Source organism: Micromonospora sp. NPDC049048, from assembly GCF_043197615.1.
Classification (GTDB): domain Bacteria; phylum Actinomycetota; class Actinomycetes; order Mycobacteriales; family Micromonosporaceae; genus Micromonospora.
In genome coordinates this window covers 25,018-80,912 of record NZ_JBICTM010000010.1, presented here as the reverse complement: position 1 = coordinate 80,912, position 55,895 = coordinate 25,018, and the positions used below count along the sequence as shown (strand labels likewise).

The window sequence follows — 55,895 nt, the reverse complement described above, 5'->3', positions numbered from 1 at the left end:
TGCTGGACCGGGTCATCGAGGAGGCCGACACCGCCGCCGGGGACGTGCTGGAGCGGCTGGCCGAGGACCCGCGCACGCGCTGGCGGGAGCTGATCGGCCGGTTCCACGAGACGTTCGGCGCGCACCGCGCGGTGGTGCTCGCCTGCGCCCAGGTACGCGGCACCAACGCGGAGGTACGCCAGTTGTGGGCGACCGTGCTGGAGCGCTGGGTGCACGCGATCGAGACCGCGATCGAGGCCGAACGGCGGCGCGGGGCGGCCCCCGACGGCGTGCCGGCCCGCGACCTCGCCATCGCGCTGAACTCCATGAACGAGCGCGTCTGGTACGCCACGTTCGCCGGCGACGGGCCGGCGGTGGCCGAGGGCGACGTGGTCGACGTGCTGCGCGACGTCTGGCTGGCGGCGATCTACCACGGCACCGCTCCCCCGCCGGCCTGAGCCCGCAAGATCCGGGCCGGCTCGGTCGCGCCGGGCCCCGGGCGCGGAGCGGGGTCGTCGCGCCTGGCGGACCGGCCGGGAACCGGGCACGGGCGGGGTCCGGCGTCACGTCCGCCGGTCGGCGGGCGGCCGGGCCACGCCGGTGGCGGCCCGGTGCGCCGGTCGGTGCCGCCGCCCCGGCCGCGCGAGCGCCCACAGCAGCGGCGCGGCGGCCAGGCCCAGCAGGCCCCAGGGGTAGCGGGCCGTCTCGACGGTGAAGGCGACGGGCCGGGTGGGCGACTCGATGCGACCGTGCAGTTCGTGCCGGCCGATGACGGTCACGTCCGTCGGGACGCGGATGCGGTACTCGCGGGTCTGCCCGGCCCCGATCGTGCCGAGCGGCGGGGCGTCGACGAACGTGTGCACCCGCCCGGGCCGGCCGAACAGCAGCGAGAACGGGGGGTCCACCGCGTCGGCGGGGCCGACGTTGCGCAGGGTGAGGTCGACCGTCAGGTCTCCCGGCACCCCGAACCAGCCCCCCACCCCGGCGCGGTCGGCGGCGCGCAGGTCGGCGACGACCAGCTCCGCGGCGCCGCCCGACACGGGCGCGGGCGGCGCGTTCACGCCCGCCAGCGGCAGGGCGACGGCGGCCTGGGTGCCGCCGGTGGGCGTACGGGCCCGCAACAGGCAGGGGCAGCCGACCGGTGGGGCGGCGAGCCGCACCGGCAGGCTGACCGTGCCCGAGGGCGGCACCTGCCCGTGCCCGGCCCCGCTGGTCGCGCAGTCGAGCGCGCCACGGCGTGCCGCGTTGCCGCAGACCTCGATCTGCACGGTGCCGGCCGGCCAGCCGCTGAGGGTGACCGGGATCTGCGTGCCGGCCCGCAGCGTGCCGGCCGGCACGGCGATCCGTGGCGTCGCCGGTGCGGCGGACGGCGGGGGCGTGGCGGCGGTGGACGGGGTCGGCACGGCGGGCACCGGGGAGGCCAGCGTGAGCAGTACGGCGGTGGCCGGTAGGAACCGGGTCACGGCGCGCCGCCGGCGGTGCCGGTCACCGGCCGGGTGGTCGGGGGCACGGCGACGGGGCCGGCCGTACGGGCGGCGCGGGCACGGCGGCGCAGCCGGACCGTGAGCCAGCCCGCCAGCACGGCCAGCGCGGCGAGCAGCAGCCACGGGGGCGCCCACGTGCTCGCGGCACGGCGTACCGGTGGCAGCGCCGTGTCCACGGTGGTCGGCGCCAGGTCGATCTCGGCGGTCAGCAGGAGGGCCGGCGGCACGCCGGTGACCCGCTCGGTGACGGTGAAGCCGCCGCCGGGCAGCAACTCGGGCAGGTCCACCGGCGCCGTACGGGCCAGCCGCCAGCCGAACGGCCCCTCGACGGCCACTGTCCCCGTCCCGGCGACGCGCACGTTGCCCGTGTTGCGTACGCGATAGGTGACGACGGCGTCGCCGCCGCCGGCCGGATTGATCGGGTTGTCGTAGCTGACGCTGACCGACTCGACGGCGACGGCGGGGCGGACGTCACCGTTCACCCGGAGGTAGACCCGCGCGGCCAGTCGCTGGTCCACCCGGACCTGCTGCCCGTCGGCGGTGGTCCGGGCCTGGGCGATCGCGGCGATCACCCCGCCCGCGTGGTCGCCCGGCGTGGCGTTGGCGGGCACGCTCAGCCGGAACGGGATGTCGGCGCGGCGCCCGGGCGCCACCGTCCAGGCCTGTCGGTCGAAGCGGATCCAGGAGCCGACGTCGGTGGCCGCCCGGTCGGCCGGCAGCAGGGCGAAGGCGCCGTCGGCGGTGGTGTAGGCGTCGGTGCCGTACACCTGGAAGGTCAGCGGCCGGTCGCTCAGGTTGGTGACGCCGACGTGGTCGGTGAGGGTGGCGCCGGGGGCCAGGTCGTAGATGAAGTAGTTGCGCCCGGTCGGGCCGTCGGGCCCCGACGGCTGTACGGCCCACCGGGTCGCGGCGGGGCCGGGCGTCGCCGGGCCGGAGGCCGGCGCGCCGGTCGGCGCGGGGGCGGCGACGGCCGCCGACGCCGGCCCCGCCGCGAGCAGCGCGGCGACGAGCGTGACACAGGTCCGGGACAGGAGGGTGACGAGGGGCATTGCCGGCTCCGGGTGGATGGATGGCGGTGGCGCGGCCGGTGGGGCGGGCCGTGACGGGCCCGCCCCACCGGTGTTCCGGCGCCGACCTAGGAGAGGGTCAGGGTGAGGGTCGCCGCGTAGTCGCCCGCCGCGGCGGACACCGGCACCCCGAGGTTCAGCTGGGCACCGCAGGTGAAGGTGCCACCGCTGGCCCCGGCCGCCGAGGTGCACAGCGACCGGGCCTCGCCGAGGCCGGCACCGGGCGCGGCGACCGCGCCCGGTACGACCGTGCCGGTCCTGCCGGCCAACGGGTCGTCGACCGCGACCGCGCTCGGCACCCAGCCGAGGTTGTTCGCGGCGATGACCCCGCCGGTGCTGGAGGTGAAGTCGGAGACCTGCCCGACGAGGCTCCAGCCGGCGTCGGTGCCCCGCAGGTCCGCCACGGTGGCGTCGTGCAGTGCCCCGCTGGCGACCTGGCCGTTGGTGACGGCCGGCAGCGCGACGGAGGAGCCGGCCACGCCCAGCGTCAGCGGACCGCCCTTCACGGTGGCGGTGATCCGCTGCTCGGCGTCGCCCCCACCGGTGCCGGTCCCCGCGAAGGTGACCGGCGTGAAGGTGTCCTGGCTGCGATCCGCCGAGCCACGGGCCGCGAAGGTGATGACGTAGCACTGCACGGCGGTGCAGTCCACCCGGTTGCCGGTGCGGTCGGTGTAGACCGCGCTGATCGGCAGCGTGGTGCGGAACGTCCCGTCGGCGTGGAGCCTGTCCCGCGCCTCCGTCGGCTCGTTCGTCGCGTTGACCCACTTCGTCACCTGGAGCACGCCGGCGTTCGCCCAGTGCTCGTCGACCCGGGGGCCGAACGAGACGTAGATGCCGGCCGCGCCGTTGGCGGCGGGGTCGAAGCCGGAGCCCTCGACCGTGATCGTCGCCCCCGACGGGTCGAGCCCGCCGGGCGGGGTGACGGTCACCGCCGGGCGCGCCGGCCCGGCGTCGCCGCTGGTGAACGTGAACGACACCGGGTCGAGCGCGTCACCCGCCGCGTAGAAGCCGTTGAACGCCGTGGCGCCGGCGGCGGTCAGCGTCGCGGCCAGGTTGCTGCCGCCCCCCGTCGCCGGGCTCCCACCGAGCGCGAGCGTCGCGATCGTCGCCTGCCGTACCGACACCGGCTCGGCCGCCGACGTGACCAGGTCGACGTCCGCCTTCAGCACGGCGTCACCGCCGGAGACGGCGACCGTCGGGTTGGCCAGGGTGATGGTGAACATGTGCGCGGGGTACGAGAAGACGACGGTGCCGCCGTACTCCGCGTTGGTGGCACCGGTGGCGGCGTCGTGGGTGCCCCCCGCCGACGGGAAGGTGAACGTGCCGTCGGCGTTGATGGTGGCGCCGTTGCTCGCCGCGATCGGCGGGGTGCCGTTACCGGTCGCGACGTAGGTGCGGAACGACTTCTTGAATCCCCAGGTCAGGGCGCCACCGGTGATGTCTGCCTCGGCTGCCGAGGCGGGGCCGGCGCCCACGAGTGCGGCCGACAGGCCGACGGCGGCGACCGCCGCCCACCGCATCGACCGCCGCCAGGCGTGACCGGCTCTGGATCGGATCATGCTGGATTCCTTCTCTTGATCCGCTACGGACAGTCAGTAAGGTAAGGCAACCCTAAGATGTTGGCCATCTGCGTTCGGGTCGGCTATCCGGACCGAACAACCCCTTGCGAACTGGATCTTCGTAACTTAGGTTAGCCAAACCTAAATTCTCCGGCCTTGCCGCCGACGCCTCGTGAGGAGTCCGATGCGAACTCAGCGTCACGTCTTCCTGGCCGCCGCCCTCGTCGCCCTCGGCGTCGTCGCCGCGCCCCCACCCGCGTACGCGGGCACCGGGCGCGGCCCCGAGGGCCAGACGCTCAGCGTCACCCCCAGCACGGGGCTCGCCAGGTCCGGCGCGACCGTCACCGTCACCGGGCGTGGGTACGACGTCACCAAGGGCATCTACGTGGCGTACTGTGTGGACAACGGGGCCGGCGCGGTGGCCAGCCCGTGCGGCGGCGGGGCCGACACGACCGGTTCACTCGGGGCGTCGCACTGGATCTCGTCGAACCCACCCTCGTACGGCGAGGGGCTGGCCGTGCCGTACGGGACCGGCGGGTCGTTCCGGGTCACGCTGCGGGTCACCCCCACCATCGGCGACGTCGACTGCACCACCCGCCGCTGCGCGGTGGTGACCCGTACCGACCACTCCCGTGCCGCCGACCGCTCGCAGGACGTCCGGGTGCCGACGACCTTCGCCAGCGCTGCCCCCGCGCCGACCAGCCCTCGCCCGCCGACCTCGGGCGCCACCGCCACGGGCCGCGCCCCGTCGGCTTCCGCCGGCACGCCGGGTGCCGCCGCGCCGGCCGCCACGACAGCCCCGCCCGCCGCCCCCGCCGGTGCACCGGTGGCCGTCGCCGCCGGGGACGCCGCCCCGACCGCCGCCGCGCCGAGCGAACTGGCGATCAGCCGGGTCAGCACCGCCACCGGATCCGGTCGCGGATGGACCGCCGGGCTGCTGGTGCTCGCGCTGTCGGCCACGGCCCTGCTGGGCCTGCGCGCCTGGCGCCGCCGGGGGCGGGCCCGATGAGCGGGACCGCCCGGCGTCGTCGCCTCGTACCGGCGGTCGCCCTGGCGGTGCTGCTCCTCGGGCTCACCGGTTGCGCCGCGGCCACCTCCGCCACGCCGATCGCCCCGGCGGGCTGCGGCCCGGTCACCGCCACCCTGGACAGCACCGACGTCACCGCCCTGCGCCCGGCGCCCACACCCGTCCTGCCGGCCACGGTCACCTCCGCCGACGGCACCGCCGTCACCGTCACCGACGCCAGCCGCATCCTGCCGGTGAACCTCTACGGCTCCATCGCCGAGACGGTGTTCGGCCTCGGGCTCGGCGCCAACGTCATCGGCCGGGACACCTCGACCACGTTCCCGGCGGCCGCGCACCTGCCGGTCGTGACCCCGGCCGGGCACGACCTGTCGGCCGAGTCGGTGCTCGCGCTGAACCCGACCGTGGTACTCGCCGACGACAGCATCGGGCCGCCGGAGGTGCTCCGCCAGCTGCGTGCCGCCGGCATCCCCGTCGTCCTCATCGAGGCCGAGCAGACCCTGGCCGCCGTGCCGGGACACGTCCGCGCCGTCGCCGCCGCCCTCGGGGTCCCGGCGGCCGGCGAACAGCTCGTGTCCCGGATCGAGAGCGAGATCGCCGCCGCCCGCCGGAGCGCGCCCGAGGGCCGCTCGCCCCGGATCGCCTTCCTCTACCTGCGCGGCACCGCCGGCGTCTACCTGATCGGCGGCGAGGGAGCGGGCTCGGACGCGATGATCGAGGCGATCGGCGGCGTGGACGCCGGCAGCGAGATCGGCCTGGCGAAGTTCCGCCCGCTGACCAGCGAGGGACTGATCAACGCCGCGCCGGACGTGATCCTGGTGATGAGCTCCGGGCTCGCCTCCGTGGGCGGTGTCGACGGCCTGCTGAAGCTTCCCGGGGTCGCACAGACCCCGGCCGGGGCGGCCCGCCGGATCGTCGACATGGACGACGGCACCCTGCTCACCTTCGGCACCCGGTCGGGGCGGACCGTGCAGGCCCTGGCCGCCGCCGTGTACTCCTGCGGCGGTCCGTCATGACCCGCGTCGACACCCCCGTCCGGACCCCGACGAAGCCTCCCATCGCACGCCCGTCCCGGCGCGGTCCGGTGCTGCTCGCCGGCCTCTCCGCCGCCCTGCTGCTGATCGCCCTGGTCGCGGCGGGCCGGGGGCAGGTGCAGGTCTCCCCCGCCGAGGTGCTCGGCTCGGTCCTGCACCGGCTCGGCCTGGACGTCGGCGCCCTGCCGACGAACCCCCAGGGCGAGAACGCGCTCTGGATCGTCCGCTTCCCCCGGGTGGTCCTGGCCGCCGTCGTGGGTGCCGCGCTCGGTTGCGCCGGCGCCGTCATGCAGGGCGTGTTCGGCAACCCGCTGGCCGAGCCCGGCGTCATCGGTGTCTCCGCCGGAGCGGCCGTCGGCGCGGCCCTCGCCATCGTCACCGGGGTCACCGTCCTGGGTGCCTGGACCGTGCCCGCCGCCGCCTTCGCCGGCGGACTCGCCACCACGTACGCGGTCTACCTGCTGGCCCGCGCCAACGGCCGGACCGAGGTGGTGACCCTGGTCCTGACCGGCGTCGCCGTCAACGCCGTCGCCGGTGCCGTGATCGGACTGCTCATGTTCGTCGCCGACGAGTCCGGGGTGCAGGCCATCGCGTTCTGGAACCTGGGCAGCCTGGCGTCGGCGAACTGGTCGGCGGTCACGCTGGCCGCGCCCTGCCTGGCGGCCGGTCTGGCCGTCGCGTACACCGACGCCCGCCGGCTCGACCTGCTCGCCCTCGGCGAGCCCGCCGCCCGCCACCTGGGGGTCGACGTCGAACGGCTGCGGATCCGCATGATCGTGGTCACCGCGCTGCTCGGCGCGGCGGCCGTGGCCTTCACCGGCATCATCAGCTTCATCGGCCTGGTGGTGCCGCACCTGGTCCGGATGGTCGCCGGGCCGGGACACCGCGTGCTGCTACCGGCCAGCGCGCTGGGCGGCGCGGTCGTGGTGATCGCCGCCGACCTGGCCGCCCGCACCCTGGTCGAGCACCAGGAGCTCCCGCTCGGCGTGCTCACCGCCGTCGTCGGCGGGCCGGCCTTCTTCTGGCTGCTGCGCCGCACCCGCAGCCGGGCCGGAGGCTGGGGATGAACCCGGCGCGGGGTGGGGTGGTGGACCGTCTCCGGGCGCGCGTCCCGCGTCGTTGGGCGGCGCCGCGCGTGCCGACGCCGGTGCCCCGGGGAACGGTCCGGGTACGGGTCGCCGGCCTGCGCGTCGCCCGCGCGGGGCGCGCGGTGCTCGACGGGGTCGACCTGCGGATCCGCTCCGGCGAGGTGCACGCCCTCGTCGGCCCGAACGGGGCGGGCAAGTCCACCCTGCTCGCGGCCGTCAGCGGTGACCTGCCGCCCGTGGCGGGCACCGTCGAGATCGACGGAGTGCCCCCGGACGGCTGGTCGCCGGTGGAACTGGCGCTGCGCCGCGCCGTGCTGCCCCAGCGCAGCACCCTGAACTTCCCGTTCACCGTCGACGAGGTGGTGCGGATGGGACGGGCGCCGTGGGCGGGCCGGCCGGAACAGGGCGACGACGACGAGGTCGTCGCCGACGTGCTGGGGCGCTGCGACGTGACCCGGTTCGCCGACCGGCCGTACCCGTCGCTGTCGGGCGGCGAACAGGCGCGCGTCGCGCTGGCCCGGGTGCTCGCGCAGCGGGCCGCCGTGCTGCTGCTCGACGAGCCGACCGCCGCCCTCGACCTGGGCCATCAGGAGCTGGTCATGAGCATCGCCCGGGACCGGGCGCGGGCCGGCGACGCCGTGGTGGCCGTGCTGCACGACCTGACCCTCGCCGGCGCCTACGCCGACACCGTCACCCTGCTCTGCGACGGGCGGGTACGCGCCGCCGGCCCGCCGGCGCAGGTGTTCACCGCACCACTGCTCAGCGAGGTGTACCGGCACGACGTCGAGGTCGTGCCGCATCCCCACACCCGGCTACCGTTGGTCGTTCCACGACGGCGGCGACCGGCCCGGACTTCCGTCACCATGGAGGAGACATGAGCCCGACCACCACGTTCTCGGCCGAACTACGCGCCGCCAGCGCGGAGGCCCACCAGAGCGCCGAGTCCCAGCGGTACGTCTCCGCGCTGCTGGCCGGCGACCTGGACCGCGCCGCCTACACCGCACTGGTGGTGCAGTACCACGTGATCTACGAGGCGCTGGAGGACGCCGCCGAGGCGGTGCGCCACGACCCGCTCGCCGGCCCGTTCGTCGACGACGCGCTGACCCGACTGCCCGCGCTCGCCGCGGACCTGGAGTTCCTGCTCGGGCCCGACTGGCGCCGGCGGATCGAGCCGACCCCGGCGACGGCCGCGTACGCCGCCCGCCTCGCCGAGGTCCGCGCCGGCTCGCCCGAGCGGTTCATCGCCCACCACTACACCCGCTATCTCGGCGACCTCTCCGGCGGGCTGCACATCGGACGATCGGTCGCCCGGCACTACGGGCTGACCGGGGACGCCGGCGCGGCGTTCTACCGCTTCGACGGGATCCCCAGCCCGAAGGCGTACAAGGACGCCTACCGGGCCAGGCTGGACGGCCTCCCGCTCGACGAGGCGGGACGGGCGCGGCTGCGGGACGAGGTGCTCGTGGCGTACCGGCACAACACCGAGGTCCTCGCCGCCCTGTCCCACCTCGTGCCGGCCGCGCACGTGGAGGGCGCCGCGTGAGCGCCCCGTTCGGCGCCGGCGTGGTCGCCGCCGTCTGCCGGCACATGAACGACGACCACGCCGGGGACTCGCTGCTCATCTGCCGCACGCTCGGCGGGCAACCGGCGGCCACCCGGGCCCGGGCCACCGGTCTGGACGCCGAGGGCATGGAGTTCGCCGTCAGCGTGGACGACGTCGAGGTCCCGGTGCGGGTGCCGTTCGCGTACCGGCTGACCGAACGCGCCCAGATCCGGCAGGAGGTGGTGCGGATGTACCGGGAGGCCTGCGCGCGACTCGGTCTCCCGCCCCGCCAGTCCGGCTGACCGGGCGGCGGTCGCTCCCACGCGTGCCCGCGGCCCGCCGCGGCGGAAGAGAAGGGCCGCGGCTGCCCGGTGGACCGGTGCCGGCCTGGGCCCGCTCCTTCCACAGGGGACTGTGACGGGGCGCCGGTTGTCGCCCGGTTGTGCGACCCTGGGGGCGACTGCCCGGGTCACCGGAGGTGATGACCACGTTACGACTGTGCGATCTCGTCGCCGTGCCCGACACCACCGCCGTGACCCTCGACGTCCCCGCCGGCACCACGGCCGCCCTGGTCGCGGCCCCGCCCGTCGGCACCGCCGTCGCCCGGGTGGTGAGCGGGCTGACCCCACCCGTCGCGGGCCGGATCCTGGTCGGCGACCGCGAGGTGACCACCCTGCCGCCGCCGCGCCGCCGCATCGCCTACGTGCCGGCCGGCGGCGCGCTGCTGCCCCACCTGACGGTGCGCCGCAACATCGCCTACGGCCAGCGCCGCCGGGAACGGGTGCGGGAGGTGGCCGACGCGTGGACGGCGACGGTGGTCGACCGGCTGGAGCTGGCCCCGACGCTGGGGCTGAGGCCGCACCTGCTGTCGGAGGCGCAGCGGTTCCGGGTGGCGCTCGCCCGCGCCGTGGTCTGCCTGCCCGAGGCGCTGGTGATCGACCTGCCCGGCGGGCCGGCCGGCGGTGGGCGGCTGACCGACCTCATCGGCCGGCTCTCCCCGCCGGACACACCGGGGGTGGCGGTGCTGGTGTGCACGGCCGAGGCGGGCGCGCTGCCCGACGTGCCGGTCGCGGCCGAGGTGGACGGGTGACGCCGATGGAGCGGATCGTGCCGCCGGCGCGGCTGCGCCGCCGTACGCTGCTGCGGGCCGCCGCCGGGGCCACCGCGACCGCCGTCGCGGGCTGCTCCGGCGCGCCGCCGTCGGTCCAGGTCGCGGTCGTCTGGAGCGGCAGCGAACTGGCCCGCTTCCGCGAGGTCCTGGGCGGCTACGGCGCCGGCGTGCAGGTGATCAGCGCCGGCAACGACATCGACGCGTTCCTGCGCGCCCGCCAGCTCGCCGGCACCAGCCCCGACGTGGCGATCCTGCCCAGGTCGGGGCTGGTCATCGAGTACGCCCGGCGCGGCTGGCTGCGCGAGCTGACCCCCGCCGCCAGCTACGCCCTCCCGCCCGGCATGGCCGACCTGCTCGCCGCCGACGGGCGCCGCTACGGCGTCTGGGTGAAGGCGGCCCACAAGTCCCTCTTCTGGTACTTCCCGTCGGAGCTCCCCGCGCCCCCGCGCACCTGGGACCAGCTCGTGACGCTCACCCGGCGGCTCGGCGCGCGGGCCCGGGCGGGCGACGGCCCGGCTCCGCTGGCCGTCGGCGCGGCCGACGGCTGGGTGCTCACCGACTGGTTCGAGAACGTGCTCGCCGACGTGGCCCCGCCCGGCTACTACGAGGCGCTGGCGCGTGGCGAGGCCGACTGGCTCAGCCCGTCGGTGCACACGGCGCTGGACCGGCTCGCCCAGCTGTGGAGCATCGACGGCGCGTTCCCCGGCGGCGGGCGCCGGGCCCTGCTCACCCAGTACGAGGAGTCGGTGATCCAGGTGGTGTACCACCGGCGGGCGACGATGCTCTTCGAGGCCGACTTCGTCGACGACGTCAGCCGCCGGTTCCGCCGGGGCACGGAGCAGCCGGCCACCTTCCGCTTCCCCGGCGCCCGGGTGGCCGACAGCCCGCTGATCGTCGGCGGCGACGCCGCCGTGGCGTTCGCCGGCTCGGCGCGCGGGGCCGAGCTGGTGCGCTGGCTCAGCGACGGCTCCGCGTTCCAGCCGTGGCTGCGCGCCGGCGGCTACCTCTCCCCCAACGTGGCCGTACCGCTGGAGGACTACCGCGATCCCGTCCGCCGCCGCCTCGCCGCCGAGCTACGTGAGGCCGAAACGGTGCGCTTCGATCTCTCCGACCGGCTGCCCGGCCCGTTCACCGGCTCCGACGGGGTGGGCATCTGGCGGATCATGCAGGACTTCTTCGCCGACGTCACCGGCGGCGTCGCGGCCGGCAGGGCGACGCGCCGGGCTGCCGGGCAACTGGCGGCGGCGGCCCGCTCGGCGGGTGGCGGCCGGTGAGCCGCGTCCTCGGCGAGCCGGCGGTCCTCGACGACGTCGGGCCACCCCGGCGCGGGCGTGCCTACCCGGCGGCGGGGGCCACCTCGACGCTGCTGCTGCCCGCCCTGCTGCTGCTCGGCGGGCTGGTGGCGTGGCCGGTGCTGCGTACGCTGCACGCCAGCGTCACCACCGACGGCCGGTGGGTGGGCGCGGAGCACTTCCGCACCGCGCTGGGCGCGCCCGGCACCGGCGCCGTGGTGGGACGCACGCTGCTCTGGGCGCTGCTGGTGCCGGCGGTGGTCACCGTGCTGGGCTACCTGCTCGCCGCCGCCTCGCGCCGCTCGCAGGAGGGCGGGCTGGTCCGCCTCATCCTCGTGGTGCCCACCGCGCTGCCGCTGGTGGTCACCGGGGTCACCTTCCGGCTGATGTACGACCCGGATCCGGAGCGCGGGCTGGCCACCCTGGTCGCCGCGACGCTGACCGGCCGGTCGGCGGCCGACGCCCCGCAGCTGCTCGGCCCCGGCCTGGTCACGGTGGCGCTGATGTCGGCGTTCGTGTGGGCGTGGGTCGGGCTGGCCGTGCTGGTGTTCCGGGCCGCCCTCGACGCGGTGCCGCCCAGCCTCGCCGACGCGGTGCGCGCCTACGGCGGCAACCGCCGTGACGTGCTCTGGGACGCGCAGTGGCGGCCGCTGCTGCTGCGTACGGTGGCGGTGGTGTTCACCCTGGCGGCGCTCGGCACCGCCAGGACGTTCGACCTGATCCTGGTGATGACGCCCGGCTCGGTACGCGACGAGGCGTCGGTGCTCGCGTTGCGGGTCTGGCAGACCTCCAACGGCGCCACCACCGGCGAGGGCGCCGCGCTCGGGGTGGTGTGGCTGGTCGCGGTGGCCGCCGGTCTGCTGGTCGCGGCGCTGTTCGTACGCCAGGCGTGGCCGCCGCCCCGGGACCCGGCGCCCGTCGCGCCCGAGGCGGCGCCCGCGCCGCGCCGGACGACCCGGCTGCTGGTGGCCGGCGCGGCGGTCGCCTGGCTGGTGCCGCTCGGGGTGCTGCTCGCCACCTCGCTGCACGGCCCGGTCGACGCGGCGGCGCGGGGCTGGTGGTGGAGCCCGCCCAGCCTCGACTCCTACCGCGACCTGCTGACCGGCACCGAGCTGTGGGGCACGCTCGGCTTCACGCTGGTGCTGGCGACCGTGGTCACCGCCGTGGTGCTGGGGGTGGCGTTGCTCGCCGCGTACCCGCTGGCCTGGCTGACCGGGCCGCCCGCCCAGGCCACCGGGCTGCTGCTGATGGCCGCCAGCATCGTGCCGGTGCAGGTGATCGCCGGGCCGGTCAACGAGGTGCTCGGCGTGGCGCTCTCCTCGGGCACGGCGCGCGGCCTGGCGCTGGTGCACGTCGCGCTGGGCGTGCCGTTCGCGGTGCTGGTGCTGCGTAACGCGTTCGCGGACCTGCCCGCCGAGCAGGTACGCGCGGCCCGGGTGGGCGGGCGGCACTGGTGGGGCACCCTGCGGTTGCTCGCCCGGCACAACCGCCCGGCCGTGGTGGCGGTCGCGGTGCTGGAGTTCGTGCAGGTGTGGAACGACCTGGTGGTGGGGCTGCTGTTCAGCGGGCCGGGCGCGCTGCCGCTGGGGCTGTTCCTCGCCGGGCAGACCCGGGGCTTCGCGGCCAACAGCGGCGCCCTCGCCGCCGGTTCGGTCATCGCCTCGATCCTGCCGGTGCTGCTGGTGGTGCTGGCCCGCCGCCAGCTCGTCGCCGGCCTGGTCGCCGGGGGCGTGCGGTGACGGGGCAGGGGCCGGCCCGCCACCCACGCCGGCCCCGCCGGCTGAGCCTGCTGCTCGCCGTCGGCGGCGTCGTCGGCGGAACGGTCAGCGCGGTGCTCGGCAACGTCACCGGCAACCTGCTCTCCGAGCTCTCCGTCGCCCAGCTCGGCTCCGCCAGCGCCGGGGTGATCGTGCTGGGCCTGGTCGCCGCGTTCGTCGTGGAGTGGCGCCGCCAACGGCAGCAGGCCGCCACGCCGGGCGACACCGGCGGGACACCGGCCACCGGCGCGCCCACCCTGCCGTGGCCGGCCGGGTTCACCGGGCGGACCGGGCACGTCGACGCGATCATCGACCTGCTGCGCAAGGAGCACGCGGTCGCGGTGGTCGGCCGGCGGGCCGTCGGCACGTCGGCCTGCGCGATCCAGGCCGCCAACCTGTGCCGGGAGGACTTCCCCGACGGCCAGTACTACCTGGACCTGCGCCGGGGCGGCCGCCGGCACGGCGCCCGGCAGGTGCTGACCGCGCTGGCCCGGATCCTCGGCACCCGGCCGCCTGCCTCGGGACGTGCCGACGACCTCGCCGACGCCGCCGACGAGCTGAGCGGCCAACTCGACGGCCGGGCGGTCCTCGTGGTGCTGGACAACGTGGACGACCCGGCCCAGGTCCGGCCGCTGCTGCCGCCGACCGCGCGGACGAGCCGCCTGCTGCTGGCGGGCACGGGAGCGCTGGCCGCGCTGGACGGGGTGGTGGCGCACGGGCTCGCCGAACCGGACGCCGAGGACGCCGTCGAGCTCTTCGCCGCCGCGGGCGCCACCGCGCCCGTCGCCCGGCCGCACCGACCCGACCCGCGCGCCGACCCGGCGGTACGCGCCCTCGTCGAACTCTGCGGGCGGCAGCCCCGCACGCTCGCCGAGCTCGGTCGGCGTACGGCGCAGCACGGGTGGCGGCACGGCGACGTGCTCGACGCGCTGCGTCGCGCCGTCGACACGCCCCCGCACCAGCACGTCACCGCCTCCCCGGCGACCCTGCTGGTGACCGCGCGGGACACCGCGTACCACGCGCTGGGTGCCGAGGCGCGCCGGTTGTGGCGGCTGATGTCGCTCAGCCCGGTGCCGTTGGACCGGCCGACGCTCGCGGCGCTCGCCGGCCGGCGCCCGGACCGGGTGGCCGCCCTGCTGCACGCGCTGGCCACCGGCGGGTTCGTCACGGGGGCGCCCGGCGACCGCTACGAGGTGCGCCCGCTGCTGGCCCCGTACGCCCGGATGCACCTGCGCGACGCGGAGCCGGCGCGGCGGCGGGTGGCCGCGCAGGCCCGACTCACCCGGCACCTCGCCCGGCGGGCCGAGCGGCACGCCGCGAGCCTGGCCGTGGCCGGCACCCCGCCGGACCGGGCGCCGGCCCTGGCGCTGGACGACGACCCGTACGGCTGGTTCGACCTGCACCAGGAGCTGCTGCTGGCCGTGGTACGGGTGCCGGCGGGCGCGGCGGAGACCCTGCCGCGCCGGGTGCGTCGCTGGTGGTTCCGGCTGGCCGTGGCGCTGTGCGGGTGGCTCGCCCACGCCGAGCGGCTCGACGAGTGGGCGCAGGTGTGCCGCACCGTGCTCGCCACCCCCACGGCCGACGACCGGCCGGAGATCGCCGGCTGGGCGCACAACGAGCTGGGGGTGCTGCGCCGCCGCCGGCACGACCCGCAGGGGGCGGCGACGGCACTCAGCCTGGCCGTGGCCGAGCGGGGCCGGCGCGGCACCGCCCAGGCGCGGATGAACCTCGGCCTGGTGCTGCTGGACCTGGGGCAGCTCGACGACGCGGTGGAGCACCTGGAGCTGTCGCGGCGGCACCGCGCCACGGCGGACCGGGCGGGGCACGCGTTGACCGACCTCGGGCTGGGCGCCGCCCGGCTGGCCCGGGGTGAGCTGGAGGCCGCGCACCGCCACCTGGTCCGGGCGGCGAACGCCTTCCGCTCCCTCGGCGACGCGCGGGGCTACGCGGCGGCGCTGACGAACCTGGTCCTGGTGCACGCCGGGCTCGGCGAGCACCTCGACGCGGCGCAGTCGTGGCGGGCGGCGCTGCGCGAGTACGACACCGTCGTCGACCCGACCAACCGGGCCGCCGCGCTGCTCAACGCGGGTGCCGCGCTGTTGGCCGCCACGCCGACCCAGGCCCGGCAGGCGTACGGGATGCTGGCGGAGAGCCTGCGGCTGCGTGACGGGCGGCCGACGGCCGGGCTGGGGCGGACGCTGCTGCACCTGGGCGACGCGGCGGCGGCTCTCGACGATCCGGACGAGGCCCGGCGGCGCTGGGCCGACGCGGCGAACGTCTGCGAGGAGGCGGGGGACGCCGACGGCCAGGCGGCGGCCGACGCCCGCCTGGTGGGCAGCGACGCGCCGGGCTGAGCGGGGCGGTCACTCGGCACGCCAGACGGGGTCGCGGGGCGGGCCGGGCTCGGCCCAGCACAGCCCGCCCTTGGCCGCCACGCCCGGCACCCCGTCGACCATGCGGCCGATGTCCACCACGGACGCCAGCGACATCACGACGTCGTTGCGCAGGTCCGCCACCGCCGTCTCGAGGTCGTCCTCCTCCGCCGACCAGTCGATGTCCGCGGCCCGCAGGTCGGCCACCGCGTGGTCGGTGAGCACCTGCGGGTCGGTCACGGCCACCGTGAGCCGGCAGTACACGTTGAGGATGAGCGGTTCCGGGGCGCCGACATCGGTCATGGCATCAGCATGACCCACGTCCCGCCGGTGGGAAACGCCGGCAGCCGGCCGGCCCAGGCGACCGCACGTGCCGCGGCGGCGATGTCACTCAGGGCTTGACCTCAGTGACGGGCACGGCAATACTTAGGTGCATGCCTAAGCGATCGGGCGATGCGGAGGGCGGCGCCACGGCACTGGACGGCGTGTTCCACGCGCTGTCGGACCCGACGCGCCGCCGGGTCGTCGAGCTGCTCGGCCGGGGGCCCGCGACGACCAGCGAGCTCGCCCGTCCGTTCGACATGGCACTGCCGTCGTTCACCCAGCACCTGGGCGTCCTGGAGCGCTCCGGCCTGGTGACCTCGGAGAAGAAGGGCCGGGTACGGACCTACCGGCTCGCTCCCGAGCCGCTCGCGCACGTCGACTCCTGGCTCGCCGGTCAGCGCGCGATGTGGTCGCGACGTCTCGACCAACTCGACTCGGTTCTCCACGACCTGAAGGAGCAGCAGACATGACCGCCTACCCGAGCGTGCACCCGGACCTCGACCTGGTGCTGGAGCGCACCGTCGACGTCGCGCCCGAGCTGGTCTGGAAGGCCTGGACCACCCCCGAGCTGGTCGTGCGGTGGTTCGCCCCGCGCCCCTGGTCGACCTCGTCCTGCGAGATCGACCTTCAGCCCGGCGGCAGGTTCCACACCGTGATGCGCTCCCCGGAGGGCGAGGAGTTCCCGAACACCGGCTGCGTCCTGCTCGTCGAGGAGAACTCGACGCTGATCTTCACGTCGGGGCTGGGTCCCGGGTTCCGCCCCCGGGCCGCCGGCGACGACTTCCCGTTCACCGCGGTCATCCGGATCGAGCCCGCCGGCGACGGCACGAGGTACACCGCCACGGCGATCCACGCCGACGCCTCGGCGAGGAAGTCGCACGAGGAGATGGGCTTCGTCGAGGGCTGGAGCGCCGCGCTGGACCAGCTCGTCGAGGTCGTCAAGGGCCGCTGACGGCACCACCGCTCGCCCAGGCCGGCCCGCCGTCGTGGCCCGTACCGGGGTCGAGGAGACGAGGGGCCAGCCGGGCGGACCGTGCGCAGAGCCGGCTGGCCCCGGCCGCCACGAGCGAGCCGGGCGGCCGTCAGATGTTCGACGAGTCGACCGGCACGTCGGTCGGCAGGGCGGGTGCGCCGGCCAGCGGGGCGTCGGTGCGGCACGACAGGCCGACCGTGTAGGCGGTCATCGACAGCGACCCGTACGCGTACCCGTCCACCAGCACCTCCGCGCCGTGACCGGCCGCGCCGGCGAGGCCCGCGAGGTAGAGCAGCGGGATGAAGTGGTCCGGCGTCGGCACGGCCCGGTCGAAGTCGCGGTGGGCGGCCAGCGCCGCCGCCCCGGTCGGCTCGCCGAGCATGACGTCCTTCGCCGCCTCGTCGAAACGCCGGGCCCAGTCGAAGCCCTCGTCGACCATGCGCGGATCCACGCCCCGCAGGTTGTGCACCACGTTGCCGCTGGCCACGACGAGCACCCCGCGCTCGCGCAGCGGGGCGAGCCTCGCGCCCAGGTCGAGGTGGAAGTCCGGGCCCTTGAACGCGTTGATGCTCAACTGCACGACCGGAACGTCCGCGTCGGGGAACGCGTGGGTGAGCACGGACCAGGTGCCGTGGTCGATCCCCCACGAGTCGACGTCCGCCCCGACCCAGGTGGGGTGCACGACGTCGCTGATCTCCTCGGCCAGCTCCGGCAGGCCGGGTGCCGGGTAGCTGACGTCGAACAACTCCTGCGGGAAGCCGTAGAAGTCGTGGATCGTCCTCGGCCTGGGCATCGCGGTGACGGCGGTGGCGCCGATGTACCAGTGGGCGGACACCACGAGGATCGCCCGGGGCCGCGGGACCGCCCGCCCGAAGGCACGCCACGCCTGCGTGTAGCGGTTGAGCTCCAGCGCGTTCATGGGAGTGCCGTGACCGATGAACGCGGCGGGCATCACCGCCGGAAAGGTCTCGTTGTGCACGCTGCTCCCCCCGGGCCGTCGGTGACCTGAGCGTAACCAACGTCGGAGGGAGCAGCCGGGTCAACGCCGGCCGTGGCCGGCCGTCACCGCCGCATACCGGCGGTGACCGTCAGTCGGTCACCTCGCGCCAGGCGGGGTGGTTGCCGCGCCACGCGCCGGCGAGAATGACCGCCGATGTCCTGCCCGGGCACTCCTGCACCCGGGAGCGGCCGGATTCGCCGCCGATGCGCACCTGCACGTCCCATCGCTGCCCGTCGGTACGGATGTAGACATCCCGACGCCCGCGCTGCGACGTGTCACCGTTCCACCAGTGTTCTTCTACCCTCACCCCGCGACCGTATAGCAGTTGGCGCGCCGGCGACACGCCCGGTGGCGGCAGAGCTGCGGCGAGGGGCGTCGGCGGTCAGGCGGACTCCCCCGGCGCCAGGTGCCGGTAGCCGGTCACCGTCTCGGCGAACCACCCGTTCACGCTGCTCAGGCCGCGTGCGTTGAGCTGGGCGTCGTGGATCGGGAAGACCCGCTCGGCCCCGACGGCGTTGGCGAAGGCGATCGCCTCGGTGAGCTTCAGCCAGGAGGCCTGGGCCGGGACCAGCAGCGTCTCGACCGGCTGCCCGGGCCGGTGCAGCGAGTCGCCCGGGTGGTAGACGGCGTCGCCGACGAGGTAGCCCAGGTTGGGGCAGTCGGGCTGACCGCCGTGGATGGTGGCGTGCCGGCCGCCGAGCGCGGTCACGGTCAGCCCGGCGGCGATGAACCGCTGGCCGGCGGCGACCCTGGTCACGGGCAGCGGCGCCAGGTCGGGCAGCGCGGCGCCCTCCGGCGCGAAGACCGGCACGCCGAGCCCCGCCAACCGGAGCACGTCGACGTGGTCGGTGTGCTCGTGGGTGACCAGCACGGCGTCCGCGCCGGCGAGGGCGCGCGGCTCGCTCCAGGTGCCGGGATCGATGACCAGCACGCCGCCGTCGTGCTCCAGTCGGACGCAGGAGTGGGTGAACTTCGTGATCCGCATCCGCCGACCGTACGACGGGGACCGCCGCGACGGTGGCCCCCGGTTTCGCCGGACAGCGCGGAGCCGGCCCCGCCCCGCGTGAGAGGCTGCGGGTCGGAAGGAGTGCCGACATGAGCGACTACGGTCATCCGCTGGCCTTCGGGGCGTTCCTGACCCCCGGCAACGCCGAGCCCGCCCGGGTGGTGGGCCTCGCCATGCTGGCCGAACAGGTCGGGTTCGACCTGGTCACCTTCCAGGACCACCCGTACCAGCCCGCGTTCCTCGACACGTGGACGCTGATGAGCTTCGTGGCGGCCCGGACCGACACGGTGCGGCTGGCCGCCAACGTGACGAACCTGCCGCTGCGCCCGCCGGCCGTCCTCGCCCGCAGCGTGGCGAGTCTCGACCTGCTCAGCGGCGGCCGGGTGGAACTCGGCCTGGGCGCCGGCGCGTTCTGGGAGGCCATCGAGGCGATGGGCGGGCGACGGCTCACCCCCGGGCAGGGGGTGCGGGCCCTGGCGGAGGCGATCGAGGTCATCCGCCAGGTCTGGGACGTCGAGGCGCGCGGCGGGGTCCGCGTAGACGGCGAGTTCCACCGGGTGCTCGGCGCGAAGCGGGGCCCGGCACCCGCCCACGACGTGGGCATCTGGCTCGGCGCGTACAAGCCGCGGATGCTGGCGTTGACCGGGCGCCGGGCCGACGGGTGGCTGCCGTCGCTGAGCTACCTGCAACCCGGCGACCTGGGCCGGGGCAACACGATCATCGACGACGCCGCCCAGGAGGCGGGCCGCTCGCCCGGCGACGTGCGCCGCCTGCTCAACATCACCGGCCGCTTCGCCCCCGTCGGCCGGGGACCGCTGGACGGGCCCGCCGAACAGTGGGCCGAGGAGCTGGCCGACCTCGCGCTCAGCGACGGGATCAGCACGTTCATCCTGGGCAGCGACGACCCCGAGGACCTGCGGCGCTTCGCCGCCGAGGTGGCCCCCGCCGTCCGCGAGCTGGTGGCCGGCGAACGCGCGGCGGGCACCGCGCCCACCCCGCAGACCCCGGTTCCGGCGCCGCCGCCAGCCGACCGGCGCCCGCCGGTCGGCGCGGGCGCCTTCGCCGTCGTCCCGACGCCCGACGACGGCGTACGCCGCAGCGCGATCCGGGTCTGGGACGAGAGCACGCGCCCCACCGGCCCCGCGCCCGACCCGGCGCGCACCTACACCGCGCACGACCAGGCCAGCGCCCAGCACCTCATCGACGTGCACGACGGGCTGCGCGCCGAACTGACCCGGCTGTACGACCTGGTCGAGCAGGTGGGTGCCGGACTGGTCGACGCGGGCACGGCCCGCTCGCACATCAACACGATGACGATCCGGCAGAACAAGTGGACGCTGGGCACCTACTGCGAGTCGTACTGCCGGGTGGTCACCACCCACCACACGCTGGAGGACCGGGGCGTCTTCCCGCACCTGCGCCGCGGCGACGACCGCCTCGCCCCGGTGCTGGACCGGCTGGAGCAGGAGCACCACGCGATCCACGACGTCCTCGAACGCGTCGACCGGGCGCTGGTCGCGTTCGTCTCCGTCTCGGACGGGATGGCGGAGCTGCGCGCGGCGGTCGACCTGCTGAGCGACACGCTGCTGTCCCACCTCGCCTACGAGGAACGGGAACTCGTCGAGCCCATCGCCCGGCTCGGCCTGAACTGAACCCGCCGCCGCACACGGTGGCCGGAGGATCGGAACCGGGCCCGCCGTCGCACGGCGTGCCGGAGGATCGGGGCATGCCGCGACCAGCCGGGCGGGGGCACCGCCGCCTGCCGCACACCGCCGACGTCCGCATCGAGGCGTGGGCGCCGAGCCGGCCGGAGTGCGTCGCCGAGGCGGTCGCCGCGCTGGTCGACACGTTCGTCGACCCCGCCGGGGCGGCCCCGGGCCCGTCACGGGAGTTCCGCGCGCCGGCCGGCGACGACGCGGACGTGCTGGTGGCCGTACTCGACGAGGTGATCTTCCGGATGGAGACGGCGGGTGAGCTGCCGCTGCACACCGACGTGGCCGACGCCGGCGCCGGCGGCCTGGTGGTGTGCTGGCGCACGGTCGACACCGACGCCGTCGAGCTGGTCGGCGCGGTGCCGAAGGCCGTCGCCCTGCACGGGCTGCGCTTCGGCCCCGACGGCGAGGGCTGGTCCTGCGCGGTGACGCTGGACGTGTGAGCCGTCCGGCTCAGCCCTTCACCACGCCGAGCGGCACCAGCCGGGCCACCCGCCGGCACAGCCCGGCGCCCTCGGCGGCGGCCACCACCGCCGCCACGTCCTTGTACGCCGCCGGCATCTCCTCGGCCAGGCCACGGCGGGACGCGCCGCGCACCGCGATGTCCTGCGCCGCCAACTGGGCACGCGGGTCGAGGCCCCGCTCGGCCTTCACGGCCTGCTTGCGGCTCTGCACCCGCCCCGCGCCGTGGCAGGTGGAGGCGAAGGCGGGTGCCCCCGGCACGCCGGTGAGCACGTACGAGCCGGTGCCCATCGAGCCGGGGATCAGCACCGGCTGGCCCACGTCGCGCAGGTCGTCGGGCAGGTCGTCGTGGCCCGGCGGCAACGCGCGGGTGGCGCCCTTGCGGTGCACGCACAACGCGCGCCGCCCGCCGTCGACGTCGTGGGTCTCGATCTTGGCGAGGTTGTGCGAGATGTCGTAGACCAGGTCGAGTCGGCTGCCGGTCACCCGGGCGAAGACCTTGCGGGCGGCGTCGGCCAGCAGTTGCCTGTTGGCGCGGGCGTAGTTGGCGGCGGCGGCCATCGCGCCCAGGTAGGCGCGGCCCTCGTGGGAGGAGACCGGGGCGCAGGCGAGCTGTCGGTCCGGCACGTGGATGCCGTACCGGGGCATCACCTTCTCCATCGTGCGCACGTGGTCGGTGCAGATCTGGTGGCCCAGCCCCCGCGACCCGCAGTGGATCATGACGCAGAGCTGGCCGGGGTGCAGCCCGAAGGCGGTCGCGGCCGCGTCGTCGTAGACCTCCTCGACGGCCTGCACCTCCAGGAAGTGGTTGCCGGAGCCGAGGCTGCCGACCTGCCGCGCGCCCCGTTCGATCGCCCGCTCGCTGACCTGCGCCGGATCGGCGTCGTCGACCGCGCCGTTGTCCTCGCAGCGCGCCAGGTCCCGCTCGACGCCGAAGCCGCGCTCGAGCGCGTACCGGGAGCCGCCGCGCAGCACCGCGTCAAGCTCCGCGCGCGTCGACAGGTGCCACACCGCGCCCTTGCCCATGCCGCGCGGGGTGGCTTCGCCGAGGCCGTCCATCAGCGCGTCCAGCCGGGGCCCCAGCCCGTCGCGGTCCAGGTCGGCGGCCAGCAGCCGGACGCCGCAGGAGATGTCGAAGCCCACCCCGCCGGGCGAGACCACCCCGCCGTGCGCGACGTCGGTGGCGGCCACGCCGCCGATCGGGAACCCGTAGCCCCAGTGCACGTCCGGCATGGCGTACGAGGCGTCGACGATGCCGGGCAGCGTGGCGACGTTCGCGACCTGCTCCAGCGCCTTGTCCTCCCCGGCGTCGGGCAGCAGGGACCGGGACGCGAAGACCACGCCCGGCACCCGCATCGGGTCGTGCCGGTCGATCCGGAAGCGGTACGGCGACTCCTCCACCAGCTCCATCCCCGGCGGCTACCCGGGCCGGCGGTCCCTACACCCGCTCGCCGGCCCCCGGCCGCCGCATCGCCCAGACGTCGGGCCCGCCGTCGGGCACCCGTGCCTGGCCGGTGACCGTGAATCCGAGCCGCCGGTAGAAGCGCACGTTCGGCTCCGACGAGGTCTCCAGCACCGCCGGCAGGCCGGCCCGGTCGGCCTCGGCCAGTCCCGGCCGCAGCACCCGGGCGCCCAGCCCCCGGCCCTGGTCGACCCGGCGCACGCCGACGGTGGCGAGCAGCGTCGCCGGCTCGGCCGGGCGCAGCGCGGCGCAGGCCGCCTCGGCGGCGCGCAGCGCCGGATACCGGTCACCGGCCAGCTCGGCGTTGCGGGCCGCGACGCCGGCCCAGACGTCGTCCGGCACCGGCCGGTCCGGGGGCAGCCAGACCGCCACCGCCGCCAGCCGGCCGGCGGGGTCCACCGCCGCCCAGACGTCGCCGTAGGGCAGCCCGACGGCGGCGACGGTGCCGGCGAACATCGCCGCCAGCCGCTCGCGGTGCCGGTCGGCGGCCACCGTCCAGGCCATCCAGGGGTACCCGTCGAAGGCGTCGGCGAGCACGTCGGCCGCCTCGGCGGTCGACTCGGGGCCGATGCGGCGTACGTCGAACTCCATGCCGTCCTTTTCGCGCGCCCCACCCGGGTCGGCGCAGTGCGCGATCATGCCACGGTCCCCGGGGCCGGCGCCCGGCATTTGTCGGGGTGCTCAGAGCCGGTAGAACGCCCGGTAGCGGCGGATCAGCCGCCACTGCACCAGCACCGCCGCCACGGTCAGCAGGATCATCACCAGCGTCGCGGCGGCGGCGTAGCCGTAGCGCAGGTACTCGAAGCCGGTGCGGTAGACGAACAGCGACAGGTAGGTGGTGGCGTACGGGGGCGGGCCGCCGTCGGTGACCACGAGGGCCGGCACGAAGGAGAAGTGCAGGCTCTGGATGGCGTCACGCACCGCCAGCAGCCCCAGCACGGGCGCCATCAGCGGCAGCGTGATCCGGCGGAACACGTCCCAGCCGGTGGCGTCCTCGATGGCCGCCATCTCGTAGACGTCGCGCGGCAGCGCACGCCGGGCCGCCAGCAGCACCACGAAGGTCTCCCCGACGGTGAACAGGCTCATGCCGATGATCGCCGCGCGGGCGTCGGTCGGGTCGGTGAGCCACTGCGGCGGGGTGCGGCCCAGCGCGGTCAGGCCGTTCTCGCCGCCGGTGCGCAGCACCTGGTTGATCGGGCCGTACAGGGGGTTGAGCAGCCAGAGCCAGAGCAGCCCGTAGGCGATCTCCGGCACCGCGGTCGGCAGCACCGCCGCGGTGCGGGCGCTGCCGACGCCGAGCGTCCGGCGGTGCAGCAGCAGCGCCAGGCCGAGGGCGAAGAGCACCCGCAGCGGTACGGCCACCAGCGCGAAGACCAGCGAGTTGGTCAGCGACACCCGGAACACCGGGTCGTCCAGCAGCGCCGCCACGTTGTCCAGCCCCACCCAGCGGGGCGGGCGCAGCAGGTCGTACTCGGTGAAGGCCAGCGCCAGGGTGACGGCGGCGGGCAGCAGCACCAACCCGACCAGCCCGAGCAGGTACGGCGTCAGCATCAGCGCCAACTGCCGGCGCGTACGGCGGTCGGGGCTCGTCACGGGGCGTACCGGCGCCCGGAGCCGGCGTGGAAGACGTGCACGTCGGCCCAGCGCACCCCGACGCGTACCGGCGTGTCCCGGGTGGGGCGGCGGGCGGCGGGCACCCGGGCGACGATCCGGTGCCCGCCGGCGAGGCTCAGGTACGCGTACGCGTCCTCACCGACCACCTCGACCCGCTCGACGGTGGCCGGCGTCCCCTCGGTCGCGGCCAGGTCGACGGCCTCGGGCCGGAACCCGATCTCCAGCTCGCCAACGCCGGCCGCGTCGACGGTCGGGGGACCGGTGGGCGCGAGCGGCCCGGAGGCGGGCAGCAGGTTCATCGCCGGGGAGCCGACGAACCGGGCGACGAAGGTGGTGGCCGGGGTGCGCCAGATCTCGTCGGGGGTGCCGACCTGCTCGATGCGCCCGTCGCGCAGCACGGCGATCCGGTCGGCGAGCACCAGCGCCTCGGTCTGGTCGTGGGTGACGTGCACCATCGTCGCGCCGAGCCGGTCGTGCAGGGCCCGCAGCTCGGCGCGCATCTGCACCCGCAGCGCCTGGTCGAGGTTGGACAGCGGCTCGTCGAGCAGGAACACGGCCGGCTCGCGCACCAGCGCCCGGGCCAGCGCCACCCGCTGCCGCTCGCCGCCGGAGAGCTGCCCGGGCCGACGTTCCAGCAGGGCGGCGCAGCCGACGGTCTCGGCCGCCGCCCGGGCCCGCTCCCGGGCCGCCGCGCGGGGCGTGTCGCGCACCTGGAGGCCGAACGCGATGTTCTCGGCGACGCTCAGGTGCGGGAAGAGGGCGTACGACTGGAACACCATCGACACGTTGCGCCGGCCCGGACGCTCGGCGGTGACGTCGCGGCCGGCGATGCGGACGCGGCCGGCGGTGACCGGCTCCAGGCCGGCGACGACCCGCAGCACCGTCGACTTGCCGGCCCCCGACGGGCCGAGCACCACCAGCAGCTCGCCCCGGGCGACGGCCAGGTCCACCTCGTGCAGCACGGTCGCCCCCCGGTACGCGGCCGAGACGCCGGCCAGGGCGAGGCCCGGATCGCTCACCCGTGCTCCCCGCGGGCGAAGATCGGCCGGGTCTGCCGGTCGAGGTCGCGGATCACGTCGTCGAGCCGGTCGCCCCGGTGCATGGCGTTCTCCAGGATGCCGTAGGTGACGTCCTCGATCTCCGGCCAGGTGGAGACGGTCGGCAGCGCCCGGACGGTGGGGATCGCGTCGAGGAAGACCTTCGCGCTGCGCGGCGGCTGGGCCGGGCCGAGGAACGCCGGGGACTTCGACACCCCGACGTGCGACGGGACGGTACGCCCGGTGGCCGCGATGATCCGCTGCCCCTCCTCGGCGATGGCGAACTCCAGGAACCGCCACGCGGCGTCCTTGTGCTTCGCGCCCCGGGTCATGCAGTACGCGTCGGAGTGCAGCACCCCGACCTGCTCCTTGTAGACGGGCAGCGGCGCGACGTCCCACTCGAAGCCGGTGATCGAGCGGAACGTGGTGGTGGAGCGGCGGGAACTCATCAGCATGGCGAGCCGGCCGTTGGCGAAGCGCGACTCGTCGTCCTCGGCCTCCACCTCCTCGTCGGTGGGCACCACCCCGTACGCCAGCCGCAGGTCGACGAGGTTCTTCAGCGCCTCCCGGGCGGCGGGACCGTCCAGGGTCAGCCGGGTCGGCTTCGTCGGGTCGTCGACGAGCTGGCCGCCGTTGGACCAGACGAACGGGGCGAGCCGGATGATCGACGGCTCCACGCCGAGGCCGTGCACCGCCGGGCGCAGCGCCGCGCCCTCGCTCTCGGTGGCCCTGACCACCGCGCCCCGGGAGTCGCGGGTCATCGCGGTCGCGGTGGCGACCAGGTCGTTCCAGGTCCAGCCGGCCCTCGGCTCGGGCACGCCGTGCTTGGCGAACAGGGTGCGGTTGTAGTAGACGGCCAGGCTGGAGACGTTCTGCGGCAGACAGAGCTGCCGACCCTGCCACCGGAAGGCGTTCCAGGCCACCGGGTAGTAGTCGGCCGGGTCCACGGCCTCGGAGGCGGCCAGCCGGTCGTCCAGCGGCTCGATGACGTCCTTGGCGGCGAACTGGCCGTAGAAGCGGTAGTTCATCAGGAACGCGTCCGGCGGGGCGCCGCCGGCCACCGAGGTGGCGAGCCGGGCCAGCAGGTCCTTGCGGTCGCTGGCCTCGACGAGCTGCACGTCGGCGCCGGGACGGGCCTTCTCGTACGCCTCGACGAGGGTGCGGTAGGCGGCGAGTTCCTCGGGGGCGCCGAAGACCAGCAGCCGCACCGGCCCGTCGGCGGACGACCCGGAGCCGGCGCCGCACCCGGTGGCGGCCAGCACGGCGGTGAGCAGCAGCGCGAGCAGCGCCTTCGGTCGCATGGTCGGTCGCATGGTCAGTCTCGTCCCGTCGGGTCGTCGTGGTGGAGGAAGCGCCGCTGGGCGAGCACGAAGACGGCCAGCGCCGGCGCCGTGGCCAGCACCGCGCCGGCCAGGAACACCGGGAAGTTCGTCGGGTCCAGCACCGACAGGGAACGCAGCGCCAGCGGCAGGGTGAACAGGTCGCGGTCGTAGACGTAGACCAGCGGGTCGAGGAAGTTCGACCAGGTGAGCACGAAGGTCAGCGCGGTGAGGCCGGCGGTGACCGGGCGTACCAGCGGCAGGGCCACCCGCCACCAGGTGCGCAGCGGCGAGAGGTCCGCCACCAGGCAGGCGTCGTAGAGCTCGGCCGGCAGCGCCCGGAACGCCAGGTGGTAGACCAGGACGTAGAGCGGCGAGGTGCCCAGCAGCGCCGGGGCGACCAGCGGCACAAGGGTGTCGGTCAGCCCGAGCATCCGGAAGATCGCGAAGCGGGGCACGAGCAGCGCCGTGGCCGGCACCATCAGCGCGAGCAGGGAGGCCGCCACGACGACGCCGGTGACGCGCGGGGCGAGGCGGGTCAGCGCGAAGCCCGCCAGGGAGGCGACGAGCACGCTCAGCGGCACGGCGACGACCGCGACCACTACCGAGTTGAGCGAGGCGCGCAGCAGCCCGCCCAGCTCGACGGCCTGCTGGTAGCCGACGGTGGAGACCGGCTCCGGCACCAGCCGGGGGGTGGGCGGCGGCGGCAGACCCGGCTCGGTGAGCGAGCCGGAGACCAGCAGCAGCAACGGCGGGACGAAGACGAGCAGGACGAAGGCCGCGCCGAGGGTGCGCCAGGCACGGCCGGCCGCCCCGGGCAGCGCTGCGGGGCCGCGCGCGCGGCCCCGCAGCGTGTCGTCGCCGATGATCGCCTGCCTCAGAGCGCGAGCTGCCAGGCGCCGAGGCCGTGCGAGGCGGCGTAGAGCACCCGCTCGCCCGGCACGACGGTGAGCCCGGCGACCTCCACGTTCGGCATGCCCCGGGCCGCCTTCACCCAGGTGGTGCTGCCCCTGGCCAGCCGCAGCACGCCGAAGTCGGTGGCCGCGTACAGGTCGCCGGTGACGTCGTCGCGGACCAGGTCGGTGATCGGCTGGTCGCCGAAGTCGTACGACCGGTCGGCCCAGGTCGCGCCCGTGCCGGCCAGCCGCACCTCGAACGCGTGCCCGAGGGTGGCCGGGGTGTTCGAGTTGAAGCCGCTGTAGGAGACCCACGCCCGCGCCGGGTCGGCCGGGTCGACGTGGACGCTGGTGACGAAGCGGTTCGGCGTGGCGGCGGTGTCGATCCGCGTCCAGGTGACCGCCGACGCCGGCTCGGCGTCGACGTTGCGGGACACGAAGACCCGGCCGGTGCTGGTGGCCGCGTACGCCGTGGACGAGTCGGTGGCGACCCGCTGCACCACCGAGACGGCGCCGCCGGCCCGGTCGCCCCACGCGGCGTCGATCAGGTTGACCGTGCCCAGCGGGGCGAAGTCGCCGCACTGCGCCTCGAAGGTGCCCGTCCAGGTGTTGCAGATCCGGTCCGCCTCGGCCAGGCTCCGGTCGCCCAGCCCGAACGTCTTCGTCCGGTAGACGGTGCGCGAGGTGCCGACGAACATCGTGCCGCTGACCTTCGGGTCGCTGATCACCGGGGCGTAGAACAGGGTGCCCGGCTGCCCGAAGACCGGGTCCGAGATGGAGATCCAGCTGCCCGTGTCGCCGCCGGCGAAGTTCACCTCCGGCGAGGCGTCGTAGAAGGTGTGGAAGCGGAACTCCGGCCGGCCGACGTCGAAGCCGGACGCGCCGCCGTCACCGATCATCGTGTTGACCCAACGGCGGCGCTCGCCCTTGTTCTCCCAGGTGCCGTTGTCCTGCGTGCCACCCTGCAACAGCCGGTGGTCGTGCGGGCTGGCCGAGAGACCGATGAACTGCAACGTGTTCATGCCCGTGTTGATGCCGTCGAGCTTCGACGGGATCCGCGACAGCATCTGCCGGCAGCGGTCCTTCTGCGCCTGCGTGGCCAGGTTCCGGTCCGGGTTGTCGCACCATGCCGACCGGTCCACGAACTGCCCGCTGGAGCGCATCACGCCACCGTCGTTGGCCTCGAAGAACTGGTACGGGTTGCGCGGGTTGGTGACCAGCGCGTGCTGGTCGGGGTGCAGGCCGTTGGGGTGCAGCTCGTCGGTGCCGTCGTAGGTCATGTCGGTGCCGCTGACGCCGGCGTCGGTGGAGAGCACCACGGCCCGCTTGTGGGCGACGGTCTCGCCGTAGACGTACGAGCCGCCGGTGTAGACGATGTCCGGGTGCCCGGCCGGGGTGTGCACGAAGACGTCGTACCAGCACTGGCCGGTGCACTGGTTGTAGGTGGCGTAGCCCGGGTCGGCCGGGTTGGCGCTGCTCAGGTCGGCGAACGCGGGGGTGCCGCCGGCCACGTCGTCGCTGCGGAACAGCCGCGAGTACGGGTTGCCGATGTTGCCCTCGTAGACGTACATGCGGGTCTTGCCGTTCGGCAGGGCGGTCACGTCGATCGCGGCGCGGGTCTGGAAGACCGCCGGGTTCAGCGAGGGCTTGATCTGCGCCCAGGTGGCGCCGGCGTCCGTGGAGCGCCACACCCCCCGGGCGTACGAGGAGGCGTAGACGACGTCGGCGTCGCGCGGGTCGAGCTTGACGTAGCGCACGCCGCGCGGCGAGCAGGCGGCGGTGTTGTTGTATTCGGCGGCGCTGCCCGTGCACTGGGTCGCGTCGGCCGAGCCGTTGTGGATGAACCGCCAGTTCGCGCCGCCGTCGGTGGACTTGTAGAGGCCCCACTTCTCGGCGTCGGGCACGGGCCGGGTGACGCCCGTGCAGCAGGAGCCGGACATGCCGCGCAGGGCGGTGGTGGTGGCGACGTAGAGCGTCTTCGGGTCGCCCGGCTTGACGGTGATCTCGCCGATGCCCTTGCCGGCGAGGGCATCCTTGCCCAGCGGGCCCTTCCAGGTGACGCCGCCGTTGGTCGACCTGTAGAGGCCGACGCCCGCGACGCAGCCGGAGGCGCAGGTGTTCGCCTCGCCGGTGCCGACGTAGATGGTCAGCCCGGTCTTGTCGTTGCGGTCGATCTTGACCGAGCCGGCGGCGTTGATGCCGAGCGGCCCGCCGAGGTAGAACCACTTCGGTTCGGCCGCGAGGATGTTCAGGGTGCCCCAGACGCCACCGCCGGCCGGCGTGACGTACGCCCGGCAGAGCAGCGCGGAGCAGTCCGGGGCGATGTCGATGGAGGTGACCCGGCCACCGGCCACGTACGCGTTCGGCACGTAGTTGCCGGCGTTGCGGAACTCGGTGAACGGGTAGAGGGCCTCGCTGGGCCCGATGTTGGTCCACGCCCGGCTGCCCCCGGCGCGGCGCTCGGCGGCGGCGTACGCCGACTTGGACCGGTCGATCTGGGCGATGCTGATCGTGTCGGCCGGGTACGCGCGCTCCAGGAACTCCTGCTGCGCGGCGTTGCCGGGCCCGTCCGGCGACATGCCGTCGCTGCCCGGCACGGCCCGGCGCAGCCGTTCCAGGTGGGCGCCGAGCGCGCCCGGCATCTCCCCGTCGCCGGTCGCGGCGACGGGAGTCGGCACCTCGGCGCCGGCGAAGTGGATTCCGACGAGACCGGTCGATACCACCAGGGCACCGACCGCCAGTCCTGCGAGCAGATGGCGACGGCTGCGCTTCACGAGGTCCCCTCCGACAGGTGAAGGCGCCACCTCAGCGCGACCACGGATCGGCGACCGTCACTGGCAGCGTCCATGCTGGAGGATGACAGAGCGCACCGGCGCGGACAACCCCCCGTAGGGACGGGAGTCGGATCGTCAACATCACCAGCGTGCACGAGCACGCGCCCCGCGTCGGCTCGGCCGCGTACTGCGCGGCGAAGGGCGGGCTCGGCCTGCTGACCAAGGTGATGGCGCAGGAGTTGGCGGCGGACGGGATCACCGTCAACGCGGTCGCCCCGGGCGAGATCGCCACTCCGATGACCGGCCAGGAGAACGTCGACCCGTTCACGCGGGACCGGCCCGGGGTGCCGGTGGGCCGGCCGGGCGACGCGCGGGAGGTGGCCGCCGTGGTGGCGCTGCTCGCCTCGCCCGCCGCCGCGTACGTCACCGGCGCCTCGTGGCCGGTCGACGGCGGGATGCTGACGATGGGTCCGCAGGCCAACGCGCTCGATTCGCACGACTGGCGGTCGGTACGGCGATGACGGCGGAGCACCTGGCCCCGCCCACCCTGCCGTGCCGGGGCGCGCATCCGGGCGGGCGGCCTGCGGTGCACGTGCCGCTGCCCCGGCCGCACCCCGCACCCGGGTGGTCGGCGCCGGGGCGGGACAATGGAGTCTCCGCCCGCGAGCCCGCCGGCGGAGCGCCCCGATCGGCAGGAGAACGGTCAGCGTGTCGGAAACCCCCGGGGCGGCCCCGCCCGCGGACGGCCTGCGCGCCGACTGCGCCCGGTGCTTCGGGCTCTGCTGCGTCGCGCCGGCCTTCTCCGCGTCGGCCGACTTCGCCATCGACAAGCCCGCCGGCCGGCCCTGCCCGAACCTGGGGGCCGACTCCCGCTGCGGCATCCACGCCGACCTGCGCGACCGGGGTTTCCCCGGCTGTACGGTCTTCGACTGCTTCGGCGCCGGTCAGCGGGTGGCCCAGGTCACTTTCGGCGGGCGGGACTGGCGCGACGCGCCTCAGACCGCGGCGCTCATGTTCGACACGTTCGCGGTGATGCGGCCGCTGCACGAGCTGCTCTGGTACCTGACCGAGGCGCTCGCGACCCGGCCGGCGCAGCCGCTGCGCGACGAGTTGTCCGTCGCGTACGACGAGACGCAGCGGCTGACCCGGGAGCCCGCCGAGACGCTGCGGGCGCTCGACGTGGACGCGTACCGGGGGCGGGTCAACCCGCTGCTGTCGCGCGCCGGGGACGCGGCCCGTTCCCGGGGCGGCCGGCCCGGCGTGGACCGGCGGGGCGCGCACCTGCTCGGCGTCGACCTGCGCCGGGCCGACCTGCGCCGGGCGAACCTGCGCGGGGCGCTGCTGATCGGCGCCGACCTGCGCGGCGTCGAACTCGGCCTGGCCGACCTCACCGGCGCCGACCTGCGCGGGGCCGACCTGCGCGGGGCGGACCTGTCCGCCAGCCTGTTCCTGCACCAGGCGCAGCTCGACGCGGCCCGCGGCGACGGGCGCACCGCCCTGCCGCCCGGCCGGACCCGCCCCGGGCACTGGTCACCGCTGTCGCTCACCCCGCTGCGCCGCCGGGCGGGGTTTCGGGCGCGGGGCGGCGGGTAGCCGGGGCCGGAGCGGCATCGGCCGGCACGGGGAGGCGAGTGTGGGGTATCGGGCGCGTGACGGTGAGCTGCCGGTCGACCCGGCGCACGCCGAGGACGAGGCGGGTCAGGCCCGGCTGGTCCAGGTCGAGGCGGACACCGACGTCCCGGCGCCGGACGACACCACGGAGAAGCCCGACCTGGTCACCGAGGACGACGGGTCCGGCGTGGTGGGCGGCGCGTCGGGCGGGTCCGGCGGCGGGTCCGGCATGCCGGGCCACCCGGACGCGGCACGCTGAGCACCGCGACACACGTTTGCGGGCAGGCCACGGGGGCAGGAGGGCGGCATGACCGAACAGAACCGTTCCGACCGGGCAGCCACCGACGAGCCGGACGGCGCCACCGCCATGCAGGCGTCGCTGCGACCGCCGGGTGAATCCCTGCACAGCACCGACGACACCGGCGACGACTTCGCCGACCTGCCGGCCGAGGAGCGACGGTCGGCCCGGGAGGTCAGCCGCGCCGGTTACGACGTGGACGCCGTCTCCGGCGCCACCGACCCGAACCGCACCGAGTGACCTGAGGCGTCGGCCCGCCGGAGCGGTCAGCGGCCGGCGGGCACGGCCGACGTGCGGGCCTCGGTCATGCCCCGACCGGCCAGCGCGTCGGCGCGCTCGTTCTCCGGGTGGCCGTTGTGCCCCTTCACCCACAGCCAGGTGACCTCGTGCCGCGCGCACGCGGCCTCCAGCCGCTGCCAGAGGTCGGCGTTCTTGACCGGCTGCTTCGCGGCCGTCCGCCAACCGTTGCGCTTCCACGAGGCCAGCCAGCTGGTGATGCCGTTGCGCACGTACGTGCTGTCGGTGTGCAGCTCGACGGTGACGGACCGGGTCAGGCTCTCCAGGGCCTGGATGGCCGCCATCAGCTCCATCCGGTTGTTGGTGGTCGGGGTCGCCTCGCCGCCGCACAGCTCCCGCTCGTGCGCGCCGTAGCGCAGCACGGCGCCCCACCCGCCGGGGCCGGGGTTGCCGCTGCACGCGCCGTCGGTCCAGATCTGCACGACCCTGCCGGCCGTCTCGTCCACCATGTCGGCAACCTACCGAATCGCCGCCGCCCGTCCACCGGCGGAGGCGGGTCAGCCGTCGGCGCGGAGGCGGGTCAGCCGTCGGCCTCGGCCCGGCCGCCGACGACCGGTCGCGGGACCGTCCACGTCGCCGATCGCCGGGCCGGGTCGAGGCGGTCGCGGAGCCGGGCCGCGACGTCGCCGGCCGTCGCGGCGACCATCGGCGGCAGCCGGGTGGTACCCATCAGCGCCACCTCCTCCGCCGGGCTGGTGGTGCCGTCGAGGAACCGCAGCACCCGCTCGGCGGGGTTGCGCGCGAAGAGCCGGTCGAAGAAGTCCGGTCCGCCGACCCCGCCGGCGTCCAGCGCCCGCAGCGCGACCGCGTCCATCCAGCGGTGGCGACGGGGGTACGCGGGGCCGGGCACCGGTGGGCGACCGGCGGCGAGGGCGCGGGCGATCTGCTCGGCCTGGCGGTGCATGGCGGAGAAGGTGAAGCCGGTGGAGGGCCGGGTGGCGCCGCCGGCCGTGCCGAGGCGGACCACCCGGGGCGACGGCCGGGCCTCGAACGGGCCGTCCGTCATCGGGATCACGCCGTTCTCCACCTCCCGGACCCGCAGCCGGGTCGGGTCGAGACCGAGCAGGTCCCGGTAGCCGCCCAGCGCCGCGTCGTACCCGGCGTCGGTGAGCAGGCCGGGACCGAACTCCGTGTACTCCACCAGGGCGTACCGGTCGTTCACGGGCAGGACGTAGCCGAACGACACGCCCCGGGCGGGCTGCGGGGTCCGGAAGTCCATCAGGACGGCCCGGGCGGGGTCGAAGACCGGTGCGTCGGCCTCCAGCCACCAGCCCCGGAAGTGCTGCAACCAGTTGGTGCGCCCGGGTCGCCGGGGCGGACGCGGACGGGAGTCCAGCACCCAGGACGCGTGGACGGCCGGCGCGGCGCCCCCGGTGCGTACCGTGACGTGCCCGCCGTCGTCGTGCAGGGCGTCGACGGGTGCGACGATCCGCCGTACCGCGAGCCGTCGTTCGGCCTCGGCGGCCCGGTCGTACACCGGGCCGGAGCGCAGCATGGCGTACCGCAGGGGGGCGAGGTCGAGGACGCGGCGACCGGCGGTCGTGGCCACCTCGACCTGGGACCAGCTCGCGGCCAGCAGCGGGTCGAGATCGCTGCCGGGGCGGTCCCAGAACGCCCAGGTCCGGTCCTGGCCACGCCGGTGTACCGGGTCGATGACGGCGACCCGCAGGCCGCGCACGCCGTGCCGGTCCAGGGCCGCGAGGAGCAGCGACGCGGCGCCGCCGCCACCGACCAGCGCCAGGTCGACGTGCAGCGGTGCGGAGGTGTTCACCCCGCCTACGCTGCCACACCCTCCGCGCCGCCCGGCCACCGACCGACCCGGCCTCCGGCGGCGGGCATCCCTCGGGTGACCGGCGGCGGTAGGGTGCCAGCGGTCGCCCCCGGGCGACGGTCACGTCGCCCCGGAGGAGCCCCGACCCATGAGCACCGTCGCCGCCAACGCGCTCACCGCCCGCTGGGCGTCCGGCCTGGACGGCGGCCAGACGGTCCTCTCCGGCGCGGGTGTCCACCCGTTGCTGGCGCTGCTCGCCCGCTACGCCGCCGGCCCGGCCCGGGACGAGTTGCTGGCGGTCGCGCCGGACCCGGCGGGCTTCGACCTGGACCGCTCCCCCACCACCCGGCTCGCGCTCGCCGCCTGGGCGCGGCGGGACCTGCCACTGGCCGACCGGTGGCGGCGGGAGGTGCCGGCGGCCATGCGCGGGGAGCTGACCGGCGATCCGGCGCGCGACCGGGCCGCCCTCGACGGGTGGGCCGCGACGCACACCGACGGTCTGGTCCCGCGGTTGCCGGTGCCGGTCACCCCGGCGACCGCGATGGTGCTGGCCAGCGCGCTGTCGCTGCGGACCGCATGGGCCGCGCCGTTTCGTGACGCGTGGTGCCAGCCGACCGCCGGGCCGTGGCGCGGGCGCCGGCTGGCCGGGCTGAGCCGGCTCGGTCACGACCTCGACGCGTTGCGGGTCGCCGACACCGCCGCCGGCCCGCTGAGCCTGCTGACCGTACGCGGCGCCGAGGACGTCGACGTGGTGCTCGCCCTCGGCGCGCCGCAGCGGGGCGCGGCCGAGGTGCTCCCGGCCGCCGTCGGCGCGCTCGACGCACCGGGCGGGCTGCCGGTCGCCGCCGGCCCTGGCGTCGACGAGCAGGTCGTGGACGCGGCCGACGACCGCCCCGAACTGCTCGTCACCACCGTGGGCTTCACCGTCTCCGCCGACCACGACCTGCTGGCGCGGGCCGAGCTGTTCGGTCTCGCCACCGCCGCCGGGGACGGCGACCACTTTCCCGGCATCGCGCGGTTCCTGGCCGTCTCGCAGGCCCGGCAGAGCGTGACGGCGACGTTCGGCGCGACGGGCTTCCGCGCCGCCGTGGTGACCGCCATCGCCATGCGGGCGGGCTCGGCGCCGCGCCCGGTCACCGTCCGCAAGCGGCGGGTACGCCTCGACGTCGACCGTCCGTTCGGCTTCCTCGCCGTGCACCGCCCGTCGGGGCTGGTGCTGCTCGCCGGCTGGGTGACCGCCCCCGACGGACGCGCCTGAGCGTCCGACGCACCGACCAGGCGGACGCTGGACATGCAACCGTTCGGTTGCCTATGCTGCGAAAGGCAGCCGGACGGCTGCGTGTGCGAGGTGACCAGGGTGGACGACGTGTTCCGGGCGCTGGCCGACGCGAGTCGGCGCCGACTCCTCGACGACCTCAACCTGCGCAACGGGCAGAGCCTGCGCGAGCTGTGCGCCGGGCTCGACATGACCCGGCAGTCGGTCAGCAAGCACCTCGCGGTGCTGGAGGCCGCCAACCTGGTGACCACCGTACGGCGCGGCCGGGAGAAGCTGCACCACCTCAATCCCGCGCCGATCAACGCCATCGCCGAACGGTGGATCGACCGCTACGACCGCGAGCGGGTGCGCGCACTCGCCGACCTGCAGAGAGCACTGGAGCGGGAGCCGATGGACAGTCCCACCTTCGTCTACACCACCTACGTCAACACCACCCCGGACAAGCTCTGGGCCGCGCTGATCGAGCCGGCGTTCACCCGCCGCTACTGGGGCGGCGTCACGCTGCGCTCCGACTGGCGGGTCGGCTCCCCCGTGCTGTGGCAGGACGAGCCGGGTGGCGAGTTCCGCGACCTCGGCCAGCGCGTCCTGGTCGCCGAGCCGTACCGCCGACTCTCCTACAGCTGGCACGGCTTCCAGCCGGAGCACGCCGCCCACTTCGGCTGGTCCGAGGAGGAGTTGGCGGCCCGGCTCGGCGAGCGCAGGTCCCGGGTCACCTTCGACATCGCCCCCTACGGCGGGTTCGTCCGGTTGACCGTCACCCATGACGACTTCTCCCCGGGCAGCGAGATGTACCGGGCGGTCAGCGGCCAGCTCGACGGCAGCGGCGGCTGGCCGGAGCTGCTGGCCAGCCTCAAGTCGCTGCTGGAGACCGGGGAGCCGCTGCCCGAGCCGCGCCCGGAGAGCGCGACCGCGCAGGGCTGATCCCCGCAGACGGGCCGCGCCGGCACGGCCCCGACGACGTCGGCTCGGCCCGCCCGCGAGGCGGGCCGAGCCGGCAGCTCCGCTGCGCCTCCGTCTCGGCGGTGGACACGGGACGGCGGCGAAGAGTCCTCATTCTCACCGGATCGGGGTCCCGACCCTCCTAGGGTTGGTCACACCGGTGCCAGTCGCGCACGTTGGCCGCCCGAACGACGTCCCGAAGCAGTCAGCGGACGAGAAGGGAGGGAAGACGCGCATGAAGGCGGAGGCAGCTCTCGTCTCGGCGGCGCTCGGCGTGGGCACGCTCCTGCTCCCCGGTTCGGCGCTGGCCGACACGGCCGCGTCGCCGACCGTCACGCCGGGCGGCGGGACCGTCGCGTCGCCGACCACCACGCCGGCCGGCGGGACCGTCGTGCTCACCGCGACGACCTGCGACCCGGCATCCGGCGAGGCGAGCTTCCGTGTCACCGGCCCCGACCGCGACCGGAGCGTGCGCGCCACCACGGCGGCGGCCGGCGGCGGGCAGAGCGCCGAACTCCCCACCGCCGGCTTCGCCCCCGGCACCTACACGGTGGCCGCGACCTGCGGCGACGGCGGCGCGGTCGGCAGCGTCACGTTCACCGTCACCCCGGCCGACGGCCGCTACGGCGGGACGGGGGCACTGGCGGCAGGCGGCGTCCTGCTCGGCTCCGCCGCGGGCGGCGCCCTGATGCTGGCCCGGCGCCGGCGTCACATGGCCGCGGCCACGCTCTGACCGACGGCGCGCGCCGTCCTCGACCGGGACCTCGGCAACCATCCCGACGACGTCGTCTCCGCCGCCGCCCGGGGACACCGGCCCCGGATCCGCCGGGCCGGGTCGGCGCTACTCCATCGTGGACGGCTCCGGGATCGCCGGGGCGGGGGTGGTACGCGGCATCGGGACCTCGGTGGCCCGGACCGCCGGAGCCGACGCCAGCATCCGGTCGAAGACGTTCCGGAACAGCGTCGACATCGCGGTGTCGCTCGCCAGGGCGCCCACGAACGAGATCGAGGACGCGCTGAAGACCAGGGCGCCGTTGGGCCGTTCCAGGAAGACCATCGTCGCGCCGTGGCCCCCGGGGTTCTCCCCCCGGGCGATGATCTGTGACGCGGACGCCTCGCCGGCCAGCCCGCGCAGCCCGTCGGTCTCCCAGCCGCTGGCGGCGCCGTTGTAGCCCGTACGACCGAACCTGCTGCCGGTCACCAGGCCGGTGCCGGCCAGCAGCGGATGATCCCGCAGCACCCGGTACGGCGCGTACGTGCCCGCGTCGACGTAGTTGGTGCCGAGCAGCTGCGAGGCGGGCAGGCCCAGCTCCGTGTAGATGTCCCGCCTGCCGTCCGGACGACGGTAGGTCACCACCGTACGGCCGGCGTTGACCTGAACCCGCTCGTACATGCCGTTGCCGCCCGGGTAGATCAGCCGACCGCCGCCGGCCTGGAAGTTGACCAGTCGCTGGCGCATGGTGTCGGACCAGTACTCGGGGTGACTGCCCAGCACGAGCACCCGGTAGCTGGTGAGCCAGCCGTTGGAGCCGTGCAGGTCGGCGTCCTCGTAGACGTCGAAGGCGAGCCCCTGCTGGGACATCCAACGGGTCAGCAGGAGATCCGAGAAGAGGGTGTGGTCCCGGATCCCGGGGTCGTCGACGTTCAGCTCCGTCGAGGGCCTGCGGACGGAGAGGGGACGCCGGCCGGTCGTGTCCGGGCAGTACTGGCTGTGCCCGCCCCAGCTGTTGTAGGCGTTGTAGGTGAAGGTGGGCAGCAGCACCGCGATCTGGTTGGTGGGGCGGGTCGGCCGTACGAGGAACGGCACGTGACGGTGCAGCCCGTTGGGGCCCTCCAGCCGGGCGGCGTAGAGGCCGGGCTGCCAGTCGGCGGGCACCGGGAACCGCAGGCGGTCCGCCCAGCCGCAACCCACCCCGAGGAACCCGACCGGCAGTGGCTGCACCCCGCCGGCCACGGGCAGGGGTTGCGAGACGACCACGGGTTCGCCCGGGTTGGGCGCCAACCGCACGATCGAGGCGGTGAGCGAGGGGAACCCCGTCGACACCGCGATCCGCGCCACCTCGCCCTGCGCCACGCTCGGCGTGTTGGCGTAGCCCTGCAACGCGGCCTGGGTCTGCACCGTCCAGCCGGAACCGACCTTCTTCCCGGTGCCGCTGTGCATCCAGGCGGCCCGCCCGGCGGGGCCGGCGGTGGTGTGGTTCGTCAGCCGGTACTGCATGAGCGCGCCGGTCTGGCGGGTGGTGGCGGCGTTCGGCGGGACCGCGTACAGCGATCCCTGGCCGGTGAACCACACGCCGTCGTTGAGGAAGAAGTTGCGGAACCCGGAGCCGATTCGCAGTCCCGAACCCGACGCCCACGTGCCACCGCCGAGGTGCCGGTGCCAGCGGAGGTCGCCGTAGTGGTAGGCGTAGAGGACCCCGGAGGTGTCCGCCTGTAGCACCGCGCCGACGAAGCCGCCGCCGATCCGCGCCCCCTGCACCGTCCACGCTTTGCCGACCTGGTCGTACTGGTGCAGGAACAGCTCGCCCGCGGCGTTCTGGCCGTAGAACGCGCCGTGGAACCCGCACAGCCGGGGATAGCGGTCGAATCCGGCGCCGATCTGCCCGCCGCTGATCCAGGTGCCGGCGCCCGTCGTCGAGTTGGTCAGCCGGTAGCGGTAGTGGTGGACGGTGCCATCGCCGCGTACGGCGTAGAGCGAGCCGTCGAGGCCACCGAAGACCGCCCGGAACTGGTGCCAGCCGGAGCCGATCCGGCGGCCCGAACCGCCCGCCCACCTGAACGCGCCGGTCTGCCAGCCCGTGTGCCGGTACCAGTACAGCGCGCCGTCGGCCTGGATCGCGAAGATGACGCCGTACCCGCCGCCGACCAGGCGGATGAACCGTTGCTGCGGGTCGTACTGGGGCACGGCGGCCGACGCGCCGGGTGGGCCCGCCAGCACCAGCGGCGGCACGGAGGCGGCGAGGACGGCACCGGCGCGCAGCAGCCGTCGGCGCGGTACGCCGCGTGGGTCCGGAGTGTCCGCCATGGCGGCCCCTCTCGGCGAGGTGGGTGTGCTGGGCAAGCTACGCAGACGCGGGCGTCGACGTGGTCCCGTGGGGCGTCCCCGGCGGAGAAATCGGATGATCCGCGAGCACCTCCGGCCGGGCGGTCCGTCCCGCCCCACCGATCAAGCGATTGACTTTCGTGGATGCCGGCAGCTCCGGGTGGGCGCGCGGTCGGCGCACCCGGGCGGCCGGGCCCGTGAGCGGCGGGTCACGTCGGTGCCGGACAGGCGGCCGGGCCCGTGGGCGGCGGGTCAGTCGGTGCCGGACAGGCCGTCGCCCGCCGCGAGGGCGCGCAGCGGGACGGGCTTGACCGGCGCCTGCGCGGTGAACGCCCCGACCTCCTCCGGCGTCCGGCCGGTGAGCGTGGAGATGAGCTGGCAGAGGCCCGGCTGGCAGGACCGGCCCTGGCACAGGCCCATCCCGGCGCGGGTCACCAGCTTCACCGCGTTGGCGGTGCCCAGGTGCGGATTGGCCCGCAGCGCGCGGCGCACGTCACCGGCGCGGACCTCCTCGCAGCGGCAGAGCACGGTGTCGTCGGTGACCAGGCTGCCCAGGACCGCCCGGTCCGGGGCGAACCGGTCGAGCACCCCGGCGACGAAGCGGCGCCGACGGCGCAGCTCCCGGCGGACCGGGCCGGCCAGCGTGGCGGCCCGCCGCTCGTCGAGCAGCCCGAGGTCGCGCAGCACGCCGAGGGCGGCCAGCCGGCCCTCGGCCGCCGCCTGCTCGGCGCCCGCGACGCCGGTCAGCTCGCCGGCCACCGCGATCCGGGGCACCGAGGTACGCAGCCACCCGTCGTGCCGGACCACCCAGCCGCCCGCGGGCGGATCCCAGTTCACCGCGCAGCCGGCCTGCCGGGCCAGCTCGACGGAGGGAACGAAGCCGTAGCCCAGGGCCAGTACGTCGCAGGGCACCTCCCGGTCGGTCCCGGGCGCCGGCCGCCCGGTGGGGCCGACCTCGGCGAGGGTCACCGTGCTCAGGTCCGGGTCGCCGTCGGCGCGGCGGACGACCGTGCCGAACCGGACCGGCACCCCCGCCCGGCGCAGGACGCGCAGCGCGCCGACGCCCTCGGCGATCTTGCCGCCCGCACCCGCCACGGCGGCCAGCCCGGCCGGACCGGGCAGCAGGTCGCGGCGGCGCTGGATCAGCGCGACCTCGACCACCCGGGCACCCGCGCGTACGAGCTGGGCGGCCACCACCAGCAGCAGCGGGTGTCCCCCGGCCAGCACGAACCGGCCGCCCGGCAGCAGGCCCTGTGCCTTGACGAACGTCTGCACACCGCCCGCCGTGAGCACTCCCGGCAGGGTCCAGCCGGGGAACGGCACCGGCAGGTCGTACGCGCCGGCGGTGAGCAGCACCGTCCGGGGTTCGAGCAGGCGGACCCCGGGCGGGCCGTGCGTGGCGACCCGGTGGCGGCCCGGCGGGGGCTGCTCCCCGGCGTACCCGTCGAGGCCGGCCCGGGTGCCGAGGACGCCCCACACGGTGGTGTCGGCGAGCCACCGTACGCCGGGGGCGGCGGTGGCCTCGGCCAGCAGCGCCCGGCCGGCGGCGGCCGGTGCGGCCGGCGGGGTGAACCCGGCCGGCGGGCGGCGGTAGATCTGCCCGCCCGGCTGCTCCTGCTCGTCGACGACCGTGACGGTGGCACCGTGCCGGCCGAGCGTGGTGGCGGCGGCCAGCCCGGCCGGGCCGGCTCCGACCACCACCACGTCGGGCGCGCTCACCGGGGTACCGCCGTGCGGACCCGCATGCCGGCGCGGACCCGCAGCAGGCAGGAGCGCTGGCAGGGCACGTCGTCGACCGTGACGACGCACTCGAAGCAGATCCCCATGTTGCAGTAGGGCCCGCGGCGGGCGCCGCCGCGCGTGGTGCCGACGGCCCGCTGCCCCGCGGCGAGCAGCGCGGTGGCCAGCGACTCGCCCGGATGGGCGGGCACCGGGCACCCGTCCACCTCGATGGTGACCGGCGCGGGCCGCTCCATCGCCGTACGCCTCGGCGGCTGCGCGGGCTCGGGCGGACGCTGTTCAGACAACGTTCAGCGCTCCGAAGCGGGCGGGTGAGTAGTCCTCGATCGACCGGTCGGTCCCGCCGGAGACGACCATGGCGGCGAGCAGCCGGGCGTAGGTGAGGCCGAGGGTGAAGGCCGAGCCGCCGGTGGCGACGTACAGGCCCGGTCGGCGCGGGACCGCGCCGAGCAGCGGCAGGTGGTCCGGGGTGAGCGTGGTCATCCCCGTCCAGGTGCGGATCACGGGCAGGTCGGACACCGCCGGCACCACCCGGGCGGCGTCGGCGTTGCCGACCAGCGACTCGTAGCGCAGCTCCGGGTTGCTCTCCAGGTCGACCTGCCCGGCCCGGCTGACCAGCTTGGCCGGCCATCCGCCGCCGATGAGCACGTTGCCGTCCTCGGTCTGCTTCATCGACAGCCGCCGGCCGACGTGCTGGATCAGGTGCGGCAGGATCGGCCGGCTGCGGACGGTGGCGCTCATCGTCAGCCCGACCGGGAAGACCGGCAGCCGGACGTCGGCCATCGCGGCCAGCTCGCCGGTCCAGACCCCGGCGGCCAGCACCACGGTCTCGGCCAGGTGGGTCTGGCCGGCGCCGTCCCCCGGCCCGTCGGCGGTACGCAGTTCCCAGTGCCGGCCGCGCCGGTGCAGCCCGGTGACCCGGCAGCCGGTTCGCAGGACCACGCCGTGCCGGCCGGCGGCCCGGGCCAGCGCCGGGGTGACCAGCCTAGGGTTGGCCTTGCCCTCGCCGGGGACATGACCGGCGGCGAGCACGGTGTCCGCCAGGTACGGCGCGAAGCGGCGCAGCTCCGCGCCGGAGAGCACGGCGACGTCGAGGCCGTACCCGCGTTCCAGGGCGGCCTTGCGGTCCAGCACGGCGATCTCCGCCGGGGTCTCGGCGAGCATCAGCCCGCCGGTACGCGACACTCCGCACCGCTCACCGAGCTCGTCCTCGAGCGTGGCCCAGGCCCGCATGGCGTCCAGGTGCAGCGGGAGCGCGCGGGCCGCGGCGCGGGCGGCGGCGTCGCCGTGCTCGACCATCCGGAACTCCAGCTGGAAGTGCAGGCTGCCGGCGTTCTGCCCGGAGGCGTGCCGGTTGACCTGGTCCTTCTCGACGAGCAGCACCCGGTTGCCGGCGCGGGCCAGGTGCCAGGCGGTCGCGCAGCCGAGCAGGCCGCCACCGATGACCGCCGTGTCGTAGGTGGTCATGGGAGCAGGTCGAGCTGGGTCATGGTGGCCCGGACGCGGTCCTGTTCGGCCGGGGTGAGCGGGAGCAACGGCGCGCGCACGTGACCGGCCGGCACGCCGCGCAGGTTGAGCGCGTACTTCATGATCGCCTGCGCGTTGCCGAACCGGGCGCCGTAGTCCGGCCCGAACCACTCCTGCATGATCACCCGGTCCCGGGCGCCGAGGGCCCGCGCCCGGTCGAGGTCCCCTGCCCGCAGCGCGCGGAAGAAGTCGGGGTGGTCGGCGCCGAGCACGGCGCCGGCCCCCATCAGCCCGTCGCCGCCGATCGTGGTCATCAGCTCGATGCCCACCTCGTTGGTGGGGATGCCGAAGTAGCGCACCCGGTGCCGCAGGGCCACCAGGCTCCGGACGAAGCCGCCGAAGTCCGGCGTCGAGTTCTTGACCGCCACCACGGTGTCCAGGGCGCTCAGCTCCAGCAGCAGGTCGGCGTCCAGGTCGACGCCGGTGCCGCGGGGCCAGTTGTAGACGCAGAGCGGGATGTCGACCGCCTCGGCCACGGCCCGGTAGAAGGCCACGACCTCCGCCCGGGTGGGCACCACGTACGGCGGCGGGGTGAGCAGGATGCCGTGCAGGCCGGCGTCGCGGGCGGCCTCGGCGTGCCGGATCGCCTCCGCGGGCGTGTACGCGTTGCAGCCGCCGAGCACGGTGAGCCGGTCGCCGACCCGCTCGGCGGCCGCCCGGAACAGCGCGGCGCGTTCCTGTTCGGTCAGGCTGAACCACTCCCCCGTGGTGCCGCCGACGATCACCCCGTGCAGCCGCTCGGCGGCGAGCCAGTCCAGTTGGACCCGCCAGGCGGCGAGGTCGAGCTCGCCCGTGGCGGTGAACGGGGTGGTGACGGCCGGCAGGTAGCCGAACCAGTCGACGCTGTCGCGGTCCACTGCGGGTCCTTTCGACGGGCGGCGTCGTACCGCCCGCGTGCACGACGCGGGCCGGGGTGACGCTCCGGGTGGGGTCAGGTGTGGGCCGGGTGACGGTCCGGGCAGGTCAGGGGGTCGGCGGGGTGACCGCGATGATGAGCCGGGCCGGCTCGTCGCTGGCGTTGCGGTAGAGGTGGGGCAGCCGGGAGTCGAAGGTGATCGCCTCGCCGGTCCTCAGCTCGTACTTCTCGCCGCCGATCTCGGCCACGACGGCGCCGGTGACGGCGATCGCGCACTCCGTCGACGGGTGCGCCCACGGCTCGGTGGAGCTGGCGTCGCCCGGCGCCAGCAGGGCTTCGAGCACTTCCAGGTCGCCGCGTCCGGGCGTGAGCCGGTCGTAGGCGATCTGCCCCGGCGGCGCGGCGAGCCGGGAGCGCGAGCCGGGCCGGCTGATGTGCACCGGCGGGGCGTCCGGCTCGGAGAAGAGCGCGGCGATGGAGGTGTCGAAGACCCGGGCGAGCTTACGCAGGGTGGCCAGGCTCGGGTCCGTGGCGCCGTTCTCGATCTGGCTGAGCAGGGCGGGTGAGACGTCGGCCGCGGCCGCGAGCTGGCGCAGCGTGAGGGAGTGCTGCTGGCGCAGGTCGCGGAGCTGGTCACCGAGCATGGATCTTTCCTCGTTCCACAACAGTCGGGCTATAAATGTTTGACGTGACTATACGCGGCTGTCTAGCATGGTCAAACACAAGGCGACCGTGTTTGGCACTACTAGACAAGCCGCGTCGAGGCACGAATCGGACGGGAGCTCCCGTCCGGATACATCCAACCCCATGACGGCCCAACGGCGAAGACCCGCGAAGCCGCCACACGGCCGGCACCAGCGGTCCGACCCCGGCGTCACCGGCGCCGCCGGGCCCGACAGTCCCCAGAGCCCGTCCCACGCGGGCTGGCCCACACGAAGGTAGGAACAGCATGTCGGTGTCCCCTCGCCGGCTCCGCGTCGGAGCGATCGCTCTGGCGGCGCTGGTCACAGCCTCCAGCGCCGCGTGCAGCGCGGGCGGCAGCGGAGGAAGCGGCGACGGTGGTGCGTCCAAGACCCTCACCGTCAACACCTCGTTCGTCCTCAAGACCCTCGACCCCGGCCGGATCTACGAGGCGACCGGCCTCACCGCCGTGCACTCGCTCTACGACACCCTGCTGACCTTCGAGGGCTCGGACGTCAGCAAGCCGGTCCCGGCGCTGGCCGAGTCGTACGAGGCGTCCCCCGACGCCAAGACCTTCACCTTCAAGCTGCGCGAGGGCGTGAAGTTCTCCGACGGCAGCGCGCTGACCGCCGACGACGTGGTCTTCTCCCTCAACCGGCTGAAGAACGTCAAGGCCAGCCCGGCCGTCATGGTCAGCGGGCTCACGTTCGACAAGACCGACGAGCGGACCGTCGTGGTCACCTCGGCGACCGCCGACCCGAACATCCCCGTGGTGCTCGCGATGCCCTCCACCGGCGTGGTGAACTCCAAGGTCGCCAAGGAGCACGGCGCGACCGACGCCGAGGACGCCGCGAAGAGCGACACCGCACAGCAGTACCTCGACACGAACTCCATCGGCAGCGGCCCGTACGTGCTGAAGTCGTACGACCCGTCGGCGCAGGTGGTGCTGGAGGCCAACCCCAACTACTGGGGCTCCAAGCCCGAGTTCGACCGCGTCGTGCTGCGCAACATGGACGTGCAGACCCAGAAGCTGACCATGCAGCGCACCAGCGGCTCCGAGATCGCGCTGGACATCTCCGGCAAGCTGCTGGAGGGGCTGCCCGACAGCCTGAAGACCTCCGGCGTGCAGGACACCGTCTACTTCCTCTTCCTCAACGCCGACCCGGCCGTCTCCCCGGTGACCTCCAACGCGAAGTTCAACCAGGCGCTGCGCGCGTCGCTGGACTACGAGGGCCTCGCCGCGCTGTACGGCCAGGGCGCCGCCCCCGGCGCCGGACTGGTCGCCCCGGCCTTCCCGGGCGCGCTGCCCGCCGAGGAGCAGTCCAAGCGTGACGTGGCGAAGGCCAAGGCGTTGCTCACCGAGGCGGGGCTGACCAACCCGACGGTCAAGTTCAACTACCCGGCCATCACCTACAAGGGGGTCGACCTGGGCACGGTCGCGACGAAGGTGCAGGGCGACGCCGCCGAGGCCGGCATCAAGCTGGAGCTGACCCCGCAGCCGCTGACGACCTTCCTCGACGAGATGCGGACGGGCAAGATGGCCCTCGGGTTCACCCCGCAGAGCCTGAACTACCCGGTCGCCGACTCGCTGATCAACAACATGTCGCCCGGCCAGGCCACCGCGCTGCGCTCGGGCTGGACCGTGGAGCGGGCCGACCCGGCCATCGTGGCCGCCGGCAAGAAGGTCACCGAGACCCTCGACCTGGCCGCCCGGGCCACCGCCATGCAGGAGTGGCAGCGGTTGATGAACGTCGCCTCGCCGTACGTGGTCCTCGCCAGCAACTCCTCCGTCGTCGTGGCGAGCGGCGATCTGACCGGCACGGACTACACCGCCGCCGGTTGGCAGGTCGACCTCGCCGCGGTCGGCCGGGGGTAGTCGCTCCATGACGACGACAGTCGACGACGCCGAGCCGGGCGCGGTCACCACGACCGTGTCCCGGCCTCGGCCGCACCGGGCACTGCTGGTCTTCCTGCTCAAGCGGGTGGCCATCACCGCCGGCCTGCTGCTGGGCGTGACGATCGTGACGTTCGGCCTGGTCACGGTGGTGCCCGGGGACCCGGTCACGGCCAACCTCTCCGACCAGGCGCTCAACGACCCCGCGACGGTCGCGGCGTTCCGCGAGAAGTGGGGCCTGGACCAGCCGCTGTACGTGCAGTACCTGCAGTACCTGGGCAACCTGTTCCAGGGCGACCTGGGCATCTCCCAGCAGACCGGCCGCACCGTGGCCGACGACCTGCTGCGGTACGTGCCGGCGACCATGGAGCTGGCCATCCCCACCATGGTGCTGGCGCTGCTGATCGGCACCGGGATCGGCATGCTCGCCGCCGTGCGCAACGGCCGGATCACCGACCAGCTGGTCCGCGTCGGGGCGCTGCTCGGCCTGTCCACCCCGCCGTTCTGGCTGTCGCTCGTCGTGCTCTACGTCTTCTTCTACCAGCTCGGCCTCGCGCCCAGCGGCGGCCGCCTGTCGACCGCGTTCAGCCCACCGCCGACGGTCACCGGCATGTACACCGTCGACGCCGCCCTGGCCGGCCAGTGGGATGTCGCCTGGGACGCCGCCCAGCACCTGGTCCTGCCGGTGCTCGTGCTGACCAGCCTGACCGTGGCGATGCTGGTCCGCTTCGTGCGCTCCTCCATGCTGGAGGTGCTCCAGCAGGACTACATCCGCGCCGCGTACGCCAAGGGCCTGCCCGCCCGGGTCGTGTTCCGCCGGCACCTGCTGCGGGCCGGGCTGGTCCCGGTGATCACCGTCTCCGGGCTGGCGTTCGCCTCGCTGCTCTCCGGCACGGTGCTGGTGGAGAACATCTTCGGCTGGCCGGGCCTCGGCCAGTACGCCTACCGCAGCGCGACGGCGCTGGACCTGCCCGCGATCCTCGGCGTCAGCCTCTTCGTGGCGCTGGTCTACACGCTGGTCAACCTCACCGTCGACCTGCTGTACGGCCTCATCGACCCGAGGATCCGCCTGTCATGACCACACTCGCACCCGACCCCGTGGCGCCCGACCCGAAGGCGACGAACGCGCTGGCCCGGCGTCGCCTCCTGGGCCGGCTGCGCGGGCGCCGGACCGGGCGGCCCATCTGGCGGCAGCCGATCGCCCTGGCGGCCCTGGTCATCCTCGGCGGATGGCTGCTGGTGGCGCTGCTCGCCCCGCTCGTCGCGCCGTACGACCCGCTCGCGCAGAGCCCCGACGCGTACGCGCCGCCGTCGGGCGCGCACTGGTTCGGCACCGACTCCCTGGGGCGCGACGTGTTCAGCCGGGTGATCCACGGCTCCCGCCTGTCGATCCCCCTCGCGCTCGCCATCGTCTCGCTCGCCCTGCTGATCGGCGGCCTGCTCGGCCTGCTCGCCGGGTACGTGGGCCGGTTCGTCGACGAGGCGCTGATGCGCCTGACGGACCTGGTCTTCGCGTTCCCGCAGATCATCCTGGCGATGGCGGTGACGGCCGCGTTCGGGCCCAGCACCCGTAACGCCGTCCTCGCGCTGGTCATCGTCTCCTGGCCGGTCTACGCCCGGGTCATCCGCAGCGCCGTGCTGACCATGCGCGGCGAGGACTACCTCAGCGCCGCCCGGCTGCTCGGCGTCGGGCCGGTCCGCGCGCTGCGCCGCGACGTCCTGCCCAACAGCGTGGGTCCGGCGATCGTGCTGGCCACCCTGGAACTCGGCAACGCCGTGCTGCTGCTCTCCGCGCTCTCCTTCCTCGGCCTCGGCCCCCGCCCGCCGGCCGCCGAGTGGGGCTCGATGGTGGCGCTGGGCTCGCAGGACCTCTCCATGTGGTGGGTCAGCGTCTTCCCCGGCCTGGCCATCCTCACCGTGGTGATGGCCTTCAACGTGCTCGGCGACGCGCTGCGCGACCGGATCGACCCCCGCTACGCGAAGGGACGTTGAGAGATGGCACCCCTGCTCGAGGTCGACTCCCTGGCCGTCACCCTGCCCGGCCCCACGGGGCCGCTGCCGATCCTGCACGACGTGTCGTTCACCGTCGACGAGGGCGAGATGGTGGGCATCGCCGGGGAGAGCGGGTGCGGCAAGAGCCTCACCGCGCAGACCCTGCTCGGCCTGCTGCCCACCGGCGCCAAGGTCACCGGGTCGGCCCGCTTCGCCGGCACCGAGCTGCTCGGCCTGGACACGAAGCGCTGGCAGAAGGTGCGCGGCGCCGGCATCGCGATGGTCTTCCAGGACCCCACCGCCGCGCTGCACCCGATGCTCACGATCGGTCGGCAGCTCACCGAACACATGCAGGTGCACCTGGGCCTGGACCGACGGGCGGCCGACCGCCGGGCCGTGGAGCTGCTCGAACAGGTCCGCATCCCGGACCCGCAGCGGGCGGTGCGGGCGTACCCGCACCAGTTCTCCGGCGGCATGCGGCAGCGGGCGGCCATCGCGATCGCCCTCGCCGCCCGGCCCCGGCTGCTGATCGCCGACGAGCCGACCACCGCGCTCGACGTGACGGTGCAGGCCGGCATCCTGGCGCTGCTGGACCAGCTACGCGCCGAGACCGGGCTCGCCGTCGCGTTCATCACCCACGACCTCGGGGTGCTCAGCGCACTCACCACCCGCGGGTACGTCTTCTACGCCGGGCGGGTGGTGGAGACCGGCCCCACCGGGGCGCTGCTCACCGCGCCGCGGCACCCGTACACGGCGGCGCTGCTCGGCGCCCGCCCGCACGGCACCCAGTCCGTCGGCACGCTGCGGCCCATCCCGGGCGGGCCGCCGGCGCCCGGGCAGGCGCCGCCCGGATGTCCGTTCCAGCCCCGCTGCGCGTACGCCGAGCCGTCCTGCGGCACCGCGCCGCCCCCGCTCTCCCCCGCCGGCGACGACCGGTCGGTGGCCTGCGTGGTCCGTCCGCACCTGGAGGTGGCGGTATGAGCGAGCCGGTCGGCTCGGGCGACCTGCTCGAGATCAGCGACGTCGAGGTGGAGTACAGGGCGCGCGGCCGGGGGCCGGTGCGGGCCGTGGCCGGGGTGAGCCTGGGGGTGGCGCCCGGCCAGATCGTCGGCCTGGTCGGCGAGTCCGGCTGCGGCAAGTCGTCGCTGGCCCGGGTTGCGGTCGGGCTGGCCGCGCCGAGCGCCGGGACGATCCGGTTCGCCGGCCAGCCGGTCACCCCGTTGGGCTGGCGCCGCCGGCCGGTGCCCGAGGTCGGGCTCCAGATGGTCTTCCAGAATCCGTACGCGTCGCTGAACCCCCGGCGCACCATCGGCGCCCAACTCCTCGACGGGGTGCCGGCGACGGTGACCGGCGCCGCCCGCCGGGCGCGGGTCACCGACCTGCTGGACCGGGTCGGCATGCCGGCCGGCACGGCGGAGCGGTACCCGCACCAGTTCTCCGGCGGGCAGCGGCAGCGGCTCGCCATCGCGCGGGCGCTCGCGCCGGAACCCCGGATGATCATCGCGGACGAGCCGGTCACCGCGCTGGACGCCTCGTCCCAGGCGCAGGTGGTCAACCTGCTCGTCGGGCTCGTCCGGGACCTGGACATGGGCATGCTGTTCATCTCGCACGACCTGTCCCTGGTGCACGAGATCGCCGACGTCACGGCGGTGATGTACCTGGGCCGGATCGTCGAGACCGCCCCCACCCGCGAGCTGTGGCGCGCGCCCCGGCACCCGTACAGCCGGGCGCTGATCGACGCGGTGCCGCAGATCTCGGCGCACCCGCAGCTGCCCAGGACCCTCGCCGGGGAGGTGCCCGACCCGGCGCACGCGCCGACCGGATGCCGGTTCCGGCCGCGTTGCCCGCACGCCTTCGCCCCGTGCGGCCAACAGCCGCCCACGCTCGAGATCGGCGGCCGCAGCGCCGCCTGCTGGCTCAACGACCCCACGGTGGCGCCGACCACCGTGCCCGCCGCGTAGAGGACACCGCAATGCGCATCCCCACCGAACAGGTTCTGGTCAATTTCGCGCTGTACGACGGCGTCCGGGACGACCTCCAGCGCGACCAGGGCGTCTGGATCGGCGCCGACGGCACGATCCGCGCGGTCGGGCCGGTCGACGACGTCCTCGCCGAGGCCGGCGACGCCCGCGTGGTCGACCTGCACGGCGAGCACGTCATGCCCGGCCTGACCAACATGCACGTGCACCTCTCGCTCGGCCTGCCCGGCCACTTCGGCGACGAGGTGCACCGGTCGAACCTCGCCGAGCTGGTGCTGCTGATGGCCGACTCGGCGCGCCGGACCCTGCACTCCGGTGTCACCACCGTCCGGCTCGTCGGCGAGAGCCGGTACGCCGACTTCGCCCTGCGCAAAGGGATCGACCGTGGCGCCGTGGACGGCCCGCGCATCTTCACAGCCGGGCACGCGCTCTGCTGCACGGGCGGGCACGGCTGGGAGGCCGACGCCCTGGAGGCCGACGGGGCCGACGGGTTCCGCCGCCTCACCCGCCAGCAGATCCGCGCCGGCGCCGACCTGATCAAGGTCTGCATCTCCGGCGGGATCGCCGGCGAGTTCGAGTCGATCGACACCCCCCAGCTGCTCGACGACGAGCTGGCCGCGGTGATCCGGGTGGCCCACGACTGGGGCCGCAAGGTCACCGCGCACGCCGGCCCCGCCGAGTCGGTGCGCCGCGCCGTGGAGCTCGGGCTGGACTGCGTCGAGCACGGCTACGAGCTGACCGACGAGGTGACCCGGCTGATGGCCGCACGCGGCGTCTGGTACGTGCCGACCATCGTGGTCAGCCGCTGCGAGCAGTTCTTCCGCGACGCCGGCGTACCGGGCTGGCTGATGGACCGCGCCCTGGGCGCCGGGCCCCGGCACTGGGAGAGCCTCCAGCACGCCATCCGCAACGGGGTGCCGATCGCGCTGGGCAGCGACATGCCGCCGCACGCCGGCTACGACGAGACGACCGCCACCGTGCGGGAGCTGGAGTTCATGGTGGACGCCGGGATGCCCGTCGCCGACGCCCTGCGGTCCGCCACCATCCGCCCCGCGCAGTGGCTGGGCCAGGCCGACACGCTCGGCAGCGTCGAGGTGGGCAAGCAGGCCGACCTGCTGGTCCTGCGCGACGATCCCACCCGCTCGGTGTCCGCGCTGCGCACCCTGCACACGGTGCTCAAGGGCGGCATCCCGTACCGCGACGACCACGGCCGCCTCGGGACCGCCCGATGACGACGATCACCGAGGTCGCCGACCGGTACCTCGACGCGCTCGCCGAGCTGGACCCGCAGGCCGCCGAGGCGGCGGGCCGTACCCCCGACTCGCACTTCGCGGACCTCTCCCCCGACGGCTTCGACGCCCGCGCGGCGCTGGCCCGCGACACCGCCACGGCGGCGGCCGACGCCAGCGCCGACGGCACCGCGCAGCGGGCCCTCGCGGGCGCGCTGACCGACCGGCTGGCCAGCGAGGTCGACCTGTACGACGCCGGCTTCACCACCCGGCTGCTCGCCCCGCTGGCGACCCCGGTGCACCTGGTCCGGCAGGTCTTCGACAACCTGCCCCGCGACAGCGAGCGGGACTGGGCGGTCGTCGCCGCGCACCTGCGCCGGGTACCCACGGCCCTCGGCCAGTACGCCGAGACGCTGCGCTGGTCGGCCCGGCGCGGGCACCTGGTCGCCCGCCGGCAGGTGCTGGCGGTCGCCGACCAGTGCACCGCCTGGGTCACCGCCGACGACTTCTACGGCCGGCTGGTGGCCGGCTACCCGGGCGGTCCGCTGGCCGGCGAGCTGGCCGTCGGGGCGGAACGGGCCAGCGCCGCCACCGCCGAGTTCGCCGCGTTCCTGCGCACCGAGCTGGCGCCCCGGGCCACCGAGGTCGACGGCGTCGGCCGCGACCTGTACGCCGTGACCGCGCGCAGCTTCCTCGGCGCGCAGGTCGACCTGGACGAGCTGTACGCGTACGGCTGGGCGGAGCTGGCCCGCACCGCCGCCGAACAGCGCGCGGTCGCCGCCGAGCTGGGCCACCCGGACGTGGCGGCGGCGCGGGCCGCGCTGGACGCCGACCCCGCCGGCCGGGTCCAGGTCGGGCCCGACCTGGAGCGGTGGCTGCGGGAGCGCACCGAGCTGCTCACCGACGCCCTGGACGGCCCGCACTTCGACATCCCGGCCGCCACCCGAGAGGTGGTCTGCCGGATCAGCCCCGCCGCCTCCGGCGTCATGTACTACACCCCGCCCGACGCCGGGCTGACCCGCCCCGGCGGGATCTGGTGGTCGACGCCCCCCGGCGAGGCGACGGTGCCGGTGTGGCGGCACGTCGGCACGCTCTGCCACGAGGGCCTGCCCGGGCACCACCTCCAGCACGCGATCACCCTCACCACCGCCGACCTGCATCCGTGGCAGCGGTCGCTGTGCCAGGTGCACGGGTACGCCGAGGGCTGGGCGCACTACGCCGAGCGCCTCGCCGACGAGCTGGGCCTCTACGCCGGCCCCGCCGAGCGGCTCGGCATGCTCGACGGGCAGATGTGGCGCGCCGCCCGGGTGGTCATCGACCTCGGCCTGCACCTGGACGTGCCCGTCCCGGCCGGGAACGGCTTCACCGACGCGCGCCGGTGGACCCCGGGGCTGGCCGTGGACTTCCTGACCCGCGTCGCCGGGCTGGATCCGGCGACCGCCCGGTTCGAGGTCGACCGCTACCTCGGCTGGCCGGCGCAGGCGTTGGCCTTCAAGGCCGGCGCGCGGCTGTGGCAGCAGGCCCGCCGGGAGACCGAACGGCGCGAGGGCGCGGCGTTCGACCGCAAGCGGTTCCACCACCGTGCCCTGCGACTCGGTCCGATGGGTCTCGATCCCCTGCGCGCCCGCCTCGCCGAGCTTTCCTGATCCACCCCCGACATCCGTCCGCCCGCACCGGAAGCGAGCCACGATGACCGTTGACGATCTCACCGCCGCCATCAGCGACATGTACCGGTCGTTGGGCGACCGGGCGGCGTTCGACGCCCGGCTGCACCCCGAACTGACGATCTGGGAGTCCGACGCGCCCGACCTGCTCGATGGTCTGGCCGCCCTGGACGACCTGCGCGACCGCCGCGCGGCGGCCCGGGGTACGGCCACCCCGCCGACCTCGGTCGCCCCCGAACAGTTCCGCACCGAGGCGTGGGGCGACACCGGCCTCGTCCGCTACGTCCTGCGGGCCCGGTACGCGGCCGGGCAGCCGGACGAGTGCTTCCGGGTGACGGACGTGCTGCGCCGCGACGAGCGGGGCTGGCGGATCGTGCACCACCACGCGGAGGCCCTGCGATGAGCGCCGAGGAACCGGTCACCGACCTGTACGACCTGCGGGTCGTGGTGGAACGGATCGAGGGTCGCTCCGTCTGCGGCCTGCGGCCGGGAGACTACATCGACCTGACCGAGTCGAACCGGCTCAGCATCCCGCCGGGCAGGCACTTCTGCCTTTACGCCCTGGCGGCGTGCCTGCCGCTGCTGCCGGCCAAACAGCGACCGCTGCCGCCGGAGGACTGGCTGGCCCGGGACAGCCACGTGGCCTGCCCGGACCCGGACGAGCGGGTCATCATGCGCATCGAGCGGACCGGCCGGCGACAGATTCCGACGGGAGACCTGACGTGAGCACCCACGACGGACGCCGACTCGTCGGCATCGGACTGCAGTCCGACAAGAGCGCCGACGAGTACGCGGCACTCGCCGAACTCGCCGAACGGCACGGCTTCGACGTGCTGTCGGTCTTCGGTGACCTGATGTACCAGCCGCCGTTCTTCCCGCTGCTGGTGGCCGCGCGGCACACCCGGCGGATCCGGCTCGGGTCGGCCTGCCTCAACCCGTTCACCATGCATCCCGTGGAGATCGCCGGGCAGGTCGCGGCGCTGGACCTGGCGTCCGGTGGGCGGGCCTACCTCGGGCTGGCCCGGGGCACCTGGCTGGACCAGATCGGCGTGCCGCAGGCCCGGCCGCTGCGGCGGATCGCCGAGACGGTCGAGGTGGTGCGGCTGCTGCTGTCCCGCGACGAGGGCGGCTTCCAGGGCCGGGAGTTCACCGTGGCGCCCGGCACCGCCCTGCGCTACGCCCCGGTCCGCGCCGACGTGCCCGTCCTGGTGGGGACGTGGGGTCAGCAGACCGCCCGGACGGCCGCCGCGTTCGCCTCGGAGGTCAAGGTCGGCGGGTCGGCCAACCCGGCGATGGCCAAGACCATGCGGGCCTGGCTGGACGACGCCACGCCCGCCGGCCGTGACCCCGTCGGCGTCGTGCTCGGCGCCGTGACCGTGGTGGACGAGGACGGCGCCCTGGCCCGGCGGGTGGCCCGTACGGAGGTGGCCATGTACCTCGCCGTGGTCGCCGCCCTCGACCCGAACGTCGACATCGACCCGGAGCTGCTGGCGCGCATCCAGCAGCACGTCGCCCGCCAGGAGCACGACCTCGCCGGCGCGCTGATCGGCGGGGACCTGCTGGACCTGTTCGCCTTCTCCGGCACTCCCGAGCACGTCGCGGCGCAGGCGGCGGCGGTGTTCGACGCCGGGGCGACCCGGGTGGAGTTCGGCACCCCGCACGGGTTGACCCCGGCCGGCGGCGTCGACCTGCTCGGCCGCCGGGTGCTGCCGCTGCTGCGGGGATGACTCCGTGGCGGGGGGGCGCGCACCGACCCGCCCCCGCCACGGTCCTCGCGGCCCGCTGGCGGCGTGTGACGTGTCCGCCGCCCATCGCTATTGACCTATGTTGATCTTTGTGTTAATTCACCCCGTTTAAACATCACAAAAAATGGCGGAAAACTCCCTTTTCTGAGCCCGGCCACGGCCCGCGACGAAGGCGTGACACATTGCCTTTGGTCGTTGCATAATGGCCGCCGCACGCGCGTCGGGACGCTGGTTCCCGACGCCGCTAGGCTGACCGAAGGGGACAATTCCGTGAAGCGGGACCACTCACCCGTCCTTCCTGGCGAAGGCGCCACGGACTACGCGCGATACATGCGCACGGACGCGCTGCTCGACCTGCAACGCCGGCCGGCGGAGATGATCCACCGCGACGAGTTGCTCTTCCAGGTGGTGCACCAGTCCACCGAGCTGTGGCTGAAGCTCGCGGCGGCCGAGCTGACCGAGGCGGTCGAGCGGGTACGCGCCGGCGAGCCGGCGGCGGCCGAGCCGCTGCTGACCCGGGCGACGCTGGGGGTGCGGCTGGTCACCGACCAGTTGGAGATGTTCCGGCACCTCTCCCCGACGGCGTTCGAGGCCATGCAGCCCGCGCTGGGCAAGGGTTCCGGCGCCGAGTCCCCCGGCTGGAAACGGGTCCAGGCCGCGAGCCGGCAGCTCGGACGCGCGTTCGTCGACCACCTCGCCGCGCGCGGGACAGCCCTGACGGAGCTGCGCCGGGCGGACCCGACGGACCCCGTCCACCTGCTCGCCGAGGCGATGATGGAATGGGACGAGCGGGTGTCGCTGTGGCGGGTACGGCACTACCAGGCCGCCCTGCGCGTCGGCGGCCACGCCCCCGACGGCGCCGAGGCGACGGTGCTCGCCAAGCTCATCGGGCACCGGTTCTTTCCCGAACTGTGGCAGGCCCGCGTGAAGTGCGCCCACGGGTGACGGCCACCGTTCCCATGCCGACCCCGCAGACAATATCCACCCCACCCCTCAATTCCTCAAGCATCTCCCGTCGACCGTTGACACGGACCGAATGTCGAGGTGCGGTTCGTGCGTGAACTGACGATTTGGCTCTCGGGTGCCGCCGATGCCGACAATTTTCCCTACTCCCCGGTGCTGGCGGAGTTCCACCGGGTCGGCAAGCACTTCGCCGAAAGGGAACTCCTCGCTCTGCTGGACAAGATCCGGGCCCAGGTGACCACCCCGGCGGCCGGCCCGCCTACCCGACCCGCCGTCCGGTTGCTGCGCGACTTCCTCGACGTCGCGCTCGACAAGTGGGACGGCCGGTACGACTACCGCAGCTACCTGGCCCTGCGGCTGCTCCGGCTCCCCGTCGACGGGGACGACGGGCACGGAGCCGGGGACCACGGGCACGGAGCCGGGGACCACGGGCACGGAGCCGGGGACCACGGGCACGGAGCCGGGGACCACGGGCACGGAGCCGGGGACCACGGGCACGGA

The 55,895-nt window shown here is 75.1% G+C and carries 54 protein-coding genes and 2 pseudogenes (1 of these 56 running past the window's edge); 34 read left to right on the top strand and 22 right to left on the bottom strand.

The annotated features are described in order from the left end of the window. Positions 1–437 carry the 3' portion of a TetR/AcrR family transcriptional regulator gene (locus ACGFIG_RS27135; RefSeq protein ID WP_393007572.1) on the top strand. 226 nt of this gene lie to the left of the window's left edge, so 437 of the gene's 663 nt are visible here — the last part of the coding sequence; the start codon falls outside the window, past its left edge; its stop codon occupies positions 435–437. Positions 438–542: 105 nt separating this feature from the next. On the opposite strand, the gene ACGFIG_RS27130 is transcribed toward ACGFIG_RS27135, so the two are convergent. The 3 genes from ACGFIG_RS27130 to ACGFIG_RS27120 all read right to left on the bottom strand — a co-directional run bounded on the left by ACGFIG_RS27130 (position 543) and on the right by ACGFIG_RS27120 (position 4,089). Beyond that, on the bottom strand, positions 543–1,442 hold the full coding sequence (locus ACGFIG_RS27130) for a hypothetical protein (protein WP_393007570.1): 900 nt from the start codon (positions 1,440–1,442) through the stop codon (positions 543–545). Next, the gene (locus ACGFIG_RS27125; RefSeq protein WP_393007568.1) at positions 1,439–2,512 is read right to left on the bottom strand and encodes a WxL protein peptidoglycan domain-containing protein; all 1,074 of its coding nucleotides are present in this window, start codon (positions 2,510–2,512) and stop codon (positions 1,439–1,441) included. The genes ACGFIG_RS27130 and ACGFIG_RS27125 overlap by 4 nt, the downstream gene beginning before the upstream one ends. Before the next feature lie 86 nt (positions 2,513–2,598). After that, positions 2,599–4,089, bottom strand: coding sequence for an HtaA domain-containing protein (locus ACGFIG_RS27120; protein ID WP_393007566.1), 1,491 nt, complete (start codon positions 4,087–4,089; stop codon positions 2,599–2,601). A gap of 184 nt (positions 4,090–4,273) precedes the next feature. Here ACGFIG_RS27120 and ACGFIG_RS27115 point away from each other — a divergent pair, with 184 nt between their 5' ends. From ACGFIG_RS27115 to ACGFIG_RS27070, 10 genes are all read left to right on the top strand, one after another. Next, a complete protein-coding gene (locus tag ACGFIG_RS27115; RefSeq protein ID WP_393007564.1) occupies positions 4,274–5,098 on the top strand; it encodes a hypothetical protein in 825 nt (274 codons plus the stop codon). Further along, positions 5,095–6,129 (top strand): hemin ABC transporter substrate-binding protein, encoded by a 1,035-nt coding sequence (locus ACGFIG_RS27110; protein WP_393007562.1) that lies wholly within the window; start codon positions 5,095–5,097, stop codon positions 6,127–6,129. The genes ACGFIG_RS27115 and ACGFIG_RS27110 overlap by 4 nt, the downstream gene beginning before the upstream one ends. After that, positions 6,126–7,214, top strand: a complete 1,089-nt coding sequence (locus ACGFIG_RS27105) for a FecCD family ABC transporter permease (RefSeq protein WP_393007560.1) — start codon at positions 6,126–6,128, stop codon at positions 7,212–7,214. Before ACGFIG_RS27110 ends, ACGFIG_RS27105 begins: the two co-directional genes overlap by 4 nt. 20 nt (positions 7,215–7,234) lie before the next feature. Beyond that, positions 7,235–8,113: a heme ABC transporter ATP-binding protein gene (locus tag ACGFIG_RS27100; RefSeq protein WP_393007558.1), complete on the top strand. Its 879-nt coding sequence runs from the start codon at positions 7,235–7,237 to the stop codon at positions 8,111–8,113. After that, complete coding sequence (locus ACGFIG_RS27095; protein WP_393007556.1) at positions 8,110–8,778, top strand: heme oxygenase (biliverdin-producing); 669 nt, start codon at positions 8,110–8,112, stop codon at positions 8,776–8,778. The genes ACGFIG_RS27100 and ACGFIG_RS27095 overlap by 4 nt, the downstream gene beginning before the upstream one ends. Further along, positions 8,775–9,080, top strand: a complete 306-nt coding sequence (locus tag ACGFIG_RS27090) for a DUF2470 domain-containing protein (RefSeq protein ID WP_393007555.1) — start codon at positions 8,775–8,777, stop codon at positions 9,078–9,080. Before ACGFIG_RS27095 ends, ACGFIG_RS27090 begins: the two co-directional genes overlap by 4 nt. Before the next feature lie 179 nt (positions 9,081–9,259). Continuing rightward, positions 9,260–9,868, top strand: a complete 609-nt coding sequence (locus ACGFIG_RS27085) for an ATP-binding cassette domain-containing protein (protein ID WP_393007553.1) — start codon at positions 9,260–9,262, stop codon at positions 9,866–9,868. A gap of 5 nt (positions 9,869–9,873) precedes the next feature. Beyond that, positions 9,874–11,163 (top strand): extracellular solute-binding protein, encoded by a 1,290-nt coding sequence (locus ACGFIG_RS27080; RefSeq protein ID WP_393007962.1) that lies wholly within the window; start codon positions 9,874–9,876, stop codon positions 11,161–11,163. Continuing rightward, complete coding sequence (locus tag ACGFIG_RS27075) at positions 11,160–12,920, top strand: ABC transporter permease subunit (protein WP_393007551.1); 1,761 nt, start codon at positions 11,160–11,162, stop codon at positions 12,918–12,920. The genes ACGFIG_RS27080 and ACGFIG_RS27075 overlap by 4 nt, the downstream gene beginning before the upstream one ends. Next, positions 12,917–15,292, top strand: coding sequence for a hypothetical protein (locus ACGFIG_RS27070; protein ID WP_393007549.1), 2,376 nt, complete (start codon positions 12,917–12,919; stop codon positions 15,290–15,292). The genes ACGFIG_RS27075 and ACGFIG_RS27070 overlap by 4 nt, the downstream gene beginning before the upstream one ends. A gap of 9 nt (positions 15,293–15,301) precedes the next feature. Here ACGFIG_RS27070 and ACGFIG_RS27065 read toward each other — a convergent pair whose 3' ends face one another. Further along, positions 15,302–15,613, bottom strand: coding sequence for a hypothetical protein (locus tag ACGFIG_RS27065; protein WP_393007547.1), 312 nt, complete (start codon positions 15,611–15,613; stop codon positions 15,302–15,304). A 131-nt stretch (positions 15,614–15,744) separates the two neighbouring features. On the opposite strand from ACGFIG_RS27065, the gene ACGFIG_RS27060 reads away from it, so the two are divergent. Then, complete coding sequence (locus ACGFIG_RS27060) at positions 15,745–16,104, top strand: ArsR/SmtB family transcription factor (protein ID WP_393007545.1); 360 nt, start codon at positions 15,745–15,747, stop codon at positions 16,102–16,104. Then, the gene (locus ACGFIG_RS27055; protein ID WP_393007543.1) at positions 16,101–16,586 is read left to right on the top strand and encodes an SRPBCC family protein; all 486 of its coding nucleotides are present in this window, start codon (positions 16,101–16,103) and stop codon (positions 16,584–16,586) included. Before ACGFIG_RS27060 ends, ACGFIG_RS27055 begins: the two co-directional genes overlap by 4 nt. Before the next feature lie 130 nt (positions 16,587–16,716). Here ACGFIG_RS27055 and ygiD read toward each other — a convergent pair whose 3' ends face one another. The 3 genes from ygiD to ACGFIG_RS27040 form a co-directional block, all read right to left on the bottom strand. Next, positions 16,717–17,586 carry a 4,5-DOPA dioxygenase extradiol gene (ygiD, locus tag ACGFIG_RS27050; RefSeq protein ID WP_393007541.1) on the bottom strand — a complete coding sequence of 290 codons (870 nt, stop codon included), beginning with the start codon at positions 17,584–17,586 and terminating at the stop codon, positions 16,717–16,719. Positions 17,587–17,695: 109 nt separating this feature from the next. Beyond that, positions 17,696–17,914 (bottom strand): hypothetical protein, encoded by a 219-nt coding sequence (locus ACGFIG_RS27045; RefSeq protein WP_393007539.1) that lies wholly within the window; start codon positions 17,912–17,914, stop codon positions 17,696–17,698. Positions 17,915–17,989: 75 nt separating this feature from the next. Then, positions 17,990–18,592 (bottom strand): MBL fold metallo-hydrolase, encoded by a 603-nt coding sequence (locus tag ACGFIG_RS27040; protein WP_393007537.1) that lies wholly within the window; start codon positions 18,590–18,592, stop codon positions 17,990–17,992. Between the two features lie 110 nt (positions 18,593–18,702). On the opposite strand from ACGFIG_RS27040, the gene ACGFIG_RS27035 reads away from it, so the two are divergent. Beyond that, positions 18,703–20,265: an LLM class flavin-dependent oxidoreductase gene (locus ACGFIG_RS27035; protein WP_393007535.1), complete on the top strand. Its 1,563-nt coding sequence runs from the start codon at positions 18,703–18,705 to the stop codon at positions 20,263–20,265. Positions 20,266–20,339: 74 nt separating this feature from the next. Further along, a complete protein-coding gene (locus ACGFIG_RS27030; protein ID WP_393007533.1) occupies positions 20,340–20,768 on the top strand; it encodes an archease in 429 nt (142 codons plus the stop codon). 10 nt (positions 20,769–20,778) lie between these two features. Here ACGFIG_RS27030 and ACGFIG_RS27025 read toward each other — a convergent pair whose 3' ends face one another. The 7 genes from ACGFIG_RS27025 to ACGFIG_RS26995 all read right to left on the bottom strand — a co-directional run bounded on the left by ACGFIG_RS27025 (position 20,779) and on the right by ACGFIG_RS26995 (position 29,889). Then, positions 20,779–22,197 carry an RtcB family protein gene (locus ACGFIG_RS27025; RefSeq protein WP_393007531.1) on the bottom strand — a complete coding sequence of 473 codons (1,419 nt, stop codon included), beginning with the start codon at positions 22,195–22,197 and terminating at the stop codon, positions 20,779–20,781. A 28-nt stretch (positions 22,198–22,225) separates the two neighbouring features. Then, positions 22,226–22,840, bottom strand: a complete 615-nt coding sequence (locus ACGFIG_RS27020) for a GNAT family N-acetyltransferase (protein ID WP_393007960.1) — start codon at positions 22,838–22,840, stop codon at positions 22,226–22,228. 90 nt (positions 22,841–22,930) lie between these two features. Further along, positions 22,931–23,800, bottom strand: coding sequence for a carbohydrate ABC transporter permease (locus ACGFIG_RS27015; RefSeq protein ID WP_393007958.1), 870 nt, complete (start codon positions 23,798–23,800; stop codon positions 22,931–22,933). A gap of 38 nt (positions 23,801–23,838) precedes the next feature. Then, on the bottom strand, positions 23,839–24,882 hold the full coding sequence (locus ACGFIG_RS27010) for an ABC transporter ATP-binding protein (RefSeq protein WP_393007529.1): 1,044 nt from the start codon (positions 24,880–24,882) through the stop codon (positions 23,839–23,841). After that, positions 24,879–26,213 carry an ABC transporter substrate-binding protein gene (locus ACGFIG_RS27005; RefSeq protein WP_393007527.1) on the bottom strand — a complete coding sequence of 445 codons (1,335 nt, stop codon included), beginning with the start codon at positions 26,211–26,213 and terminating at the stop codon, positions 24,879–24,881. The genes ACGFIG_RS27010 and ACGFIG_RS27005 overlap by 4 nt, the downstream gene beginning before the upstream one ends. A 2-nt stretch (positions 26,214–26,215) precedes the next feature. Beyond that, on the bottom strand, positions 26,216–27,070 hold the full coding sequence (locus tag ACGFIG_RS27000; protein ID WP_393007956.1) for a carbohydrate ABC transporter permease: 855 nt from the start codon (positions 27,068–27,070) through the stop codon (positions 26,216–26,218). A 26-nt stretch (positions 27,071–27,096) separates the two neighbouring features. Further along, entirely contained in the window at positions 27,097–29,889 is a 2,793-nt protein-coding gene (locus ACGFIG_RS26995) for an exo-alpha-sialidase (protein WP_393007525.1), read from the bottom strand. A gap of 125 nt (positions 29,890–30,014) precedes the next feature. Here ACGFIG_RS26995 and ACGFIG_RS26990 point away from each other — a divergent pair. The 4 genes and pseudogenes from ACGFIG_RS26990 to ACGFIG_RS26975 all read left to right on the top strand — a co-directional run. Next, a pseudogene (locus tag ACGFIG_RS26990) lies at positions 30,015–30,410 on the top strand (SDR family oxidoreductase); the annotation flags it as partial. 187 nt (positions 30,411–30,597) lie between these two features. Next, on the top strand, positions 30,598–31,482 hold the full coding sequence (locus ACGFIG_RS26985) for a pentapeptide repeat-containing protein (RefSeq protein ID WP_393007523.1): 885 nt from the start codon (positions 30,598–30,600) through the stop codon (positions 31,480–31,482). A gap of 40 nt (positions 31,483–31,522) precedes the next feature. Continuing rightward, on the top strand, positions 31,523–31,759 hold the full coding sequence (locus ACGFIG_RS26980) for a preprotein translocase YidC (RefSeq protein ID WP_393007521.1): 237 nt from the start codon (positions 31,523–31,525) through the stop codon (positions 31,757–31,759). Positions 31,760–31,807: 48 nt separating this feature from the next. Next, positions 31,808–32,038: a hypothetical protein gene (locus tag ACGFIG_RS26975; RefSeq protein ID WP_393007519.1), complete on the top strand. Its 231-nt coding sequence runs from the start codon at positions 31,808–31,810 to the stop codon at positions 32,036–32,038. A gap of 26 nt (positions 32,039–32,064) precedes the next feature. Here ACGFIG_RS26975 and rnhA read toward each other — a convergent pair whose 3' ends face one another. Both rnhA and ACGFIG_RS26965 read right to left on the bottom strand, forming a co-directional pair. Continuing rightward, positions 32,065–32,544 carry a ribonuclease HI gene (rnhA, locus tag ACGFIG_RS26970; protein ID WP_393007518.1) on the bottom strand — a complete coding sequence of 160 codons (480 nt, stop codon included), beginning with the start codon at positions 32,542–32,544 and terminating at the stop codon, positions 32,065–32,067. 71 nt (positions 32,545–32,615) lie between these two features. Then, positions 32,616–33,866, bottom strand: coding sequence for a lycopene cyclase family protein (locus ACGFIG_RS26965; protein ID WP_393007516.1), 1,251 nt, complete (start codon positions 33,864–33,866; stop codon positions 32,616–32,618). 148 nt (positions 33,867–34,014) lie between these two features. On the opposite strand from ACGFIG_RS26965, the gene ACGFIG_RS26960 reads away from it, so the two are divergent. The 3 genes from ACGFIG_RS26960 (at position 34,015) to ACGFIG_RS26950 (ending at position 36,814) form a co-directional block, all read left to right on the top strand. Further along, positions 34,015–35,124, top strand: a complete 1,110-nt coding sequence (locus ACGFIG_RS26960; RefSeq protein ID WP_393007514.1) for a hypothetical protein — start codon at positions 34,015–34,017, stop codon at positions 35,122–35,124. A gap of 99 nt (positions 35,125–35,223) precedes the next feature. Continuing rightward, complete coding sequence (locus tag ACGFIG_RS26955; RefSeq protein WP_393007512.1) at positions 35,224–36,063, top strand: ArsR/SmtB family transcription factor; 840 nt, start codon at positions 35,224–35,226, stop codon at positions 36,061–36,063. A gap of 253 nt (positions 36,064–36,316) precedes the next feature. Next, entirely contained in the window at positions 36,317–36,814 is a 498-nt protein-coding gene (locus ACGFIG_RS26950) for a hypothetical protein (protein WP_393007510.1), read from the top strand. 108 nt (positions 36,815–36,922) lie between these two features. Here the strand turns inward: ACGFIG_RS26950 and ACGFIG_RS26945 are convergent, their stop codons facing one another. From ACGFIG_RS26945 to ACGFIG_RS26920, 6 genes are all read right to left on the bottom strand, one after another. Further along, positions 36,923–39,106, bottom strand: coding sequence for a N,N-dimethylformamidase beta subunit family domain-containing protein (locus ACGFIG_RS26945; protein ID WP_393007508.1), 2,184 nt, complete (start codon positions 39,104–39,106; stop codon positions 36,923–36,925). 270 nt (positions 39,107–39,376) lie between these two features. Then, complete coding sequence (locus ACGFIG_RS26940; RefSeq protein ID WP_393007506.1) at positions 39,377–40,843, bottom strand: NAD(P)/FAD-dependent oxidoreductase; 1,467 nt, start codon at positions 40,841–40,843, stop codon at positions 39,377–39,379. After that, positions 40,840–41,151, bottom strand: a complete 312-nt coding sequence (locus tag ACGFIG_RS26935) for a (2Fe-2S)-binding protein (protein WP_393007504.1) — start codon at positions 41,149–41,151, stop codon at positions 40,840–40,842. The genes ACGFIG_RS26940 and ACGFIG_RS26935 overlap by 4 nt, the downstream gene beginning before the upstream one ends. Continuing rightward, entirely contained in the window at positions 41,144–42,331 is a 1,188-nt protein-coding gene (locus tag ACGFIG_RS26930) for an NAD(P)/FAD-dependent oxidoreductase (RefSeq protein WP_393007502.1), read from the bottom strand. Before ACGFIG_RS26930 ends, ACGFIG_RS26935 begins: the two co-directional genes overlap by 8 nt. Then, positions 42,328–43,248 carry a dihydrodipicolinate synthase family protein gene (locus ACGFIG_RS26925; RefSeq protein WP_393007500.1) on the bottom strand — a complete coding sequence of 307 codons (921 nt, stop codon included), beginning with the start codon at positions 43,246–43,248 and terminating at the stop codon, positions 42,328–42,330. The genes ACGFIG_RS26930 and ACGFIG_RS26925 overlap by 4 nt, the downstream gene beginning before the upstream one ends. A 106-nt stretch (positions 43,249–43,354) precedes the next feature. Beyond that, on the bottom strand, positions 43,355–43,891 hold the full coding sequence (locus ACGFIG_RS26920; RefSeq protein ID WP_393007498.1) for a helix-turn-helix domain-containing protein: 537 nt from the start codon (positions 43,889–43,891) through the stop codon (positions 43,355–43,357). Positions 43,892–44,196: 305 nt separating this feature from the next. Between ACGFIG_RS26920 and ACGFIG_RS26915 the strand changes: the two genes are divergently transcribed. From ACGFIG_RS26915 to ACGFIG_RS26860, 12 genes and pseudogenes are all read left to right on the top strand, one after another. Beyond that, positions 44,197–45,804: an ABC transporter substrate-binding protein gene (locus ACGFIG_RS26915; RefSeq protein ID WP_393007496.1), complete on the top strand. Its 1,608-nt coding sequence runs from the start codon at positions 44,197–44,199 to the stop codon at positions 45,802–45,804. Between the two features lie 7 nt (positions 45,805–45,811). After that, entirely contained in the window at positions 45,812–46,900 is a 1,089-nt protein-coding gene (locus ACGFIG_RS26910; RefSeq protein WP_393007494.1) for an ABC transporter permease, read from the top strand. Continuing rightward, a complete protein-coding gene (locus ACGFIG_RS26905; protein WP_393007492.1) occupies positions 46,897–47,814 on the top strand; it encodes an ABC transporter permease in 918 nt (305 codons plus the stop codon). Before ACGFIG_RS26910 ends, ACGFIG_RS26905 begins: the two co-directional genes overlap by 4 nt. Before the next feature lie 3 nt (positions 47,815–47,817). After that, entirely contained in the window at positions 47,818–48,795 is a 978-nt protein-coding gene (locus ACGFIG_RS26900; RefSeq protein ID WP_393007490.1) for an ABC transporter ATP-binding protein, read from the top strand. Then, entirely contained in the window at positions 48,792–49,775 is a 984-nt protein-coding gene (locus ACGFIG_RS26895) for an ABC transporter ATP-binding protein (RefSeq protein WP_393007489.1), read from the top strand. Before ACGFIG_RS26900 ends, ACGFIG_RS26895 begins: the two co-directional genes overlap by 4 nt. Before the next feature lie 11 nt (positions 49,776–49,786). Beyond that, positions 49,787–51,025, top strand: a complete 1,239-nt coding sequence (locus tag ACGFIG_RS26890; RefSeq protein WP_393007487.1) for an amidohydrolase family protein — start codon at positions 49,787–49,789, stop codon at positions 51,023–51,025. Then, complete coding sequence (locus tag ACGFIG_RS26885) at positions 51,022–52,668, top strand: DUF885 domain-containing protein (protein ID WP_393007485.1); 1,647 nt, start codon at positions 51,022–51,024, stop codon at positions 52,666–52,668. The genes ACGFIG_RS26890 and ACGFIG_RS26885 overlap by 4 nt, the downstream gene beginning before the upstream one ends. Positions 52,669–52,711: 43 nt before the next feature. Beyond that, positions 52,712–53,089 (top strand): nuclear transport factor 2 family protein, encoded by a 378-nt coding sequence (locus tag ACGFIG_RS26880; RefSeq protein WP_393007483.1) that lies wholly within the window; start codon positions 52,712–52,714, stop codon positions 53,087–53,089. Then, a complete protein-coding gene (locus tag ACGFIG_RS26875; RefSeq protein ID WP_393007481.1) occupies positions 53,086–53,412 on the top strand; it encodes a TIGR04076 family protein in 327 nt (108 codons plus the stop codon). The genes ACGFIG_RS26880 and ACGFIG_RS26875 overlap by 4 nt, the downstream gene beginning before the upstream one ends. Beyond that, the gene (locus ACGFIG_RS26870; protein WP_393007479.1) at positions 53,409–54,413 is read left to right on the top strand and encodes an LLM class flavin-dependent oxidoreductase; all 1,005 of its coding nucleotides are present in this window, start codon (positions 53,409–53,411) and stop codon (positions 54,411–54,413) included. Before ACGFIG_RS26875 ends, ACGFIG_RS26870 begins: the two co-directional genes overlap by 4 nt. Positions 54,414–54,701: 288 nt before the next feature. Continuing rightward, on the top strand, positions 54,702–55,376 hold the full coding sequence (locus ACGFIG_RS26865; RefSeq protein ID WP_393007477.1) for a tryptophan 2,3-dioxygenase family protein: 675 nt from the start codon (positions 54,702–54,704) through the stop codon (positions 55,374–55,376). A 108-nt stretch (positions 55,377–55,484) separates the two neighbouring features. After that, positions 55,485–55,895, top strand: a pseudogene (locus tag ACGFIG_RS26860) (hypothetical protein); the annotation flags it as partial.

Excerpts from the sequence above, each read along its gene's own strand:
- ACGFIG_RS27125 (WP_393007568.1), bottom strand. The coding sequence starts at position 2,512 with ATGCCCCTCGTCACCCTCCTGTCCCGGACCTGTGTCACGCTCGTCGCC.
- ACGFIG_RS27120 (WP_393007566.1), bottom strand. The coding sequence starts at position 4,089 with ATGATCCGATCCAGAGCCGGTCACGCCTGGCGGCGGTCGATGCGGTGG.
- ACGFIG_RS27115 (WP_393007564.1), top strand. The coding sequence starts at position 4,274 with ATGCGAACTCAGCGTCACGTCTTCCTGGCCGCCGCCCTCGTCGCCCTC.
- ACGFIG_RS27110 (WP_393007562.1), top strand. The coding sequence starts at position 5,095 with ATGAGCGGGACCGCCCGGCGTCGTCGCCTCGTACCGGCGGTCGCCCTG.
- ACGFIG_RS27105 (WP_393007560.1), top strand. The coding sequence starts at position 6,126 with ATGACCCGCGTCGACACCCCCGTCCGGACCCCGACGAAGCCTCCCATC.
- ACGFIG_RS27095 (WP_393007556.1), top strand. The coding sequence starts at position 8,110 with ATGAGCCCGACCACCACGTTCTCGGCCGAACTACGCGCCGCCAGCGCG.
- ACGFIG_RS27085 (WP_393007553.1), top strand. The coding sequence starts at position 9,260 with ATGACCACGTTACGACTGTGCGATCTCGTCGCCGTGCCCGACACCACC.
- ACGFIG_RS27080 (WP_393007962.1), top strand. The coding sequence starts at position 9,874 with ATGGAGCGGATCGTGCCGCCGGCGCGGCTGCGCCGCCGTACGCTGCTG.
- ACGFIG_RS27065 (WP_393007547.1), bottom strand. The coding sequence starts at position 15,613 with ATGACCGATGTCGGCGCCCCGGAACCGCTCATCCTCAACGTGTACTGC.
- ACGFIG_RS27060 (WP_393007545.1), top strand. The coding sequence starts at position 15,745 with ATGCCTAAGCGATCGGGCGATGCGGAGGGCGGCGCCACGGCACTGGAC.
- ACGFIG_RS27055 (WP_393007543.1), top strand. The coding sequence starts at position 16,101 with ATGACCGCCTACCCGAGCGTGCACCCGGACCTCGACCTGGTGCTGGAG.
- ACGFIG_RS27040 (WP_393007537.1), bottom strand. The coding sequence starts at position 18,592 with ATGCGGATCACGAAGTTCACCCACTCCTGCGTCCGACTGGAGCACGAC.
- ACGFIG_RS27035 (WP_393007535.1), top strand. The coding sequence starts at position 18,703 with ATGAGCGACTACGGTCATCCGCTGGCCTTCGGGGCGTTCCTGACCCCC.
- ACGFIG_RS27030 (WP_393007533.1), top strand. The coding sequence starts at position 20,340 with ATGCCGCGACCAGCCGGGCGGGGGCACCGCCGCCTGCCGCACACCGCC.
- ACGFIG_RS27025 (WP_393007531.1), bottom strand. The coding sequence starts at position 22,197 with ATGGAGCTGGTGGAGGAGTCGCCGTACCGCTTCCGGATCGACCGGCAC.
- ACGFIG_RS27020 (WP_393007960.1), bottom strand. The coding sequence starts at position 22,840 with ATGGAGTTCGACGTACGCCGCATCGGCCCCGAGTCGACCGCCGAGGCG.
- ACGFIG_RS27015 (WP_393007958.1), bottom strand. The coding sequence starts at position 23,800 with ATGCTGACGCCGTACCTGCTCGGGCTGGTCGGGTTGGTGCTGCTGCCC.
- ACGFIG_RS27005 (WP_393007527.1), bottom strand. The coding sequence starts at position 26,213 with ATGCGACCGACCATGCGACCGAAGGCGCTGCTCGCGCTGCTGCTCACC.
- ACGFIG_RS26975 (WP_393007519.1), top strand. The coding sequence starts at position 31,808 with ATGACCGAACAGAACCGTTCCGACCGGGCAGCCACCGACGAGCCGGAC.
- rnhA (WP_393007518.1), bottom strand. The coding sequence starts at position 32,544 with ATGGTGGACGAGACGGCCGGCAGGGTCGTGCAGATCTGGACCGACGGC.
- ACGFIG_RS26960 (WP_393007514.1), top strand. The coding sequence starts at position 34,015 with ATGAGCACCGTCGCCGCCAACGCGCTCACCGCCCGCTGGGCGTCCGGC.
- ACGFIG_RS26950 (WP_393007510.1), top strand. The coding sequence starts at position 36,317 with ATGAAGGCGGAGGCAGCTCTCGTCTCGGCGGCGCTCGGCGTGGGCACG.
- ACGFIG_RS26945 (WP_393007508.1), bottom strand. The coding sequence starts at position 39,106 with ATGGCGGACACTCCGGACCCACGCGGCGTACCGCGCCGACGGCTGCTG.
- ACGFIG_RS26930 (WP_393007502.1), bottom strand. The coding sequence starts at position 42,331 with ATGACCACCTACGACACGGCGGTCATCGGTGGCGGCCTGCTCGGCTGC.
- ACGFIG_RS26920 (WP_393007498.1), bottom strand. The coding sequence starts at position 43,891 with ATGCTCGGTGACCAGCTCCGCGACCTGCGCCAGCAGCACTCCCTCACG.
- ACGFIG_RS26915 (WP_393007496.1), top strand. The coding sequence starts at position 44,197 with ATGTCGGTGTCCCCTCGCCGGCTCCGCGTCGGAGCGATCGCTCTGGCG.
- ACGFIG_RS26910 (WP_393007494.1), top strand. The coding sequence starts at position 45,812 with ATGACGACGACAGTCGACGACGCCGAGCCGGGCGCGGTCACCACGACC.
- ACGFIG_RS26905 (WP_393007492.1), top strand. The coding sequence starts at position 46,897 with ATGACCACACTCGCACCCGACCCCGTGGCGCCCGACCCGAAGGCGACG.
- ACGFIG_RS26900 (WP_393007490.1), top strand. The coding sequence starts at position 47,818 with ATGGCACCCCTGCTCGAGGTCGACTCCCTGGCCGTCACCCTGCCCGGC.
- ACGFIG_RS26895 (WP_393007489.1), top strand. The coding sequence starts at position 48,792 with ATGAGCGAGCCGGTCGGCTCGGGCGACCTGCTCGAGATCAGCGACGTC.
- ACGFIG_RS26890 (WP_393007487.1), top strand. The coding sequence starts at position 49,787 with ATGCGCATCCCCACCGAACAGGTTCTGGTCAATTTCGCGCTGTACGAC.
- ACGFIG_RS26885 (WP_393007485.1), top strand. The coding sequence starts at position 51,022 with ATGACGACGATCACCGAGGTCGCCGACCGGTACCTCGACGCGCTCGCC.
- ACGFIG_RS26880 (WP_393007483.1), top strand. The coding sequence starts at position 52,712 with ATGACCGTTGACGATCTCACCGCCGCCATCAGCGACATGTACCGGTCG.
- ACGFIG_RS26875 (WP_393007481.1), top strand. The coding sequence starts at position 53,086 with ATGAGCGCCGAGGAACCGGTCACCGACCTGTACGACCTGCGGGTCGTG.